Annotated in this window: 56 protein-coding genes, 1 pseudogene and 1 riboswitch (1 of these 58 cut by a window edge); of the genes and pseudogenes, 29 read left to right on the top strand and 28 right to left on the bottom strand. The window is 59.2% G+C overall.

Annotated features, from left to right (window positions below; translation table 11 throughout):
• From AC3ZVB_RS14450 to AC3ZVB_RS14430, 5 genes are all read left to right on the top strand, one after another.
• On the top strand, positions 1-149 hold the final stretch of the coding sequence (locus tag AC3ZVB_RS14450) for a DUF1329 domain-containing protein (RefSeq protein WP_235992899.1). The gene continues 1,228 nt to the left of window position 1, outside the view; 149 of the gene's 1,377 nt are visible here — the last part of the coding sequence; its start codon lies off the left edge, out of view; it ends in the stop codon at positions 147-149.
• A 158-nt stretch (positions 150-307) separates the two neighbouring features.
• Complete coding sequence (locus AC3ZVB_RS14445) at positions 308-1,228, top strand: LysR family transcriptional regulator (protein WP_194692285.1); 921 nt, start codon at positions 308-310, stop codon at positions 1,226-1,228.
• A 172-nt stretch (positions 1,229-1,400) separates the two neighbouring features.
• On the top strand, positions 1,401-2,699 hold the full coding sequence (locus AC3ZVB_RS14440; protein WP_490146890.1) for an MFS transporter: 1,299 nt from the start codon (positions 1,401-1,403) through the stop codon (positions 2,697-2,699).
• Positions 2,700-2,892: 193 nt separating this feature from the next.
• Positions 2,893-3,981: a M14 family metallopeptidase gene (locus AC3ZVB_RS14435; protein ID WP_490146889.1), complete on the top strand. Its 1,089-nt coding sequence runs from the start codon at positions 2,893-2,895 to the stop codon at positions 3,979-3,981.
• Positions 3,982-4,100: 119 nt separating this feature from the next.
• Complete coding sequence (locus AC3ZVB_RS14430) at positions 4,101-5,747, top strand: CapA family protein (protein WP_490146888.1); 1,647 nt, start codon at positions 4,101-4,103, stop codon at positions 5,745-5,747.
• A 209-nt stretch (positions 5,748-5,956) separates the two neighbouring features.
• Here AC3ZVB_RS14430 and AC3ZVB_RS14425 read toward each other — a convergent pair whose 3' ends face one another.
• A complete protein-coding gene (locus AC3ZVB_RS14425; protein WP_490146887.1) occupies positions 5,957-7,441 on the bottom strand; it encodes an MFS transporter in 1,485 nt (494 codons plus the stop codon).
• Positions 7,442-7,671: 230 nt separating this feature from the next.
• Between AC3ZVB_RS14425 and AC3ZVB_RS14420 the strand changes: the two genes are divergently transcribed.
• Positions 7,672-8,217 (top strand): GNAT family N-acetyltransferase, encoded by a 546-nt coding sequence (locus AC3ZVB_RS14420; protein ID WP_490146886.1) that lies wholly within the window; start codon positions 7,672-7,674, stop codon positions 8,215-8,217.
• 32 nt (positions 8,218-8,249) lie between these two features.
• On the opposite strand, the gene AC3ZVB_RS14415 is transcribed toward AC3ZVB_RS14420, so the two are convergent.
• The 10 genes from AC3ZVB_RS14415 to AC3ZVB_RS14370 form a co-directional block, all read right to left on the bottom strand.
• Positions 8,250-8,474: a hypothetical protein gene (locus AC3ZVB_RS14415; RefSeq protein ID WP_490146885.1), complete on the bottom strand. Its 225-nt coding sequence runs from the start codon at positions 8,472-8,474 to the stop codon at positions 8,250-8,252.
• A gap of 256 nt (positions 8,475-8,730) precedes the next feature.
• Positions 8,731-9,720, bottom strand: a complete 990-nt coding sequence (locus tag AC3ZVB_RS14410; RefSeq protein WP_490146884.1) for an RHS repeat-associated core domain-containing protein — start codon at positions 9,718-9,720, stop codon at positions 8,731-8,733.
• A 287-nt stretch (positions 9,721-10,007) separates the two neighbouring features.
• The gene (locus tag AC3ZVB_RS14405) at positions 10,008-10,835 is read right to left on the bottom strand and encodes an EamA family transporter (protein WP_490146883.1); all 828 of its coding nucleotides are present in this window, start codon (positions 10,833-10,835) and stop codon (positions 10,008-10,010) included.
• Between the two features lie 170 nt (positions 10,836-11,005).
• Positions 11,006-11,701: a tRNA (adenine(22)-N(1))-methyltransferase gene (locus AC3ZVB_RS14400; RefSeq protein ID WP_490146982.1), complete on the bottom strand. Its 696-nt coding sequence runs from the start codon at positions 11,699-11,701 to the stop codon at positions 11,006-11,008.
• Positions 11,702-11,872: 171 nt separating this feature from the next.
• Positions 11,873-12,871: a 3-hydroxybutyryl-CoA dehydrogenase gene (locus AC3ZVB_RS14395; protein ID WP_490146882.1), complete on the bottom strand. Its 999-nt coding sequence runs from the start codon at positions 12,869-12,871 to the stop codon at positions 11,873-11,875.
• Positions 12,871-13,977 (bottom strand): NAD/NADP-dependent octopine/nopaline dehydrogenase family protein, encoded by a 1,107-nt coding sequence (locus AC3ZVB_RS14390; protein ID WP_162439792.1) that lies wholly within the window; start codon positions 13,975-13,977, stop codon positions 12,871-12,873. The genes AC3ZVB_RS14395 and AC3ZVB_RS14390 overlap by 1 nt, the downstream gene beginning before the upstream one ends.
• Positions 13,978-14,072: 95 nt before the next feature.
• The gene (locus AC3ZVB_RS14385; protein ID WP_490146881.1) at positions 14,073-15,047 is read right to left on the bottom strand and encodes an AraC family transcriptional regulator; all 975 of its coding nucleotides are present in this window, start codon (positions 15,045-15,047) and stop codon (positions 14,073-14,075) included.
• A gap of 85 nt (positions 15,048-15,132) precedes the next feature.
• Positions 15,133-16,488 (bottom strand): spinster family MFS transporter, encoded by a 1,356-nt coding sequence (locus AC3ZVB_RS14380; RefSeq protein WP_162439806.1) that lies wholly within the window; start codon positions 16,486-16,488, stop codon positions 15,133-15,135.
• A gap of 160 nt (positions 16,489-16,648) precedes the next feature.
• Positions 16,649-17,896 (bottom strand): OprD family outer membrane porin, encoded by a 1,248-nt coding sequence (locus AC3ZVB_RS14375; protein ID WP_490146880.1) that lies wholly within the window; start codon positions 17,894-17,896, stop codon positions 16,649-16,651.
• A gap of 498 nt (positions 17,897-18,394) precedes the next feature.
• A complete protein-coding gene (locus AC3ZVB_RS14370) occupies positions 18,395-18,736 on the bottom strand; it encodes a YajG family lipoprotein (RefSeq protein WP_194692315.1) in 342 nt (113 codons plus the stop codon).
• A 215-nt stretch (positions 18,737-18,951) separates the two neighbouring features.
• On the opposite strand from AC3ZVB_RS14370, the gene AC3ZVB_RS14365 reads away from it, so the two are divergent.
• The 3 genes from AC3ZVB_RS14365 (at position 18,952) to AC3ZVB_RS14355 (ending at position 20,010) form a co-directional block, all read left to right on the top strand.
• Positions 18,952-19,209, top strand: a complete 258-nt coding sequence (locus AC3ZVB_RS14365) for a hypothetical protein (RefSeq protein ID WP_162439796.1) — start codon at positions 18,952-18,954, stop codon at positions 19,207-19,209.
• 87 nt (positions 19,210-19,296) lie between these two features.
• Positions 19,297-19,596, top strand: a complete 300-nt coding sequence (locus AC3ZVB_RS14360) for a hypothetical protein (protein ID WP_162439797.1) — start codon at positions 19,297-19,299, stop codon at positions 19,594-19,596.
• 93 nt (positions 19,597-19,689) lie between these two features.
• The gene (locus tag AC3ZVB_RS14355; protein ID WP_162439798.1) at positions 19,690-20,010 is read left to right on the top strand and encodes an isochorismate lyase; all 321 of its coding nucleotides are present in this window, start codon (positions 19,690-19,692) and stop codon (positions 20,008-20,010) included.
• 46 nt (positions 20,011-20,056) lie between these two features.
• Here the strand turns inward: AC3ZVB_RS14355 and gstA are convergent, their stop codons facing one another.
• Positions 20,057-20,686 (bottom strand): glutathione transferase GstA, encoded by a 630-nt coding sequence (gstA, locus tag AC3ZVB_RS14350; protein ID WP_490146879.1) that lies wholly within the window; start codon positions 20,684-20,686, stop codon positions 20,057-20,059.
• Positions 20,687-20,862: 176 nt separating this feature from the next.
• Between gstA and AC3ZVB_RS14345 the strand changes: the two genes are divergently transcribed.
• Entirely contained in the window at positions 20,863-21,183 is a 321-nt protein-coding gene (locus AC3ZVB_RS14345; protein WP_208525756.1) for a winged helix-turn-helix transcriptional regulator, read from the top strand.
• Positions 21,184-21,189: 6 nt separating this feature from the next.
• Here the strand turns inward: AC3ZVB_RS14345 and AC3ZVB_RS14340 are convergent, their stop codons facing one another.
• On the bottom strand, positions 21,190-22,173 hold the full coding sequence (locus AC3ZVB_RS14340; protein WP_490146878.1) for a GlxA family transcriptional regulator: 984 nt from the start codon (positions 22,171-22,173) through the stop codon (positions 21,190-21,192).
• A gap of 192 nt (positions 22,174-22,365) precedes the next feature.
• Between AC3ZVB_RS14340 and AC3ZVB_RS14335 the strand changes: the two genes are divergently transcribed.
• A complete protein-coding gene (locus AC3ZVB_RS14335) occupies positions 22,366-22,806 on the top strand; it encodes a hypothetical protein (protein WP_490146877.1) in 441 nt (146 codons plus the stop codon).
• A gap of 81 nt (positions 22,807-22,887) precedes the next feature.
• Here AC3ZVB_RS14335 and AC3ZVB_RS14330 read toward each other — a convergent pair whose 3' ends face one another.
• Positions 22,888-23,778: a LysR substrate-binding domain-containing protein gene (locus AC3ZVB_RS14330; protein WP_162439801.1), complete on the bottom strand. Its 891-nt coding sequence runs from the start codon at positions 23,776-23,778 to the stop codon at positions 22,888-22,890.
• A 214-nt stretch (positions 23,779-23,992) separates the two neighbouring features.
• On the opposite strand from AC3ZVB_RS14330, the gene AC3ZVB_RS14325 reads away from it, so the two are divergent.
• From AC3ZVB_RS14325 to AC3ZVB_RS14305, 5 genes are read left to right on the top strand one after another with little or no spacing between them, the layout of a single operon-like run.
• Positions 23,993-25,111, top strand: coding sequence for an ABC transporter ATP-binding protein (locus AC3ZVB_RS14325; protein ID WP_490146876.1), 1,119 nt, complete (start codon positions 23,993-23,995; stop codon positions 25,109-25,111).
• A 15-nt stretch (positions 25,112-25,126) separates the two neighbouring features.
• Positions 25,127-26,047 (top strand): ABC transporter permease, encoded by a 921-nt coding sequence (locus AC3ZVB_RS14320; RefSeq protein ID WP_490146875.1) that lies wholly within the window; start codon positions 25,127-25,129, stop codon positions 26,045-26,047.
• Complete coding sequence (locus AC3ZVB_RS14315; RefSeq protein ID WP_490146874.1) at positions 26,047-26,853, top strand: ABC transporter permease; 807 nt, start codon at positions 26,047-26,049, stop codon at positions 26,851-26,853. Before AC3ZVB_RS14320 ends, AC3ZVB_RS14315 begins: the two co-directional genes overlap by 1 nt.
• Positions 26,854-26,880: 27 nt before the next feature.
• A complete protein-coding gene (locus AC3ZVB_RS14310) occupies positions 26,881-27,927 on the top strand; it encodes an ABC transporter substrate-binding protein (RefSeq protein ID WP_490146873.1) in 1,047 nt (348 codons plus the stop codon).
• A 60-nt stretch (positions 27,928-27,987) separates the two neighbouring features.
• A complete protein-coding gene (locus AC3ZVB_RS14305) occupies positions 27,988-29,451 on the top strand; it encodes an amidase (RefSeq protein ID WP_490146872.1) in 1,464 nt (487 codons plus the stop codon).
• Here AC3ZVB_RS14305 and AC3ZVB_RS14300 read toward each other — a convergent pair.
• The 5 genes from AC3ZVB_RS14300 to AC3ZVB_RS14280 form a co-directional block, all read right to left on the bottom strand.
• Positions 29,435-30,520: a quaternary amine ABC transporter ATP-binding protein gene (locus AC3ZVB_RS14300; protein WP_162440627.1), complete on the bottom strand. Its 1,086-nt coding sequence runs from the start codon at positions 30,518-30,520 to the stop codon at positions 29,435-29,437. The two genes, AC3ZVB_RS14305 and AC3ZVB_RS14300, sit on opposite strands and share 17 nt — an antisense overlap.
• Positions 30,510-31,373: an ABC transporter permease gene (locus tag AC3ZVB_RS14295; RefSeq protein ID WP_442966307.1), complete on the bottom strand. Its 864-nt coding sequence runs from the start codon at positions 31,371-31,373 to the stop codon at positions 30,510-30,512. The genes AC3ZVB_RS14300 and AC3ZVB_RS14295 overlap by 11 nt, the downstream gene beginning before the upstream one ends.
• A gap of 141 nt (positions 31,374-31,514) precedes the next feature.
• Complete coding sequence (locus tag AC3ZVB_RS14290; RefSeq protein ID WP_162440625.1) at positions 31,515-32,516, bottom strand: ABC transporter substrate-binding protein; 1,002 nt, start codon at positions 32,514-32,516, stop codon at positions 31,515-31,517.
• Positions 32,517-32,557: 41 nt separating this feature from the next.
• Positions 32,558-33,397 carry a pyrroline-5-carboxylate reductase family protein gene (locus tag AC3ZVB_RS14285; protein WP_490146871.1) on the bottom strand — a complete coding sequence of 280 codons (840 nt, stop codon included), beginning with the start codon at positions 33,395-33,397 and terminating at the stop codon, positions 32,558-32,560.
• A 15-nt stretch (positions 33,398-33,412) separates the two neighbouring features.
• Positions 33,413-34,072 carry a TetR/AcrR family transcriptional regulator gene (locus AC3ZVB_RS14280; RefSeq protein ID WP_162440623.1) on the bottom strand — a complete coding sequence of 220 codons (660 nt, stop codon included), beginning with the start codon at positions 34,070-34,072 and terminating at the stop codon, positions 33,413-33,415.
• Positions 34,073-34,207: 135 nt separating this feature from the next.
• Here AC3ZVB_RS14280 and AC3ZVB_RS14275 point away from each other — a divergent pair, with 135 nt between their 5' ends.
• From AC3ZVB_RS14275 to leuD, 4 genes are all read left to right on the top strand, one after another.
• Positions 34,208-36,244 carry an oxidoreductase gene (locus AC3ZVB_RS14275; protein WP_490146870.1) on the top strand — a complete coding sequence of 679 codons (2,037 nt, stop codon included), beginning with the start codon at positions 34,208-34,210 and terminating at the stop codon, positions 36,242-36,244.
• Positions 36,245-36,536: 292 nt separating this feature from the next.
• Positions 36,537-36,914: a cupin domain-containing protein gene (locus tag AC3ZVB_RS14270; RefSeq protein WP_490146869.1), complete on the top strand. Its 378-nt coding sequence runs from the start codon at positions 36,537-36,539 to the stop codon at positions 36,912-36,914.
• A gap of 143 nt (positions 36,915-37,057) precedes the next feature.
• Positions 37,058-38,479: a 3-isopropylmalate dehydratase large subunit gene (leuC, locus tag AC3ZVB_RS14265; RefSeq protein WP_490146868.1), complete on the top strand. Its 1,422-nt coding sequence runs from the start codon at positions 37,058-37,060 to the stop codon at positions 38,477-38,479.
• Positions 38,480-38,482: 3 nt separating this feature from the next.
• Positions 38,483-39,088: a 3-isopropylmalate dehydratase small subunit gene (gene leuD, locus AC3ZVB_RS14260; RefSeq protein WP_490146867.1), complete on the top strand. Its 606-nt coding sequence runs from the start codon at positions 38,483-38,485 to the stop codon at positions 39,086-39,088.
• Positions 39,089-39,366: 278 nt separating this feature from the next.
• Here leuD and AC3ZVB_RS14255 read toward each other — a convergent pair whose 3' ends face one another.
• On the bottom strand, positions 39,367-40,284 hold the full coding sequence (locus tag AC3ZVB_RS14255; protein ID WP_490146866.1) for a LysR substrate-binding domain-containing protein: 918 nt from the start codon (positions 40,282-40,284) through the stop codon (positions 39,367-39,369).
• 131 nt (positions 40,285-40,415) lie between these two features.
• On the opposite strand from AC3ZVB_RS14255, the gene AC3ZVB_RS14250 reads away from it, so the two are divergent.
• Both AC3ZVB_RS14250 and AC3ZVB_RS14245 read left to right on the top strand, forming a co-directional pair.
• The gene (locus tag AC3ZVB_RS14250) at positions 40,416-41,762 is read left to right on the top strand and encodes a 2-hydroxycarboxylate transporter family protein (RefSeq protein ID WP_490146865.1); all 1,347 of its coding nucleotides are present in this window, start codon (positions 40,416-40,418) and stop codon (positions 41,760-41,762) included.
• Positions 41,763-41,878: 116 nt separating this feature from the next.
• A complete protein-coding gene (locus AC3ZVB_RS14245) occupies positions 41,879-42,118 on the top strand; it encodes a hypothetical protein (RefSeq protein WP_162440616.1) in 240 nt (79 codons plus the stop codon).
• Between the two features lie 50 nt (positions 42,119-42,168).
• On the opposite strand, the gene AC3ZVB_RS14240 is transcribed toward AC3ZVB_RS14245, so the two are convergent.
• Genes AC3ZVB_RS14240 through AC3ZVB_RS14230 form a run of 3 tightly spaced genes read right to left on the bottom strand, consistent with a single transcriptional unit; the run spans position 42,169 to position 44,068 of the window.
• Complete coding sequence (locus AC3ZVB_RS14240; protein ID WP_490146864.1) at positions 42,169-42,993, bottom strand: DUF3618 domain-containing protein; 825 nt, start codon at positions 42,991-42,993, stop codon at positions 42,169-42,171.
• Positions 42,990-43,421 carry a phage holin family protein gene (locus tag AC3ZVB_RS14235; protein ID WP_194692323.1) on the bottom strand — a complete coding sequence of 144 codons (432 nt, stop codon included), beginning with the start codon at positions 43,419-43,421 and terminating at the stop codon, positions 42,990-42,992. The genes AC3ZVB_RS14240 and AC3ZVB_RS14235 overlap by 4 nt, the downstream gene beginning before the upstream one ends.
• Positions 43,421-44,068, bottom strand: a complete 648-nt coding sequence (locus AC3ZVB_RS14230; protein WP_490146863.1) for a hypothetical protein — start codon at positions 44,066-44,068, stop codon at positions 43,421-43,423. The genes AC3ZVB_RS14235 and AC3ZVB_RS14230 overlap by 1 nt, the downstream gene beginning before the upstream one ends.
• A gap of 225 nt (positions 44,069-44,293) precedes the next feature.
• On the opposite strand from AC3ZVB_RS14230, the gene AC3ZVB_RS14225 reads away from it, so the two are divergent.
• From AC3ZVB_RS14225 to AC3ZVB_RS14210, 4 genes are all read left to right on the top strand, one after another.
• Positions 44,294-44,662: a low affinity iron permease family protein gene (locus AC3ZVB_RS14225; protein ID WP_162440612.1), complete on the top strand. Its 369-nt coding sequence runs from the start codon at positions 44,294-44,296 to the stop codon at positions 44,660-44,662.
• A 677-nt stretch (positions 44,663-45,339) separates the two neighbouring features.
• Positions 45,340-45,534, top strand: a riboswitch (cobalamin riboswitch).
• A 145-nt stretch (positions 45,535-45,679) separates the two neighbouring features.
• Positions 45,680-46,693: an ABC transporter substrate-binding protein gene (locus tag AC3ZVB_RS14220; protein WP_490146862.1), complete on the top strand. Its 1,014-nt coding sequence runs from the start codon at positions 45,680-45,682 to the stop codon at positions 46,691-46,693.
• Positions 46,690-47,706, top strand: coding sequence for a FecCD family ABC transporter permease (locus tag AC3ZVB_RS14215; protein WP_194692326.1), 1,017 nt, complete (start codon positions 46,690-46,692; stop codon positions 47,704-47,706). The genes AC3ZVB_RS14220 and AC3ZVB_RS14215 overlap by 4 nt, the downstream gene beginning before the upstream one ends.
• Entirely contained in the window at positions 47,703-48,488 is a 786-nt protein-coding gene (locus tag AC3ZVB_RS14210) for an ABC transporter ATP-binding protein (RefSeq protein WP_490146861.1), read from the top strand. Before AC3ZVB_RS14215 ends, AC3ZVB_RS14210 begins: the two co-directional genes overlap by 4 nt.
• Positions 48,489-48,705: 217 nt before the next feature.
• Here the strand turns inward: AC3ZVB_RS14210 and AC3ZVB_RS14205 are convergent, their stop codons facing one another.
• A complete protein-coding gene (locus tag AC3ZVB_RS14205) occupies positions 48,706-50,037 on the bottom strand; it encodes an aminotransferase-like domain-containing protein (protein ID WP_490146860.1) in 1,332 nt (443 codons plus the stop codon).
• 80 nt (positions 50,038-50,117) lie between these two features.
• Between AC3ZVB_RS14205 and AC3ZVB_RS14200 the strand changes: the two genes are divergently transcribed.
• Complete coding sequence (locus AC3ZVB_RS14200) at positions 50,118-51,014, top strand: DMT family transporter (protein ID WP_490146859.1); 897 nt, start codon at positions 50,118-50,120, stop codon at positions 51,012-51,014.
• A gap of 201 nt (positions 51,015-51,215) precedes the next feature.
• Positions 51,216-51,533, top strand: coding sequence for an NIPSNAP family protein (locus tag AC3ZVB_RS14195; RefSeq protein ID WP_162438508.1), 318 nt, complete (start codon positions 51,216-51,218; stop codon positions 51,531-51,533).
• Between the two features lie 144 nt (positions 51,534-51,677).
• On the opposite strand, the gene AC3ZVB_RS14190 is transcribed toward AC3ZVB_RS14195, so the two are convergent.
• Complete coding sequence (locus AC3ZVB_RS14190) at positions 51,678-52,349, bottom strand: DUF2268 domain-containing putative Zn-dependent protease (RefSeq protein ID WP_490146858.1); 672 nt, start codon at positions 52,347-52,349, stop codon at positions 51,678-51,680.
• Positions 52,350-52,431: 82 nt separating this feature from the next.
• On the opposite strand from AC3ZVB_RS14190, the gene AC3ZVB_RS14185 reads away from it, so the two are divergent.
• Entirely contained in the window at positions 52,432-53,853 is a 1,422-nt protein-coding gene (locus AC3ZVB_RS14185; RefSeq protein ID WP_490146857.1) for a M15 family metallopeptidase, read from the top strand.
• A gap of 3 nt (positions 53,854-53,856) precedes the next feature.
• Here AC3ZVB_RS14185 and AC3ZVB_RS14180 read toward each other — a convergent pair whose 3' ends face one another.
• The 3 genes and pseudogenes from AC3ZVB_RS14180 to AC3ZVB_RS14170 form a co-directional block, all read right to left on the bottom strand.
• Positions 53,857-54,315 (bottom strand): GNAT family N-acetyltransferase, encoded by a 459-nt coding sequence (locus tag AC3ZVB_RS14180; protein ID WP_490146856.1) that lies wholly within the window; start codon positions 54,313-54,315, stop codon positions 53,857-53,859.
• Between the two features lie 289 nt (positions 54,316-54,604).
• Entirely contained in the window at positions 54,605-55,048 is a 444-nt protein-coding gene (locus AC3ZVB_RS14175; RefSeq protein WP_490146855.1) for a hypothetical protein, read from the bottom strand.
• A gap of 88 nt (positions 55,049-55,136) precedes the next feature.
• Positions 55,137-55,660 (bottom strand): annotated as a pseudogene (locus AC3ZVB_RS14170) (type VI secretion system Vgr family protein); the annotation flags it as partial.

Below are 55,660 nucleotides of genomic sequence, written 5' to 3'. Positions count from 1 at the left end.
TCAGCGCCGAAACCCACTACGACGTTCTGTCCGGTCGATACGCGGTGGGTGCGCTGTACAACGAACAGCAAAATGCCTACCAGTTCGGCATGCCCTACAGCCGCAAGCAGTTCACCCCCAATGCCTTGCGAGCTGCGGGTATTCGTTGATCAAACCCCTTCGCGCTCCACCCTTTACGGCGGTCTTTTGACCGCCGCTTTTTTACCTGGCCCTCTTCGACAACCCTCACCGAAGTCACATTGCCACCACTCTGTGGGTTTTTTCCTTTGGATTCCGTCTTTTACCTTGAGCAGACGAGGCTTTTTCCATGAAGTTTCACCAACTGCGCGCCATCGTCGCCATCTGTGAAAGCGGCAGCATCCAGGAAGCTTCGCGCCAGCTGCATATTTCTCAACCCGCGCTTTCCAAGGCGATAAAGGAGCTTGAGGCCGAGCTCGGCGTGCCGCTGCTGGTGCGTTCCAACCGCGGCATCACGGTCACCGAGTACGGCGAACGCCTGGTGAAACGCGCGCGCATGGTCCTCGAAGAAGTACGCCGCGCACGCGAAGAGATCGACACGCTTAAAGGCGTGATGGATGGCAAGCTCGCGATCGGCGTGTCTTCGGTCACACCCAGTCATCAGTTTGTGACCAGCCTCAACCGCTACCGCAAACGCTTCCCCAAGGTTCAGGTGCAGATCATTGAACTGCGGCCCTCCAAGCTGTTGGAAGGACTGCGTGAAGGACAACTTGATCTGGTGCTGACGTCCCTGCCGGAAGCCCGCAGCTCGGACGGTTTTCACTGGGTCGCGCTGTATGAACAAGCCACGGTACTGGCCGTGCGTAAAGATCACCCGATGCGTCTCGCCCGCTCGTTGAGCGAACTGAAAGGTCAGGACTGGTTGCTGCAGGAGTCACTGGAGCAATCGAAGGTTGGCCAGATGCTCAACGAGCACGGCATCGTCTTGCCGGAAAACGTCATCGAATGCGCCTCGGTGGTGTTGTACGCAGAGCTCGCCGCCAGCAGCGACGCGATCAGCTACTGGTCGATCCGCGTGCTGGAAATGGCCCAGAGCCTGCTGAATCTTGAACGCCTGCAGATTGCCGAATCGCTTCCCTCGATGAACATCTCCCTGGGCTGTCGAGATCAGGAACTGATGACCCGCGAAGCCAAGGCGATGGCCGATGAACTGGTGTACGCCTACACCAACCCGCATGCGTGCGGCAGTCATGGACTGTTTAGCGGCTGACGCCGGCATCGGCGCCAGCGTGCAATTGCTCACCGCCAAGGCGACACCCAGCCGCCTCACGCAGGTGCATAACCAAACCCGATACACATGCACAGAGGTGATTATTCATCGCTCGGTGCCTGCGGCATGCTGCAACCCACTTAACGTGTTTACCTTTGCGAGGCTTGAGCCCATGCAGCCCCCTTCCAACACACATCGCACCCTGATCGTCGTGATGCTCATGGCGGTGATGGTCATCAGCGTATTGGACAAGACGATCTTCGCTTTCGCCGGGCCGCAGATCATCGATGAACTGCAGTTATCGCCGGAGCAGTTCGGCTTTATCGGCAGTGCGTTCTTTTTCCTCTACTCGGTCTCTGGCGTGCTGGTGGGCTTTCTCGCCAACCGCCTGCCGAGTCGCTGGATTCTCTCCGGCATGTCGGTGGTCTGGATGGCCGCCCAGATCCTCACCGCCATCAGCACCAGTTTCTATGCCCTGGTCGCCAGCCGCATGCTTCTGGGGGCTGGCTGTGGCCCTGGCACGGCGGTGACTCAGCACGCGTGCTTCAAGTGGTTTTCACCGCGGGAGCGCGTGCAGCCTGCGGCGTGGATTCAGGTCGCGATCATGGTCGGCGCCATTGCGGGAGCACTGTCGCTACCCGTGCTGATCCAGCACACGGGCTGGCGTGTTGGCTATCTGATCCTGGCGGGCATCGGCCTGATCTGGCTGGTCATCTGGCTGTTGATCGGTCGCGAAGGACAGCATGACGATACGGTCGCCGAGGGCGGCAACGGGACCGTGCCTTACCGCCACTTGCTGCTCAACCGCACGTTCATCTTCATCACTTTGGCCGGCTTCTGCACTTACCTGCCCACTGCGCTGATCTACAGCTGGGTGCCGACTTACCTGCAAAAGGGCCTGCTGATGACGCCGATGCAGTCCGGCTATGTGGTGATGGCGGCCACGGTCGGCGTGATCTTTCTCAACCTGGCGATCTCAAGCCTGTCGCAACGCGCGCTCAAACGCGGCGCCAGCATCCGCATGGCAATGGCCGTGCCGCCGGCAATCGCGTGCCTGATCGGCGGTGCAGCGCTGAGCCTGATGGGTTTTCTCGAGCAGGACTTGTACAGCACCATGGCCCTGTACCTGGTGGGCGGCGTCGTGGTGAACCTGGTGCCAGCCTTCGCCAACTCCATCGTCGCTTACATTGCCCCGCCCAAGCAGCGCGGCAGCATGCTGGCCATTCACATCGGCCTGATGACCACTGCCGGCATGCTCGCCCCGCACATGGTCGGCCAGGCGATTGGCTGGGAAGGTGGCGATCTGGTCAAAGGCTTCGAACTCAGTATCGGCCTGTTCGGTATTGCCCTGCTGGTCGGCGGTCTTCTGGCGCTGCGTCTGGTCGACCCTGAGCGCAGTCGCCAGGCGCTGACGTTGATCACCTCAAACGCTGCTTCGTCCCACCACGAACCGTCTGCCAGCCAGGCCTGAATCAGGAAACCGCGTTATGCATCAACGATGCCCCCTGTGCGCACGATGACCGCTAGCTAATTCGGCGGCCCGACAAGCGCACGGGCTCTCCTCCTTTTGTATTTCCCCGCCACCGGTGCAAGCAGCAAGCCTGCGCCGCAGGCCCGGCCACGCCCAAAAAAGACGCGGGCACTTCAACGTCACAAGGACCGATATGGATCTTTCCAGTTTCTCGCAACACTACGCCGAAGCCCGGCAGAAATTCCTCGACGCCAGCCTGGCCGCCGGGCTGCTCGTCGAATCCTGGGTCCACCCTCTGCCCGGTCGCGACGGAGAAGAGCTGGCACTGGACGTCGCCCGCCTTGGTGCACCTGACGCCGCCAACCTGCTGGTCATCAGCAGCGGCTGCCACGGCGCGGAGGGGTTCTGTGGCTCAGGCCTGCAGGTCGATCTGCTGCGCGATGCTGCCTGGTTCAAACGTTGCAAACGCGATGATCTGGCCGTGCTGTTCCTGCACGCCCTTAACCCTCATGGCTTTTCCTGGCTGCGCCGGGTCAACGAGGACAATGTCGATCTGAACCGGAACTTCCTCGATTTCACCCAGCCACTGCCGGACAACCCGGACTACCGCGCCCTCGTCCACCTGCTGCTGCCCAAACGCCAGCCACCGACTTTGTCGAGCACGCTCGGACTGATCGGCTACGCCCTGCGCAACGGCCGTATGGCCCTGCAGAGCGGCATTTCCCGCGGCCAGCACAGCGATCCGCGCGGCTTGTTCTTCGCCGGCACGGCGCCGGTCTGGAGCAACCTGACCTTGCGCCGGATTCTTCAACAGCATGGACAGCACTGCCAGCGTATCGGCTGGATCGACGTGCACACCGGCCTCGGCCCGACCGGTGTCGGCGAATACATATACAAGGGGCGCCAGGAACCGGAAGATATCGCCCGTGGGAGAAGTTGGTGGGGTGAAAAGATGACCAACAGCACCGAAGGCAACTCGGTATCCGCCGAGCTGAACGGCACCCTCGACCTGATGGTGTTGGAGACCTGCCCGCAGGCCCAGTACAACGGACTCACCCTGGAGTACGGCACCCTGTCGGGTATAAAAGTGCTCAATGCGTTGCGCGCCGACCATTGGCTGTACTGCAACCCTCAGGCACCCGACGCTCAGATTCAACGCATTAAAAGCCAACTGCGCGATGCGTTTTATGTGGATACCGATGCCTGGAAGCGCGCAGTACTGCAACAGGGCCGCAAGGTGCTGGATCTGACTGTTTTCAACCTCACCAGGCCCTTGCTTTGAATCAGGCGCAATACTGTGAAAATGGCCGTTAATAGCGTTCTGAGTCCCTGCACCTCGAGGGTGTGGCGCCGATGCTTACCGGCCATAGACCCAGCAATACAGTTAAAAGGATGTTCAAAATGGACAGGTATCTGATTGAAGGTTTAAGCGAGATTCTGCACAGGCTCGACCAGCATCTTGATGATCATAGGGATGAGGTCGTGACCACGCTGGAGCGCGTGGCGAGGGGCGAATTGAAGATGCCCGAGACGATCAGCCCCGAGGAGGCAGAGTACGCCAGGGCGCTGTTCGGTCAGGTTGCACAAGTGGGCCCGCAACACGTCTGCGCGACGCTTCAATCCGTGCTGAAGAACCCGGCCACGCTGGAGGGCGCGTTTGCGTTCGATAACATTCTGCTTGAGCTTGGGATTGCATCAAACCTGCCGCCGCTGGGTGAGCTGGTGAACAAGCGTCTCCAGGCCAAGCTCGCGGTTCTCCTGATGAGCTACCTGTTCTATGAAGAGTTCCACTACCCACAGCCAGAGACTGGCGTGTATGACATCTCGGGGAGTAGCTTCCAGAAACTCAAGTGGCTTTACCGTTACTGGTTCAATCAGCTCGAAGTGGCCGAGAAAGGGTCGGGCCTGGAAGCGTTCTTCGCGTCGCAGTCTCTTAAATTCTGTAAAGAGGATGAATGTTCCCCGATCCCCGAAAATCTGCCCCCTGTGCCCTTCATCTCTGTGTCGTGTGCAGGCGATTTACTCGCGGTCGATGTCCTGACGCCGCAAAACACGCCGCACCTGTTCGACGAGATCACTGACTTCTACAGCACCGCTGACATTGTCAGCGCCAACCTGGAATCAACCGTCGACAAGAACCGGCCCGTGGGGCGAACTCAGAGACAGGGTCAACCGGCGCAAATGAATACCTCTGAGGCGATGTTCCAGAAGTTTCGCGACGAGGCGAAGATCAATTACTTCAGCACCGCGACCAACCACGCGATGGACTGGGGCGAACAAGGTCTGCTCGCCACACTCGAGGTTCTCAGGAAATCGGGTGCCTACCACTCAGGCACGGCCGCGAGCCAGGCCGAGCAGGATGACGTGATCGTTGTCGAGAAGGACGGTATCAAGGTCGCCCTGCTGTCCTACACCTTTGACCTCAATGGCTACAAGGTTCCCGCCGACAAGCCTTACCTCGCCAATGAGGTGCGATTCAACGACGTCGAACCGCCACCCGATTATTCATTGATCAAGAAGCAGGTGGCCGCGGCAAAAGCGAAGGGCGCGCAGTGGATCATTGCCTATTGCCACTGGGGATGGGAGTTCGAGATGTACCCCCACGACAACATCGTTGCAGCCGCGCGCAAGGTGATTGATTGCGGGGTCGACACCATCCTCGGCAATCACGCGCACGTCAGTCAGCCTGCAGAACTTATTCCACGCCCCGGCCAGCAGGATGCGCTGGTCGTTTACGCGTTCGGCGACTTCGTCAGTTACCACCCGGAAAGCCGCAACTCAAAACTGGCCTACGCCATAAAGTTCAACATCGGGAAGCTACGCGGATCTGTCCGGCTGTTTGGCCTTGAAGCGCTGCCGATGTACATCGTGAACGAGCAACGTACAGATGGCAGCTTCGACTGTCGTATCGTCAAGTTTTCAGATGTTCTGGAAAACCCGGACAACTACGGCCTGACCGACCTGGAGAAGCGTCAACTTCCACATCTGCATGCCAAGGTGTGGAAGGACATTCTGTCGCCCATTTCACGTATGCCGAAGTGGGATTAGTTAGTCAGACCGTTCCGATCCTGCTCCTGATCCATGCTGTAGGACGTTTCCTCAACAGCCAGAACGCCCCGGCAGGAGCAGTTTAAAAAGCGATCCTGAGCAACCTAGGCGTACGGCCGATGATGCGCGGCTCGACCCAGAAAGAAGCGAAGAAAAAGACGATGGTTGTTCTTTAGAAGGCGACGAAAAAAAATCCGTCGCCTTTTTTCTTACGCAGTTTTTGAGTAACCCCTGACAACGCGCACTGCGGTGAAGACGGCGAGGATCGGCGCGAAGGCGAACAGGCCAAAGAGCCAGACCGCAGCATTAGCAGTGCCCGCGATGCCTCCGGGATCCGTGAGGCCGGCGACGTTTGCCACCATGCCTGCGAGTGCTGCGCCGAGCGCGGTGGCTAATAGCTGCACCGTAGTGATAGACGCCGCTGCCATGCCCTGCTCGCCCGTTGGCGCGACCTGAAACACCCGGGTGAGCAGGTGCGGCCATGCCATCCCCACGCCCAATCCGATTGCCACCAGCGCCACGCATATCGGCATGAGCGCGGGCCAGCCGCCGGCACTTTCGCCGGGCATCAAAACGGCCAGCGCGACCATGCCCGCCATGCCAAGAATCGGGCCGGCGAGAATTGCGCAGGTGATGCCTTTGCCGCTCGCCCCTGCGCTGGCAATTGACCCCAGCGTCCACCCGGCCGCCATCAGCGCTGCGAGGTAGCCGGCAATGAGCGGGGATTGTTGATGAAGAACCTGGAGGAACAGCGGCACGAATATTTCGCCACTGGTCACAGCGACCGCCAGCAGCGACATCGTTGCGTACAGCGCTCCCAACGCTGTTGTGATGCGCAGGGCACCGGCGGGCAGCAGCCGATGGCGTGCGCGGCTTTCTGTGCCGATCAGCAGGGCAGTCAGAATGACGGCGGCAGCCAGTCCCGCGAGGTTCCAGAGGAGAACAGAGGAGACGCTGCCGAACGAAACGGCGAGCACTGCCGACGTCAACAGGACGAGTTGGGCGAGTGGCAGCGGCGAGCGTTCGATTTCATCCGTGCTGCGTTTGGGCAGTACGATCACAGCCAGCACGGCAAACAGCAGGGCAACGGGAATGAGCGACCAGAATGCTGCCCGCCAAACGCCCAGTTGCGCATAAATGCCACCGACGGCCGGACCGACCAGAGTGGCCACACCCCACATACCGGAAACCAGTGCCATCGCCCGTGGCCATAAAGTTTCATCGAACACCAGCCGGATCATCGCGTAGGAAAGCGCGAACAAAAAACCGCCGCCCAAGCCCTGGACAAGGCGACCGGCGAGCATGACCGGCATTGACGGGGCAACGGCACAGATGAACGTGCCGATTGCGAACACCAACGTTGCGATCACATACGCGCTACGCGGCCCTGAACGGGCGAGCAACCTCGCCGACAAAGCCGAACCCAGAATGGAGGCGGCGACGAACAGCGTGGTGTTCCAGGCGTAGTAGTCGATACCGCCGATGTCCCTGACGACCGATGGCAGAATCGTGGTGGCGATATAAACATTGATCGCATGCAGGACGACGCCCCCGGCAAGGGCGAGCGAGCGCACACCATTCCTGCCGGACAACAAGGCGGCCCAACCACTTTTTGGCGGATTGATATCCCTGAGGGCGACGGCCTCTGCCGACGATGGCGAAGGCTGGCCCAATGCAACGTGACGCTTATCCATGTGTGCTCCCTTTCCCGATGTCACCGCTGCGGCGAATGAAAGCTGCCAAGGCAACGCGACACTCTTTATAAAACCTCATGTATGGATGAGGTCAATAGACGTGTTGCGCACACAAACGATTGCTCCGGTTTGCGATGGCCCCATCAACAACCGTCGTATTGGATCTTTCCTTGCCGATTGACCGCTCTACACTCCATTCCCACGACTCACCCGAAAAGGAATCCATGCTCGTGCGCGATTTCGACTGCCAACCCGTTATGTGTGGGAGCACGCTGAGGCTCAGGCCTTTGGCCGAAAGTGATTTTGAAGGGTTGTATCTGGCGGCCAGTGACCCACACATCTGGGCCGACCATCCCGCCAATAACCGTTATAAACGGGAGGTATTTGAGGCGTACTTCGCCTCTCGCCTGGCCACGGGTAAAGCGCTCGCCGTTATCGATATCGACTCGGGGCAGATTGTGGGTACGTCAAGCTACTACGCACCGCCCGACCTGCCGGACAGTATCGCCATCGGGTTTACCTTTTTGCTGCGTGCGAAATGGGGTGGCGATACCAACCGCGAGCTGAAGCGTCTGATGGTGGAGCATGCATTCAAGGCGTACGACACCGTTTATTTCCACATCGCGCCCAGGAACATTCGCTCGCAGAAAGCCACCATGAAAATTGGCGCAGTGCACCTGTACGACGCTGAGCTGAACCTGTCCACTGCGCCTGCCTTGTGCAAGTGCTATGGACTTTCCAGAGCGCAATGGGCTGCGTCGCAACCAATCGCCTAATGCGCTACTGTTCAGGTGATGTTTTTTAATCGCTACGTAAACGTCATCGCCCATGTGATGAAGCCTGCCACCCCCGTCGTCCAGGTCAGCGCAGCCAGGAAAAGTCCATCGGTAAATTTTTCCAGCAGGTGATTTCGGCTGAATTGTCGGGTTCGCAATGACCAGTAGGACAGAATCGTTGTGAGCAGGTAGAAAATCGCGTTGATCGCAAGCAGGTCATCCCCCAGGGTCCCCTCCTTTCTCAACGTGCTCACCACTTAAAAATACCGATCACTGTCAGGCAGACGCCCACCATGGCGGATGAGGCGACGAAGATATGGACACAGATGTCTTCATTCAGACGGATAGATGACTTGGTTTCGCTCATGGCATTTGCCCTCGCAGGGGTTAAAAATCTGAAACGCCAGGCCTCCGCCGTCTGACCGCTACGGATCGATCAGCCCGGCGCATCAGCCAGTGTAGAGTCTGCCTGGTCAGCCCGCTGTGAACATCGGCGAGAGACGAATAATGCCGTTACGCTCTAATAGCTTTTATAACTGCATCCCCAAAGCGATCAGGATGAATTAAAATGAAGTCACTATCACCAATTCCCATGAATGTTTTAACGCCCGCTTGAGTATATGGATCCGCGTTATTGTATTTCACGCGACCTTGTCTCTCGCGCCTCAAAAAAACATCAACAATTCTTGGCGGATCACCGTACGACTTTGTTTTATCAGCATATACATAAGCAACACGCTTGTCTTTAGATAGATAGAATCCTGGACCACCTGCTTGACCATTACTCGTATTCAAGAAATCAGCATTTAATCCTTGCTCGAGACTTGCGACATGACGCTCCGAAGTGCCATGCACCCCCATATAATCATACTGACCAGGTTTTGGATTCGCGAACGGATTCGGCTTTGGAGGTTTAACTTGTTGCATCCCGATCCTCCTCCGGACCCAACTAAAAAAGTTATTTATAAAACTTTTCCCGCTTGGATCCGAGAAATTAATCGGGTCTCCAGAGCAATAAGCATATGCATTCACCCCACCTTTACCAAAGGGACTAAGACTGTCCGGACTATTAAATCGCATCAACACTGGATTGAATGCCCGAAACCCATTTCCCAACAAATAACACCCCGTCACCAGATCGACTCGTTCGCCGTTAAAGCCAAGCAGGCTAAGTAACCCTCTTTCAACAAAACAATGGCCATAAGGCGAATAAGCGATGGGCTGCCGTGGATAATCGGCCATAAGCGCGTGCGACACTGAACGCTGAAGATCGGTGGCGAGTAGCGTGGAGTCTGAAGCATCCCCCACACTTCTCTGTTGTGCCAGCAGTTGATCAACATGCTGAAGGACTGAATAGCGCGTCGCGCCATGTATCTCGGTAGCCAGCCTGCTTTTGCAGTAAAAGCACTGGAGCTTGGGAGTGTCCGGCAACTCATTGGAAGTCAACCGATCGAGGGCGTCGTATTGGTATCTGCACAACGGGCGTTCGCGTTGTAATTTCATGAACGAGCGCTCCACGTATCCGAAGGATTAGCGCTCAGTATTACCGGTTTCCTAAAAATCGAACACTAGCAGAACTGATAGGATTGCTTGGTACCTTTCAGAACAAAATTCTGACGCAAAAAGGATGCTCGCGGGTTGGTCCCGCGGCACGGTCGGCGTTGATCACACAGGGCGCACCACGCTGAGCTTCGTTTGGGGCTGGTTATTGGGCGCGACTGGAGGGGGTGAGTGCAGATACGTCGAGCTTCGTGCCTAGCATTTCAACTTTACGCGTACCCATGCCGCCGTCAGCCGATGAGAATCGTGCCAACGGCAATCACCACGCACGCCAGCACCTTGCGGACAGTCAGGGTCTCGCCCAGGAAGAAATAACCGATCAACGCCGCGAACAATACGCTGGTTTCGCGCAATGCCGAGACCGCTCCCATAGGTGCGTGGGACATGGCGTAGATGACGATTCCATAGGCCAGCAGCGAGACCAGTCCGCCGAAAAATGCCGTGAAAAAACCGGGACGCAACGTAAACAGACTGGGCACGCCGCGCAGGCCGATGTACACCAGTGGCATCATTACGCCCCACAAGGCGCACATCCATACCGTGTAGGCGATCGGAGCGCCGGACAGGCGTGCGCCAATCCCGTCGGTGACGCTGTAAGCGGCAATGAAACAGCCGGTGCCCAAGGCGTAAGGCAGGCTTGGTACCGCAAGCCTGCGCCCCTTGAAAGCCAGGGAAATAATTCCGCCCGACACCAATGCAATCCCCAGCAGCGCGGCTGCGCCGATACTTTCTCCGGCAAAAACCGATGCGCCGAGGGTGATCAGAATGGGCGAAGAACCTCTCGAGATCGGATAGGTCTGCCCGAGGTCTCCGACCTTGTAGCTCCTGACGAGAAACAGGTTGTAGCCCACATGCAGGACCGCTGAAAGCACGACATAAAACCAGCTGGCTGGCGCCGGTGGCGTGAGGAACAAGGCCGCCGTTGCACTGACGATGGCGACCGCCAGACACATGACCGTCATCGACCAGAGTCTGTCGGCACCGCCACGCAGCAGCGCATTCCAGCTGGCGTGCAGGAGTGCGGCGAAGAGTATGAGCAGGATGATGTGTAAGGGCATGCGTCATCCTAATCATCTCGGCGTTTTGATGAAAGCACAGTCCCCTCCCCGATCGTGCCAGCTCGACAGTCATGATGGGGCCAGCGAATCTGAATGGTCACATCGAAGGGTGAACCGCGTACGTCATGCTGACGACCCGTTACGACGTTTAAAAAGCTGCCGCCTCGCGCTCAAACCAACAGTTCGGTGATCCACCGAGCCTGCTGGGCAACTTCCTGAGTCTTCTCCTCGGGTACCGCCTGCCGCGCCCGGGTGAAGTGGGTCAACGTCTGCTGCTTGTGGCGCAGTATGCGCTGCCACTTCACCAGGAACGCCGGGCTGCGTGCCTGCATCTGCAACGGCCCAAAGTACAATTCCTCGGCGCTGTACAACACGGGCCCGGTGCGTTCGGCCACGATGATTTCGTAGTAGAAACGGTTTTCCTGCAGCAACTCCTCGCAGACGATGCAGTAGCCGTTTTCCATCAGCCATTGGCGCAGTGGCTGTTCACCGCCGTTGGGCTGCAGGATCAGGCGCTCCTGGCCGGTCAAATGCGCCTTGCCGCTGTCGAGGATGTCGCGAATCGTCTCACCGCCCATGCCGCAGACCGTGATCGCCGTGATTCCGTCTCCCGGCTCGATCGCCGCCAGGCCATTGGCCTGGCGCACGGTGATCTGCTGCTCCAGGCCATTCTCGCGCACGGTACGTTGGGCGCAGAGAAATGGCGTCATCGCCACCTCGCCAGCCACCGCTGCCACGATCGCACCCCGGCGCATCAATGCCACCGGAAGATAGCCGTGATCCGAGCCGATATCGGCCAGGCGCGCATCGGCGGGCACATGCGCCGCCACGCATTCCAGGCGCATGGACAATGTGTGTTCGTTCAACTGCAGTTCCTTCTCACCACGAATGCCCGGCACCTTCGGCCGGATCGGGACGCGATTGTGTCGGGCATCGTCTTGCAATTCAAATTCAGTCGACCACGGCCATTGCAATGCCGTTGCTGCCAGGGCGCAATCAACCGCGCCTGAAACCATTGACCAGTGCATCAAGCTGGCTCAGGACTGCTTCAACCCCCCCTCAAACGCCGGCGTCAGCCCCGACAATTCCAGCTTGCGCACGAAGTCGCCGAGGCGCTGTTGCTTGTAGGCGTCGACATCCATGTCGCGATAGTCGTAAAAGCCCTGGCCGTCTCGCAGGCCATTGCGGCCGTTCTGCATATTGTCGGCGATCACTTGTGGCGACTCGAAACGCGGTGCCAGCGCGCCGCTCAGGTAACGCGATGCGTAGTAGAGAATGTCGCCTCCACCCCAGTCGATGAACTCAAGCAGGCCCAGCACCGAGAAGCGCAGGCCGAAACCCACGCGCACCGCAGTGTCGATGTCTTCCGCGCTTGCCACGCCCTCCTCGACCATCCGTGCGGCTTCGTTCATCGCCAGTGCCTGGATGCGCGGGACGATGTAGCCGGCGACAGGATTGCACACCACCGCCACCTTGCCGATGCGCTTGAGCAGTTGCAGCAGCCGCTCGACCACGTGCGGGCACGTCGTTTCGCTGCGACTGACTTCCACCAGCGGCATCAGGTACGCCGGATTCAGCCAGTGCGCGTTCACGAAACGCTTCGGCTCACTGACCATTCCACTCAGCTCGGTGACCAGAAAGGTCGAGGTCGTCGAGGCAATGATGGTCGAGGCCGGAACATGCTCGCTGACCCAGGCGAAGGTCTCCTGCTTCACCGCAATGACTTCCGGCACGGCTTCGAACACCAGGTCGCACCGGCTGAGTGTCGCTGCAGCGCGGGATCTGGCTTGCAGCGTCAACCGTGACATCGCGATGTCCGCCTGGTCCGGCAGGAGCACACCGAGGCGCACCAGCATCTGCAGTTCGCCGCGAACATTGTTTTGCACACGCTCGAAGTAGTCGCGCCGCTCATCCTCGGCGCGCTCCTTGATGTCGATGAGGGTGACCGGCAGGCCCGCGTGGATGAACGCCAGCGCAATGCCCTCGCCCATCCGGCCGGCACCGACCACGCTGACTGACGGCAGCGCCCCGCTCATCAGTTGTAGCCCCGGGTCAGGAGCTCGGTCATTTGCGCCCGGTCAAGACTGGCCAGCCCCAGGTTCTCCAGGGTTCGGCCTTCGGCGTAGAGGTCGCGTGCCGCCACCACCGAGGCGATGCTCAGCAGGCCTTGCGCCACGGGGGTCGGGACACCGGCCCAGCGCCCCACGGAAACCAGGAAGGACAGGCCCAGGCGGGTGTCTTCGAGCATGTATCTATGGGTCTGCAAGTCGATGTCTTCGCGCCAATCGCCGCTGTCGGTCAGCTTGCCGTGGGCACCCCGTCCGTACATCCACTCTTCGCCGTCGCGGGTGTTGTAGTGATCAGCCAGCGGAAAGTGCGGTGCGCCATAGGTCAGTGCTTCGCGCACGGCCATGCGTTCGGCATCCAGCTGGTTGGTCACCCGGCGAATCGACGGCTGGGTGCCCTCGTTGTGAATGTCCCAGGCGTCGAAATGCTCAAGCGGACCGGCGTTCATCATGATCAGCGGCGGATGAATGATGGGGCCCGCGTTCATCAGCGCACCGCTCAAGGCGTCTTCAATCGGTTCGACACTCGGGTAGGCTTCGCGCAGCACAGCGAAGGCGTGGTCGGACAGGTTGCTGGGGAATACGCCGGTCGGCAGGCGGGTGGCGTAGCCGCTGATCACCAGGTCGCTGGCGCCGTGCTTGCGCACCAGATAGGGCAGCGTACCGGTTTCAGCGAAGGCGACTTTGCTCTGGTTGCCCGCATCGGCCATGGCCTTGGCGAACACGTAGCTGCCGAAGGTACCCGGTGGCAGGAACACCACTTGACCCTCTTGCAGGTGCGGCGCGACGTGTTTGGCGAGGTCTTCGTGGGAGGTCGACGGCAGCGGGATGATGACCAGTTGCGCGTCACTCAGGGCTTCGGCGAGGTCGTCGGTCAACGACAGTTTGTCTCCCTGCTGACCGACAGACAACTGACGCGTGCCACGGTAGTCCCTGATCGTCAGCGCGCCGATGGCCAGCAATTCCTTGAGCGCTGCGCCATCGCGACGCCACAGGCGAGTCAGGTGGCCTTTCTCAGCCATTTCGACAGCAGCGGCGTAACAGCCGTGACCACCACCCAGCACGGTAATATTCATCGAGATGCTCCTTTGATAAGAGACTCGATCCTATCGAGCCACGCCGCCAGCGACTTATCCGATTGCGCAACCGACTGACCCATTACGCAGAAGTCTCAATGCCTGTGCCGTCGCAGGGTGTCTGACGGCAGGCAGCCGTAGCGTTGCCGGTAGCCGCTGGAGAAATGCCCGAAGCTGTTGATGCCATGACGCAACAGGATATCGGTGACGGTTTCCCCGACCCTGGCCTGCTTCAGTGATTCGTGGATCAGCGCAAGCCGGCGATCGCGAATGTAGTCGACCGGCGCCTGCTGGAGGAACTGGTTGAAGCCGTTCTGCAAGGTGCGCACCGAGACGCCACAGAGTTCGCTCAAGGTCGCCAGGCTGATCGGCTCGTCGAGGTGTTCCTCGATGTAGTCACGAGCCTTTTTTACGTGATGCGGCAGCGGTGCGCGGGCGTCGTTCAACAGATCCGCGGAGTAGTTGTGCGGCAGCTGGGTCAGCAGCAATTGCATCAGGTATTCGGACAGGCTGCTGGCAATGCGTGAGCCGTCGACGCCGCTGCCGTACAGCCGGCAGATATAGTCCAGGGTGTGATAAAGGCTGACGGCACCGGCGCTCAGATGGTCGACCCTGACATCAAAGATCACCGACTGTCGCAGGCTGCGACCTAGCAGGCGTTGCAGGTGCGTCTCCAGGGCGTCACGGTCGACGCGCAGGATCAGGTTGCGGCATTCGCCATCCGTGACGATGCGGCTTTGCGCGAACGGCGAGGAAACGCTCAGGTAGCCCGACTGCATCGCCGCGCTTTGTCGCCCGTGCGCCACTTCGCACTGCCCCTGCAAGGTAATGCGAAACAGGTACTGATCGGCAATGTCGCCGATGGTGATCTCCACCGGGGCGCCGTAACGCAAGTCGAGCAATGCCAGGTCGCCGAAAAATACCCCATTGAGCCGGGTGTAGATGGGTGCGTCACGCAGCACGTTGAAGCTGTGCGGGCACAGGTATTGGCTGACCTTGGCCTTGATCTCACGGTAATCGGTTGAGCTGAGCAGGCTGTGCCGCTCGAGCAGGTGTACGTCATTCAACATCGAGGGCTCTCCTGATCTGGAGCGAATCGGCCCCGCTGCGTTTGCACGAAGCGGGGCCGTGGTGTCGATCATGAACGATCGCACATCACGCCGGGGTCGGGTACTCACGGGCATAGCTTTCGCGGAAATGACGGCAACCTCGCCACAGCAGAAACACCGTCAACACCGACGCACCAGCGATCACCAGGGACATGGACGAGCCCACCGCCGCCGGCGAGCCGAAGTAACGGTCGGTCAACAGCGCCACCAGCGTGGTGCCCACGCCCAGACCGAGCAGATTGCTGATGAGCAGGAACACCGCCGAGACCTGTGCACGCACCTGATTCGGCGCGAGAATCTGCATCGCGGCGGTGGACGCCGGCATCGGAAACGAGGCAAAGAACATCGCCGGCACCAGCAGGGTCACCGACAGCCACAGCTGATCGACTTGCGGGAACAGGATGGCGGGTATCACCATGCCCAGTGCGCCGATCACCCCGGTGCGCATTGCGGCGTCCTGATGGCCGCGCTTGGCGAGGAAGTCGGTGAGCCATCCGCCGAACAACACCCCGGTGGTGTTGGCCAGCAGCAGCACCGTACCGAGCATGTAGCCCGCCTCGACCGGCGTCAGGCCGAACTTGCGGATGTACAACGCCGGGCTCCAGCTCATCATGCAGAACAGGGCCATGGCGTAGAACGAGAAACCCAGGTAATGGCAGGTGAAAGTCGCACGGTGACGGCCGAGAAAGCGGATGCCATCGCTCATCGCAACCTTCTTCGGCCGCCCCTGCGCATCAACCTGCAAGCCTTTGCGCGCGGGGTCACGCACGGTGAGCCAGATCAAAATGCCGACCAGGATGCCGGGCAGACCGACAATGAAAAACGCCAGCTGCCAGGCTTTCATGGCACCGAGGAAGGCGACCTCGATGGTGTTCATGTCCTTGAGCAGCGCAATCACATAGCCCCCCACCAGGAAGGCCAGGCCGCCACCGACGAACGAGCCGATCGAGTAGATGCCCACCGCGCGGCCCAGTTTCTCCTTGGGGAACATGTCGCTGAACATCGAATACGCAGAGGGCGACAGGGCCGCTTCGCCGACGCCCACGCCAATGCGGGCGAGGAACATGTGCAGGAAGTTTTTGCTCAGGCCACACGCGGCGGTCATCAGACTCCAGACCACCACGCCGACGGCGATGATCTTCGGCCGGGAGAAGCGGTCCGCCAGGTAGGCGATGGGCATGCCCATGAAGGCGTAGAACAACGAGAACGCGAGCCCGTGCAGCAGGCTGAACTGGGTATCGCTGATTTGCAGGTCGGCTTTGATCGGTTCGATCATCAGCGCGAGGATCTGCCGGTCCACGAATGAAAAGATGTAGGCGACCATGCACAGCCCCACCACGTACCACTCGTATAGGTAAGTCTTCTTCTTTTGCAGGACCGCGTTATTGACCTGGACGTTCACGGGTGTTTGCTCCTCTTGAAATACGCTCATGTGCGCAGCGCGCCGGCTAACGGCGCACAGGACACCGACGGGTAAGTTGCGGGGCAGATGCAAAAGACGTTGGGTTCGAACATGGCCGGGCCTCTTATTGTTTTGGGGTGTAACCCTGGTTGGATCGGGCTTACCAGAACTTCCAGGTGTAGGTCGTGGCGACACGGAATTCGTTGTAGTCGTAGCCGTACTTCTGCTTCACGTCGATGTTGCGCAGGTCCAGTCCGAGGCCTTGCAACGGCCCGCTCTGCACTACGTAGTTGAGCCCCAGATAGCGTTCGCTTTCCTGGTTGTCACTCAGGTCTGCACCGCGGTTCCAGTGGGTCCCTTTGGTGTAACGGGTGTAGAACTTCAGCCCCGGCATCCCCATTGCGGCAAAGTCATAGCCGTAGCGCGCCGACCAGGATCGTTCACCCGGGCGAACAAACCCCAGGGACGACCAGTGCACCAGGTACGGTTGCGGGATATAACCGTTCATGGTCGGGAATACGCTGTCACCGAGCATGCGCTGGTAACTGACGCCAAACATATGGGCACTCTTGAGCAGAGTGAACAAGGCGCCGTAGGAGCGGTTGTCGATCTCACCGTTCAACGCCTCGCCCTCTTCGTTGTTATTGAAGTAGCGCAAGTCGGTTTTGAGCTTGTAGCCATTCCCCAGCTCAGCCATATGCATCAGGCCGACGTAGTGCTGCTGATAAATATCATGCAGCACGCCATAGAAATAACTGGCTTGCAGGTTTTTGCTGATGTCGTAAGTGGCGCCACCGAAGTCCAGGCCATCACTGTCGAGATTATCGGTGGAGCCGTACTTGTACAGTTTCTCGTGGTTGGAAGATTCCCGCGTCACGGCAGACCAGAAACGACCGCCGGTCAGCGTCAACCCATCGATCTCCTTGGACTCCACCACGGCCCCCTGGTAAATGGTGTCCAGCTGGCGACTTGGGTCATCGAACGCAACCGGCAATTGCGGGCGCAGATCACCGACCTTCAACTCGGTCTTGCTGTAGCGCATCTTGAAGGTGGCCCCGGCCCGACTGTAGTCGTCGGCGGTCTGCCCGTCACGAACGCTATAAGGCAGCGAACCGTCATTGCCCGAAGAGTCCAGGCGCACGGCGTATTGCGCATCCACATCAAGACCGATGGCCAGGGCGGTGTCGGTGTAGCCGGACGTAAATTGCGCATCGAAACCCTGAGACCAACTGTGCACTTCAGAATCCGGTGCCTGGGTGTTGGTGTAGTTACGGTGCAAGTAGAAGTTGCGCGTATCCACTTTGAAGTGACTGTCTTTAATCACATCAGCTTGTGCGGCCAGTGGAGAACAAATCCCCAACACACTGGCGATACCTATTCCACGGCATGACTGCCTTACTTGATACATCTGACATCTCCACATCTGTATGTGCCTGGGCACTGTTTTTATAGGAGCAGAATCAAACCAAAGACCACCGGGGGTGGTGCGAGCAGGGCTTTTTGTTGTTATGGGGTTAAAACGCCACGCGGTCTCAATGGAACAGCCCGCAACGACGACAACCCGTGTCTGTCCAAGGTAAGTCAGCAAGCGCTGCGCCGATATCAAGAAGAACAGCATCCGAAGGAGGGAAATCTCCCACCCCGCTAAAGGTTTCTCTTAGGCGGCTCTGAAGCGGAAGATGATGGTGCACGTGTTCTGCCTGGCAGCCTCCCCGATTGCGCAGGCAACTCTCTAATTGCGCAACCCGGTGCAGACAACCGGCCGAACGGTCGCTGGCACAAGAATTACGCTGTGTCGGCATTCGCGAAGCAAAAAAAACCCCGCAACCGAATGGGGTGCGGGGTAAAAAATTGGTTGGTTGCGGCCAACCAAAGGAGCTCTGTAGAAAACGTCAAGGCGCCTGGTTCAGATGCAATCCTGGGCAGCGCGTTCAAAACTCGACGGCAAAAAGTTCGAGGCCAGCAAATGTCGTTCGTAGATGAACACCTTGCCGCCGCTGCCGGCCTTGTACGCCTCCAGCACGTTGTCTGCCGACACCTTGCTCGGCACCACGATCCGGTAGCTGCGCTGGGTTTGCGAAACAGTGGGATTCAACGCGCTGCCCTGCAATTTCGGTACAACGCAATCGGCGTACTGGGCGGGGGTTTTGCTGGTCTTCAAGGTCATGGTCGGGTCGTTCGGTGCGCTGGCACAACCGGCGAGCAACAACGTGCCAAACGCCATGGCAGACACACAGGTGGGGCGCATCAATCTCATCCTCAACATAAAAATACGGCTTATCAGGCAGCAGAACCGCGTCACGCCGGTCGCCGTCGTCATTCGATGCAGGGGATTGTCCGGCTATTGTCATCAAAGTAGAACTTGCGTTTCGTGATGGTCACTATTACTTCTAACAATAGTTGCGCGACGCGCAGACGGGTAAATACTCAATCACCACTGAAAAGATTGAAGAGGATCTCTCCTTGAGAACTTTTGACTTCATCCGCGACGCCGTTCTGCCCGATTTCCGTGACCGGGTGGCCGAGTACCTGGTCCAGTACGAATCCGTACTGATGGGCGAACAGGCGCCCGACCCCGAGCTTGCACGGGCGACCGCCAATCAGTTGCGCGGTTATTTGCGTGGTTTGAACACTACGCGGGTGTTGGGGATGGCGGATTGGGAGGAACTGGATCGGCGAGTGGTGGACCTGTGGCTTGGGCCACCGTCCGCTCAGCAGTAAGTTGGTGGACGGTCCGGGCAAGGTGCAGCAGCGGTCTAGACTAAACAAAGCTACACGCCTCCAGCCTCTTGATTCAGGGGAAACGGGATGACCGGGAAAACAGCGCGCCAATGCTCGTCATGGCTCCTCCCCGCCCTCCTCGCCATCAGCCTGGCGCTGACGACGGGGTGTTCCGGCAAATCAAAAGCGGCGCGTTATTCCACCTCGAACATAGGCTCCAACTGTTATGCAAAAGCACTTCCCACGGCTGGCGAAGGTGGATTGGCCTGGGGCAACACGTTAAGCATGGCCCGCAAAAAATCCATGGATAACTGCATGCGCTATGCCGGCCGCTCCGGTGGCACGCCGAACACCTGTCAGGTGGTGTTATCGGAGTGCCGGCATTGATAGCGCGAGCTACCCCTGTGGCGTAATGACTGCCACCTCACCTTAACAATGAAGATTCAAGTTGTTTTTTCTCAATCAAATGGAATGATCTGAATGGAACTCATCAATCAACTGCAACCCCACGCGTGTGCCGGCATGGAGGACATCAGACGCGAAATCGATGCCCTCGATCAGGCGGTTATCAAGCTGTTGGGCAAGCGTTTTCAATACGTTCTCGCGGCCTCGACGTTCAAGACTTCCGCCGCATCGGTTCGCGCACCGGAACGGTTCAAAGCGATGCTGGCAACACGTCGCGAGTGGGCTGAGGCAGAAGGCCTGAGCCCGGATGCAATCGAAAAGATGTACAGCGACCTGGTGAGCCATTTCATTGCCGAAGAAATGAAGCACTGGGCGGCTCATTCGACCACCCCCTGATCAACGCGTGCGGGCTACCCGTTTTAAATCGGAGGCCCTGCCCGGTTCATTCCAGACCCTCTGCCAGCAGTGCCCTTTGTACTGTCGGTCGCTGACGGACACGGCTGTACCACGCCTGAAGATGAGTCAGGTCGTCGAAATATATCGGCGCGTTGTACTGCGACTTCAACCAGCCCGCCTGCCCCCAACCTGTGAGGGCGAACAGGTAAGCATCGGCAACGGTGAACGTGTCGCCCAGCAGGTAGGTCCGGTCAGCGAGTTGTTTATCGATCCATGCAAACCGCGCCTCCAGCTTGGGCCTTGCAGTGTCCACGTACTTGCCGGCCAACGTGGCATAGAGCAGCGGGATAAAGCCCTTGTGGATCTCCGACGTCAGAAAGCCCAGCCATTCCTGAAGCCGATACCACTCAAGGGTGCCACTGGGTGGGGTCAGCCCCGATTCAGGTTTCTGGTCGGCCAGGTACTGCACGATCACCGGACCTTCGCGAAATCGGGTGCCGTCATCCAGCTCGAGGATCGGCACGTAGCCGAGGGGATTGATGTCGTAGAAATCGATGTCACCTTCGACCTTGTGCCGGCGATGATCGACCTTGAGTAGCGTGACATCCAGACCCAGTTCATTGATGACGATATGCGGGGAAAGTGAGCAACTGCCGGGGATGTAGTAGAGCTTCACGCGCGATCTCCTGAAGGGTCACTTCCACCTGGAAAGTGAGGAATGACTATCTTAGGGATCAGGTATATAAAAGGAAGAAGGCACTTTTTTATCATCTAGGTACAAAAAATATACCTGAAAGAATGTGAGGATATGTCGTGAAAAGGAATGTGACTGGCTGCTCGGTGGAGGAATCCATGCGCCTGCTGGGTGGGCGTTGGCGACTGCTGCTGGTGTCCTACCTGCTCGATGGGCCCAAACGCTTCAATGAACTGCGGCGCGATGTTCCGGGCATTTCGCAGCGGATGCTCACCCTCGATTTGCGAGCCCTTGAAGAAGTGGGGCTGGTGAAACGTACGGTGTTCCCGACCGTCCCCGTCAAAGTGGAATATGAGCTTACCAAAGAGGGCGACCGGTTGAGGCCGGTCGTCAGCGTCATGCAGGAATTTGGCCTGTGGCTCAAGCAGAGCGGCAAAACGCAGATGCCGTCAGACGACGTGCAGGCGGACAAAGACTGACAGGCATTACTTGACGAGCCGCTTCTCCTTGGACGGCCGATAGCCGAAATACGCGCTGTAGCATTTGCTGAAATGACTCGGCGAAACAAACCCGCACGCCACCAGCACCTCCACCTGTGACAGCTCCGTGTGCTGCAACAGTCGGCGCGCTTCGGTGATGCGCAGTTCCAGGTAATAGCGCTGCGGCGTTGTACCCAGTTGCTCTTTGAACAGACGCTCGAGTTGCCGACGGGAGCGGCCCGCATAGACCGCCAGTTGCTCCAGTTCCAGCGGCTCTTCGAGGTTGGCGTCCATGAGCTTGACCACCTCGCGCAACGGCGCGCTGACGCAGATGTTTTCCGCCGGTTTGATACGCCGGTAACGCGACTCTTCGAACGCCAGGATGTCCTCGACGCCTTCAACAAGCGCTTTGTCGTACAGGCCTTTGATCCAGTCCAGCGCCATATGGAACGCGCCGGAAGGACTGGACGCCGTGAGCCGGTCGCGATCAATGACGTAGGGTTCGCTGCTGACGTGGGTCGCTCTGGAAATCTCAGCGAGCGCCGGGCGATGCTCGGGGTGGATCGCGCAACGGTAGCCATCGAGTAAACCGGCCTTGCCCAGGAACCAGGCGCCATTCCACAAGCCGGCCAGCATCACGCCCTGCTCGGCTGCTGTTTTCAGTAGCGTGATGAACGCCTCATTGGCTTTCAGCTCGGTTCGGTAACCGCCACAAACGACCAGCAGGTCCAGCGCTTTGGTCGCTGAACTGTCGATCACGGCATCTGGCCGGATCACCAGCCCCAGATCGCTGATGACCTCCCCTTCGCTCAAGCCAAACGTGCGGGAAGTAAACAAACCGGGGCGTAAAAGATTGGCGGTGATGATCGTATCGAGCACCTGCGTGAACGCCGGCAACGAGCAATGTTCGAGCAGCAAAAATCCTGTGCGGACCACTTGCGGTGTTTCGCCGGGGTTCTCATTCAAGTAGCGAAGGTTTTTGCCCTTCATCCCTCCGCTGAATTGGCGTCGTTCGATCAATGCTCGACCTGCTCTGTCAAAAATGAACACGTTATGGGGTGCGCTGCCAAAGCGCAATGTTGGCGGCGAGAAGAAACGCGAACCTTTTCCTCTTGCATCTTGATGCTACGCTTTGAAAGCGACGCCCTCAAAACTCCACTGCTCACGCTCGAGAGTGAAAACATGAAGTGGATCCTGATCGGTGGCATCACCGTAGCAATTATCGGCACGCTGACCCATGGGATCATCCAATGGAAAAATGCCGAAAAACATACCCAGGAATTACGCTGTGGTGAGGCCAGGGAGACGTTAAAGGGCGTTGAAGTCAGAGCACGCGCGCTGGCTGCAGGAATGACCGTGGATGCCTACGCCAAGGCCGAAGAAGATGAAGTGGCGAAACTGATCGGCGCGCTCGACGCCGCCACCAATGACGTTGAAATTGATTCGGTCATAGAGTCCCACGCGTCTGCCATTGGTGCGGAGGACGCGGCGATTGACGCAGAGGTTGATACGCGGGGCAATCAGGCCTTTCTGGAGCAACGACTGCGCAAACAACGGATCCCGGGGGACGTCAAACAAGAACTCGAACGCGCTGCCAAGGCCGTCAAACTCACTTGCAGCTAACGCCCGGCTTCGTCCCTCCTTCCCGTGCACGTCAGTCCATGAGCAGTCTGCGATCTTTTGATCTGGTTGTCGGCGCGAAAATCAAACGCCGAAGTCCTGCTCCAGTTCCGTCTGCAACCACTCGATAAACCACGCCACATCTGCCGACAGCTCGGCCGAAGGGGTCAGCACCCGATAGCTTTCCAGCTTGACCTGGCTGTCCAGCGCCCTTACCAGTCTGCCGGCGTCAAGCTCTTCGCGCACCAGCACTTCGTTGGCCAGCGCGATGCCCTGCCCGCTCTCGGCTACCGACAAGGCGTGGTCGTTGTTGACGTAGAGCATGTCCGAATTGAGATGAAAATCGAGGCCATGGGCAGCGAACCACAGGTTCCACCACTCGCCGTCATCGACGTGGATCAAGTTGTGCTTCACCAGATCGGCCGGGCTTTGGATGGGGTCGATGCTGGCCAGGTAAGCCGGGGTGCAGATTGGGAACACCCGAGGACAAATCAGCGTGGCACGGGAGTCGGCATATTGCCCGTCCAGGCCGTAGACGATCCCCAGGTCAGCGGACTTGCCGTCTACTTCGGTGAACGTGGAGTTGGGCTCAATAGCAAATTTCAACCCCGGCCGCAGGTGACGCATCGCTTCGATCCTTGGCATCAGCCAGCGTTTGGCGAACCCCGGAACCACCATGATGCGCAGCCACCGTTCGGTAGCCTTGGGGCGTGCTTCCTTGCCCGCTTCAATGATGAGCTGCAAGGCCGCCGAAATCTTGCGGTGATACTTCTCCCCCGCGATCGTCAAGGTGACACCGCGAGACGTGCGCTCAAACAGCTGCGTGCCCAACCACTCCTCCAGCAGCTTCACATGTCGGCCAATGGCGGGCTGCGTCACATGCAGGGCTTTGGACGCCTCGACATAGCTGCCCAAACGGGCCGCGGCATCAAAGGCACGCACCGCATTCAGAGGTGGCAATCGGTGGTCAGGCATAGGATGTTCACGCCTTCTGCTATTAAATTATTTAACAACAGCTATGTTAAAACTGAAGTTTCGCTCTCGCAACCGCTCACTGATAATCGACCCCACAGCACAATAAAAAAACACCTGAACGCAATTCGATCCTGCCCAAAAAAACAATATCCAGCGCTCGCAGGCTTCGCTGTTTACAGCACATCCGCAGCGGTGGGGGAATCGGAGGTAACGCATGAATGCCCTGCATTCGCTGCAAACGCTGGCGGTGTCCATCCGCTCAGTGCGTAAAGTCTACGGTGATCCACAGACGGGCCCGGTGGCGCTGAAAAGCATCGACCTGGACATTCATGACAACGAATTCTTCACCCTCCTCGGCCCTTCCGGCTGCGGTAAAACCACCCTCCTGAGGATGATCGCCGGGTTCGAATTTCCGACCCAGGGCGAGATCCTGCTTTACGGCGAAAACATCGCCGACCGCCCGCCGTTCGAGCGTCCGGTCAATACCGTGTTCCAGCACTACGCCCTGTTCCCGCACATGACCATTGCCGAAAACCTGGCCTTCGGTCTCGAATCGCACCCGATGGGCAAGGTGATGAAGAACGCGCAAATCGCTGAACGAGTGCGCGAGATGCTCGCGTTGGTGCAGATGGAACGGTTCGCGACACGCAAGCCGGCCCAACTGTCCGGCGGTCAACAGCAAAGGGTTGCCCTGGCCCGCGCCCTGGCGCCGCATCCCAAAGTGTTGCTGCTGGACGAGCCACTCTCGGCCCTGGACCTCAAGTTGCGCCAGGCCATGCGTGAAGAGCTCAAAAGCATTCAGGCGAGGACCGGTATCACCTTCATTTTCGTGACCCACGATCAGGAAGAAGCGCTGACCATGTCCGACCGCATTGCGGTGTTGTCCGAAGGCGAAGTGCAGCAGGTCGGCCGCCCGGAAGACATCTACGAACGGCCGCGCAATCGTTTTGTGGCGGACTTCATAGGCGAAACCAACTTCATCGACGGCACGGTCACCCGGATCGAGGCGGGCCAGGCCTGGTTCGCCGGCCCCGCTGGGCACCCACTGCCGGCGCAACCGTGCAGCGATGTGCACGTCGGCGCCTCGGTCGCGTTGTCCGTACGTCCCGAACGTCTGCACCTGGTGCCGGCGAGCACCGAGGGCGCATTGCCGTGCCGGGTCGACACGCAGATCTATCTCGGCACTGACTTGCAATATCAAGTCAGCCTCAGCGACGGCTCGCGCCTCACCGTGCGCACGCCCAACAGCGTCGACCGCAGCTTGCGCTTCGCCGTGGGCACTCAAGCCGGTCTGTTGTTTGACAGCGGCAGCGCCAGCGTCCTGCACGATTGAGCACGAGGAATTGCCATGCACGCTTTACCGATTGCCAACACCCTGGAACGCCGCAAAGCTTTCCAGAGCTTCCTCGGCGTCAGCCCGGCGCTCATCGCCATCAGCCTGTTCCTCATCGTCCCGATCGTGATTGTCATCGGCTACTCGCTGATGGAAGCGAACCCCTATGGCGGGGTAAACAAAGTCTTCAGCACGGAGGCCTACACCTCGCTGTTATTCGAGCGCCAACTGGATGACAGCCTGGCCTTCGCCGACTCTTATCTGCTTATCGCGCTGCGTTCGATCGGCATTGCCGGGTTGACCACCCTCATCACCCTGCTGATCGGTTTCCCGGTGGCGGTGTGGCTGGCCATGCAGCCGGCGCATCGGCGGGGGCTGCTGATCTTTCTGATCACAGTACCGTTCTGGGCCAACTTGTTGATTCGCACCTACGCCTGGATTTTGCTGCTGCGTAACACCGGGGTGATCAACAACAGCCTGATGGGACTCGGCGTGATCGACCAGCCGTTGCAACTGCTCTACACCGACGGCGCGGTACTGCTGGGGCTGGTCTATACCTACGCGCCCTTTGTCGTACTGCCGATTTACGCCACCCTGGAAAAAATGGACATCCGCCTGCTGGAAGCGGCGCAGGACCTTTACGCCGGGCGCCTGCGCACCTTGCGCAAAGTGGTGTTGCCCATCGCCAAACCTGGAATCATGGCCGGCGCCATCCTCACCTTTGTGCCGTGCCTGGGGGCGATGATTGCTCCGGAATTATTGGGTGGAGGCACCCGAATGATGCTCGGCAACCTGATCTTCAGGCAGTTCAGCGATGCGCGTAACTGGCCGTTCGGCGCGGCCCTGTCGCTGGTGCTGATGGCAGCGGTGATGCTGGTGCTGACGGTGTATGCCCTGCGTGCCGAACGCCAGCGCGTCGCCAAGGGAGGTGCGTGATGCTGGGTCTATTCAAAAGAAACGCGCTGCAGGTGCAGGACTTTCCGGGCTTTGGCGGCTTCAGTTTCCTGTTCTACCTGTACCTCTACGCACCGATCGTGGTGCTGGTGGTGTTCTCCTTCAACGCCAACCAGTCCGCGACCGTGTGGACCGGCTTCAGCCTCGACTGGTACCGCGCCGCGTTCGCCAATCAGGCCCTGCGTCAGGCTGCGGGAAACAGTCTGCTGATTGCCGTCTGCGCCAGCATGATCGCGACGGCCATCGCCACCCTCGCCGCCCTCGGCACATCCCGGGGCGCCAGGTTCAAGGGCCTGCAACTGTCGATGGGAGCGATCATGTTGCCTTTGGTGCTGCCGGAAATCGTAGTCGGCGTTGCTACCCTCGCGTTGTTTTCCACCATTGGCCTGTCTCTGGGTTACGGCAACCTGATCATCGCTCATACGGTGTTCTGTATCCCCTTCGCTTACCTGCCGATCCGGGCGCGGCTCAACGACATGGACCTCTCGCTCGAACAGGCCTCGGCTGATCTTTACGCCGGCCCGTGGCGGACCTTTCGCAAGGTCACGTTACCGCTGCTGATGCCAGGCATTGTTTCCGGGCTGATGCTGGCCTTCATTGTTTCGCTGGATAACTTCGTGATCTCGATGATGGTCTCCCAGGCGGGCACCACCACCTTGCCCATCTTCATCTTCGGCCTGCTGCGCATGGGCGTGACACCTGACGTCAACGCCGTCTCGACCCTGATCCTGGGCGTCTCGGTGTTGTTCGTCAGCCTCTCGTACCTGTTGGGCAAAAAGAACACCTGAACCTTTTACGAACCGTGGGGAATTAGCATGAGCACGTGGATAAAAAGCATCAGCACTTCGTTGTTCCTGACCTTACCGCTGACCTTGGTCGCGAGCGTTCAGGCCGCGGAAAAACTCAACGTGGTGAGCTGGAGCGGTTACTTTTCACCAGAAATACTCGCCAAATTCCAGAAGCAGAGCGGCATCGAAGTCACGGTGGATTCCTATGATTCCAACGAGACGCTACTGGCCAAACTGAAGCAGGGTGGCGCCGGCTACGACGTGGCGATTCCGTCCAACCAGTTCATTCCAATCCTGATCAAGGAGCAGTTGCTCGAGCGCTTCGACCCGGTGAACGAGCCCTACTACGCCAGCGTCGTCGACAACCTGAAAAAGCCCACATGGGACCCGCAAGGTGCCTACTCCATGCCGTTCATTTGGGGCACCACCAGCGTCGTGATCAACGCCGAGCGCTACAAAGGCCCCTCCGACAGCTACAAAGTGCTGTACGAGCCGCCGGCCGAGCTACAGGGGCGGATTAACATGTTCGACTCGGTCAGCGAAGTCATCGACATGGCCAGCCTGTACCTGAACATCCCGTTGTGTACCGAAGATCCGAAACAGATGCAGCAAGTGCTGACCCTGCTCAAGGCACAGAAACCCTTCGTCAAAACCTACAGCTCCAAGGCCGGCTCGATCCGCGAAAACCTCGCCTCCGGTGAAGTCGACATGTCGATGTTCTGGGGCGGTTCGTCGATGCGTGCCCGGGAAATGAAGCCCAGCCTGAAGTACCTCTACCCCAAGGAAGGCGTACTGGCCTGGGTCGACAATATGGTCATTCCCAAGGGCAGCAAAAACCCGGCAAACGCCAAGGCGTTCATTGCGTTCCTGAGCCAGCCTGAAAATGCGGCGATGACGCAGAACTTCCTCAAGCACCAGAGCCCGATCAAGGGCGTGGAACCCTTCCTCGACGCCAGTCTCAAGGATGCACCGGAACTGCATATTCCCGAAGGCACCCCGGTGGTGTTCAGCAAGACCTGCGGTGAAGGCGCGATTCGCCTGGCCGATCGTCTCTGGACCAACCTGATGCGTTGATCCCTGCCGCCCCGTCACGGCGACGGGGCAATTCTCCAGCCGTCTGAAAGGCCGCTTGCAATGACTTCCAATAACATCAGCGAACTGGTCCTGCTGCAGGCCCATGAACTCGCCGAACGCATCCGCCTGCGCCAGGTTTCCTGTCGAGAAGTGATGCAGGCTTATCTTGCCCATATCGAACGCTTCAACCCACGGGTCAATGCGCTGATCAGCCTGCAAGCGCCAGAAGATCTACTGGCCCAGGCCGACCTGCGCGACACCGAACTGGCGCGGGGCGAATACAGAGGCTGGATGCACGGCCTGCCCCACGCGGTCAAAGACCTGTCCTTGACCCAGGGTATCCGCACCACCCTGGGTTCACCGCTGTACAAGGATTTTGTCCCTGAACGCGACGGCATCATGGTCGAGCGCATCAAGGCGGCGGGCGCGATCATCATCGGCAAAACCAATACCCCGGAGTTCGGCCTCGGCTCCCAGAGCTACAACCCGCTGTTCGGTGCCACCGGTTGCGCGTTCGATCCGGGCAAAACGGCCGGCGGCAGTAGCGGTGGCGCGGCGGCAGCACTGGCCATGCACCTGGTGCCGGTGGCTGACGGCAGCGACATGATGGGCTCGTTACGCAACCCGGCCGCGTTCAACAACATTTTCGGCTTCCGTCCATCGCAGGGACGCGTGCCGTTTGACGACAGCGCCGACCTGTTTTTCGATCAGCTCGGCTACGAAGGTCCCATGGCGCGAAGCGTGCGAGACGCAGCCTTGCTGTTGTCCATCCAGGCCGGCGGCGATGCCCGTGCACCACTGTCCATCGCGGAGCCTGGCAGTGTTTTCGCCGCGCCACTGGAACGGGACTTCAAGGGCACACGCTTGGGCTGGCTCGGCGACTTCAACGGTTACCTGCCGATGGAAAAAGGCATCGTGGCTCTGTGCGAGAAGGCCTTTGCCGACTTCGAAAGCCTGGGTTGCCACATCGAACCGGTGCAGCCGGCGTTCGCGCCCCAACTGCTGTGGAGCAGCTGGCGAACCTTGCGCCACTGGTCAGTAGCAGGCTCGCTGGGGGCCGCGTATGCCGACCCGCACAAACGCGTGCAGCTGAAACCGGAGGCCTGCTGGGAAATCGAAAACGGTTTGCAACTGTCGGGCAGCGACGTCTACGCCGCCACCGTTGTGCGCAGCGACTGGTACCGTGCGCTCTCGCGGCTGTTCGAGCGCTTCGACTACCTGTTGTTGCCGAGCGCCCAGGTCTTCCCGTTCGACAAAACCATCCCATGGCCAAGTTCCATTGAAGGCGTGGCCATGGACACCTACCACCGCTGGATGGAAGTCGTGATCCCGGCCACGCTGTCCGGGTGCCCGGTGGCCAACGTGCAAGTGGGCTTCAATGACAACGGGCTGCCGATGGGCGTGCAAATCATCGGGCGGCATCAGGCCGATTTTGCCGTGCTGCAATTGGCCCATGCTTATGAATCGGCAAGCCGCTGGTTCACTCGGCACCCGTCGCCATTGCTGACTACGACGCCGCGCTAGCCTCGGCCATCCGCGACTCCTCGCTGATTGTCGACGTCACCATCGTCGCGATAATCGACTTCAGGGCCAGTTGCCCCACGGGCTGGCCCTGTTCATTGGTGACCACCATCTCATCCAGCCCCGCCTCTACCAGGCGCTTGACCGCCGATTCGAGTGACGTGCCCACAGGCATGGCCAGCGTTGCGCCGGGCTTGACCCGTACAAAAGGGCGCATGATCGCGTCGACGCTGATCACCCGTCCGCGATTCACTTCCTTGACGAAGTTGGCAATGTAGTCGTCGGCGGGACTCATGACGATCTCCTGTCGGGTGCCTTGCTGCACCACTTCACCGTCGCGCAGGATGGCGATGCGGTCACCGATGCGCAGCGCCTCGTCGAGGTCATGGGTGATGAACACGATGGTCTTGCGGATCTCTTTTTGCAGGTCCAGCAGCACCGATTGCATGTCCATGCGGATCAGCGGATCGAGCGCCGAAAAGGCTTCGTCCATCAACAGGATCGGCGCATCGTTGGCCAGTGCCCGGGCCAGGCCGACACGCTGCTGCATGCCTCCGGAGAGCTGATTGGGGTAGTGATTCTCGTAGCCTTGAAGTCCGACCCGATCCAGCCAGCGCCGGGCAATTTCCTGTTGCTTAGCACGGGGCAAGCCCTGGATTTCCAGCCCGTAGACTGCGTTGTCGAGCACCGTCCGGTTCGGCAGCAACGCGAACTTCTGGAACACCATCGACACATGATGCCGCCGGAATTCGCGAAGGTCGTTGCGGTTCATTTTCAGTACATCAACGCCCCCCACGATGACTTCACCGGCGGTGGGTTCGATCAACCGGTTGATATGGCGGATCAAGGTCGATTTGCCCGACCCGGAAAGCCCCATGATCACCTGGATCCCACCGGACGGCATGCTGATGTTGATGTCCTTCAAACCCAGCACATGGCTGTGATTGCTCAGCAGTTCAGACTTGCTCATGCCCTGTTTGACCCGCTCGATACTGGCCTGCGCCTGGTAACCGAAGATCTTGTAGAGATGGCGGATTTCGATGCCAAAGTCGCTGCTCGGATTAGTGGCCATGAACCTTCTCCAGATGCTTTTGCAGCCGTCTGCCATACGCCTGGCTGACCCGATCGAAGATCACTGCGATGCCGACAATGGCCAGGCCGTTGAACATGCCCAGGGTGAAATACTGGTTGGAAATGGCTTTGAGCACCGGTTGCCCCAGCCCTTGAACGCCGATCATCGAGGCAATCACCACCATCGCCAGGGCCATCATGATGGTCTGGTTGATGCCGGCCATGATCGAGGGCAACGCCAGCGGCAATTGGACGTTTTTCAGCTTCTGCCAACTGGACGAACCGAAGGCGTCGGCGCATTCGAGCATCTCGGCGTCGACGTGGCGGATGCCCAGGTTGGTCAGGCGAATCATCGGCGGCAAGGCGTACACCACCACCGCAATCAGACCCGCGACCTTGCCGATGCCCAGCAACATCACCACTGGGATCAGGTAGACAAAACTCGGTAGAGTCTGCATCACGTCCAGAATCGGACTGACCAGATTGCGCAGTCGATTGGAGCGAGCCATGGCAATGCCCATCGGTAAACCGATAACGATGGAAATCACCGTGCACACGAAGATCATCGACAGCGTCTTCATGGTGTCGGACCACATGTCCAGGTACCCGATCGCCATCAGCGTGAATACGCAACCCAGCACGATTTTCCAGCTGCGACTGCCAAACCAGGCAATCAAGGCGACCAGCAAAATAATGATCGGCCATGGCGTGGTGGTCATGAATCGCTCGGCCTGATTCAGGAAGTATTGCAACGGCTGGAAGAAGCTTTCGAAGCTATCGCCGTAGGTGCTGGTGAAGTTTCGAAAGGCTCCGTCGATGGCCTTTTTCAAAGCCCGGAGCCGTTCGTCCTCCATGTGTGGAAAGCTTGATAGCCATTCCATGAGATTCCCCTTTTGTTGAAGACCTGGCAGTCGATTCAAGACATGGGTGTTCTTATTTTTATCGGCGCCCTGTGCGATGCAGCTCGACGTATCGGGCTGCATCGACTCATGGGATTAAAGCGCAGCTTTGATCTTGCCGCTCGCTTCAGGGGTCACCCATTGGCTCCACAGCGCTTCGTTATTTTTGAGGAAATACTTCGCGCCCTCCTCGCCGGTCGCTTGGTTATCGGTCATCCAGGCAATCAGTTTGTTCACCGTTTCGTTGGACCAGGCGCGCTTGTTCAAGTACGCCATGACGGTCGGCGAGCGGGCGGCGAAGGACTTTGTAGTCAGGGTGTACACCCGATCGATCGGCCAGCCATTGGGTTTGGGGTCTGGACAATCGGCGACCGTGTTGCATCGCTTCCACTCCGCCGCGTCCACGGGATGGCCATTATCCAGTTTCACCATCGGGTATTTGCCCAGTAGTGCCGTGGGTGCCCAGTAGAATCCGAGCCACGGCGCCTTGCGTTCGTAGGCTTTGGCGATAGAGCCGTCCAGCGCCGCTGCCGAACCGGTGTCGACCAGTTCAAAACCGGCTTTCTCGAAACCGTAGGCTTTGTAGAATTGTGCGGTGACGACAGTGCCGCCCCAACCTTGCGGGCCGTTGTAGATCGCACCTTTTTTCTTGTCGTCTGGGGCCGGGAACAGTTCCGGGTGTTTTTTCACATCGTCGAAACTCTTGATGTCCGGATGAGCGTCAGCGATGTATTTCGGAATCCACCAGCCCTGGGATCCACCGTCGCTCAACGAGTTGGCGGCCTGGATCAGGTTGCCGCTTTGTATGCCCGTTTTGGCGACCTCCGGAACCAGGTCGATCCAGCCCTCGGGCGCAATATCGGGCCGGCCCTTTTCGACCATGGAGGTGATGGTGGGCACCGTATCGCCCGTCACCAGGTCCGCGTTACAGCCATAGCCGGCATTCAGGATCAGCTTGTCGACGTTGGCCATCACTTCGGCGGATTGCCAGTTCATGTTGGCAATCGTTACATCCCCGCACTCAGCCGCTGCTACCCAGCCACTGAAGGCGACCATCGCCAGCGCCAGTCCAGTCTTCGAGAAAGACTTTGCATTCATAAACGCACCCTCGATTGCGGCCGGAATTAAGGAAGGGTCAACTACCGCGTCATTGGACCTTCTTTCTTGTCAGCAGAACGGGCAAAAGGACTCATTGAACGTGCGACCTGTGTCGCGGCGTCCAGACCTGCTTTTATTGTTTTATCGAAACCGTTTGTCAGCATGGCCTCGAGGCCCGCGGCGGTGACGCCGCGGTAACTGCTCAGCATCTCCAGAAGTTCGTCGACCGAGTGTTCCTTGCCGATCAGCTGGCTGGCTTCCACGACCACGGCATGTGCGGCACGGCGGGCAACATCAGGCGCCAGGCCTCGGCTCAAGGCGTCATCACACAGGCTGCGCGCCAGCAACGCGGGGTAGGCAGGCCCGGTTCCGACCAACGCCGTCAGGTAATTCATCTGGTGCTCTTCGAAGACTTCATCGGCGCTGCCGAAGGTTTCGAACAGCCGCTGTGCGAACGCTTTTTGTTCGGCGCTCACGTCCGGCGCGGCAAACCACGGCGTGTAGGATTTGCCGATTTCGGCGGCGGCATTGGCCATGGCACGAATCACCTGCCGGCTGCCGGTTTGCTGCATCACCTCGTCCACGGACACGCCGGCCATCAGGGAAATCACCAGACTGTTTTGAGCTGCAATCCGTACTTGGGCAAATTGCTCCGGACGTACCGACACAATCACCACCACACAGCGATCCACCAGCGCCTGGTTATCCTGCGTGACCGTCACCTGCGGCCACTGGGTCGTCGATAAGGGATGGCGGGCGCTGCGGTTCGACAGGACCAGCGACTCAGGCCGGATAAACGACTTTTCGAGCATCGCCAAGGCAATCGAACGGCCAAGCCATCCCGATCCACCGATAATGCCTATCGTGGGTTCTTCAAACATTTGAACCTGCCTTCGTCAGTCGGAAGTCGCCGGTGACACCTCGTCCATCTCGTAGCCATGGCGGGCGTAGAAGCGTTTCAATTCGCGCTCCAGGGGTTCCTGGCCGGTGAAAATCTTCACGTATTCGGGAATCCGCCGCATACGTTCCCCGACGTCCTCTCGGGTATTGGTACTGATGTAGCCAATCTGTGTCAGGTAGATCGTTCGAGCCCGCACGTCGGCGGCGTTGAAGTCGTAGTCGAAGCGCACGAACATGCGGATCAAGGCTTCGCGCCTGGCGATGTCGGCCACCCTGATGTGCTCGGACACTTCAGCGGACTGCAAGGCCCAACTGCGCATGGCGAATTCGAACTGTGAATCAAACAGGTCCGGGTTAAGCCAGCAATCGAAAACGTTGAGCATCGCTTCGGCAATGCTCTCGGCGTAACACTCGGTCTGGGCCACCAGATTGCCGGTGTTCTTCACCCGCCAACGTTCGATCAACGCACTGAGCAGCTCTTCACGATCCTTGAAAAACCAGTAGAAGCTGGTTCTCGACAGCCCGAGTTTTTTCGCCAGCGGCATCACCCGCACGGTGTCCACACCGCACTCGGTGAGGCTTTCGTACGCGGCATCGAGCCACCCTTCCGGCGACCCTCTCCAGCCTGTGTCCATCACTTTGGTTTGTTCGTTCATGGCTCGATCCTAGTCGCTGATCCGACGTCACGCAAGTAAAATGTACACCTGTGTCCAGCTTGTTGACACAGGTGTACATTTCACCCTAACGTAATTTCAAACCTGGTCCGCTGTCGCTTCCGGAGAGTCTTGACGATGCTGAATGATCCGCTCCTCCAGCCCTATCAGTTGAAGCACCTGACACTGCGCAATCGCATCATGACCACCGCCCACGAACCGGCGTATCCCGTGGACGGCATGCCCAAGGACCTCTATCGCGCCTACCACGTCGAACGGGCAAAGGCCGGTGTGGCTTTGACCATGACGGCCGGCTCTGCGGCGGTTTCCCGGGACAGCCCACCGGTGTTCAACAACATCCTCGCCTACAAGGATGAGGTGGTTGGCTGGATGAGGGACCTGACCGACGCCTGCCACGAACATGGCGCGGCGGTGATGATTCAACTCACGCACCTGGGTCGCCGCACCCGTTGGGACAAAGGTGACTGGCTGCCTGTGGTGTCGCCGTCGTTCGAGCGCGAGGCGTCTCACCGTTCCTTTCCGAAGAAGATGGAAGACTGGGACGTGGAGCGCATCATCAAGGACTACGCCGACGCCGCGGAGCGGATGAAACTCGCAGGTCTGGATGGCATCGAACTGCAGGCCTACGGGCACTTGATGGATCAATTCTGGTCGCCGCTGACCAATGATCTGGATGCGCCGTACGGGGGGTCGATCGACAACCGTCTGCGTTTCACCTTCGACATCCTGCGCGCCATTCGCCAGCGCGTCGGCCAGGAATTTATCGTCGGCGTGCGCTACACCGGCGACGAGCAATTGCCCGGCGGACTGACACCCGCCGATGGCCTGGACATCTCCAGGCGCTTGAAGGACAGCGGCATGGTGGACTTTCTCAACGTCGTCCGGGGGCACATCGACACGGACGCCGGTCTCACTGACTTGATCCCAATCCAGGGCATGCGCAACTCCCCGCACCTGGATTTCGCCGGAGAAATCCGCGCCGCCACCGACTTCCCGACCTTCCACGCCGCGAAGATTCCCGACGTGGCCACCGCCCGCCATGCCATCGCCTTGGGCAAGGTCGACATGGTCGGCATGACCCGCGCGCACATGACCGATCCCCATATCGTGCGCAAGATCATCGAAGGTCGGGAAGAAGATATCCGCCCTTGCGTCGGCGCCAACTATTGCCTCGACCGGATTTACCAGGGCGGCGCAGCTTATTGCATCCACAACGCAGCCACGGGCCGGGAAACCACCCTGCCCCACGACATTCCAAAGGCAGCAAAGAAGCGCAAAATCGTCATTGTCGGCGCGGGTGTCGCCGGGCTGGAAGCCGCGCGGGTGGCGGCCGAGCGTGGTCATGAGGTGGTGGTGTTCGAAGCCGCCAACCAGGCGGGCGGACAGGTTCGGCTGACGGCGCAGTCCGAGCGCCGGCGGGAAATGATCAGCATCGTCGAATGGCGCATGGCCCAGTGCATGGCGCGGGGTGTCACCTTCCACTTCAACACCTGGGCCGAGGCCAGCACTGTCCACGACGAGAACCCAGACGTGGTCATCATCGCCACCGGCGGCCTGCCCCACACCGAGATTCTCTCGAGCGGCAATGAGCTGGTGGTCTCGACCTGGGACATTATTTCCGGGGACGTGAAGCCTGGGCGCAATGTTTTGCTGTTCGATGACGCCGGCGACCACGCCGCACTGCAAGCGGCAGAATTCATCGCCAGGAGCGGCGCAAAGATCGAGATCATGACGCCGGACCGAACCTTCGCCCCGGAAGTCATGGCGATGAATCTGGTGCCCTACATGCGCTCGCTGCAAGCGCTGGACACGACCTTCACCGTGACCTTCCGCCTACTTTCCGTTGAGCGCGACGGAACAGACCTGCTGGCGACCATCGACAGTGACTATGGCAGTGCGCGCAAGGTTCGACGGGTCGATCAGGTGGTGATCAACCATGGCACCCGCCCTCTGGACGAGCTGTATTTCGAATTAAAACCCGCCTCCAGCAATGGTGGCGTGGTTGAGCATCACGATTTGATCGTCGGGAATCCCCAACAGGTCGTGACGCATCCCGAGGGGCGGTTTCAGTTATTTCGAATTGGTGATGCGGTTGCTGCGCGCAATACCCACGCAGCGATTTACGATGCGTTGAGGCTGGTCAAGGATCTATAAACGACGAGATTCCTGCAGCAGCTGGTGAAGCCTGCATCCTGTGGCGAGGGGATTTAGCGAAACGTCGCACCGCCCCGTTCGGCTGCGCAGCAGTCGTAAAGATTCTGGGGCCGCTGCGCGACCCAACGGGGATAAATCCCCTCGCCACAGGGTGCAGGATTCAGGATTCAGGATTCAGGATTCAGGATTCAGAGTTCAGAGTTCAGAGTTCAGAGTTCAGAGTTCAGAGTTCAGAGTTCAGAGTTCAGAGTTCAGGCTGCGCCAGCTACGAAGACCATAGAGGTAAACACTCATGCCAAACAAAGAAACCCCCTCCTGGAAAATCGCCGGCAAAAACGGCGTTCAAGGACCGGTGGCGGGCTCGCAGTACTACTGCGCCGCCACCGATGACTGGCAGCCCACCACCACGCCAGGGTTCTGGATCAAACCGCTGTTCGAGGACGCCTCGCGCGGTGAAAAAACCATGCTGATGAAGGTCGACCCCGGCGCCCATGCCGCCAGCCATACCCATGAAGGAGAGCTGGAGCAGTTGTTCGTCCTCCAGGGCTCGTTCTTCGATCAGAATCGAACGCTGAACGTCGGCGATTACTGTTGCCGTGCCCCCGATGCGGCCCACAGCGCTGGTTCGGTCGACGGCGCAGTATTGATGGTGGTTTACACGCGGCGCTGAGCTGCACCCTAAATTGCCATCCTATTATTCACATTACGTGCGCAACGCCTTCACTTAACCGCTCTTGATGCAAGATCTGCGATGAATATGCTGTCAGTACATCGACACCGTGATCTCGCATAAGACCATTAAGAGCCCACTCCATGAACAGCCCCAGAACGCTCTATCAAAAGCATATCGACAGCCATACCGTCTGCGCCCTCGACGATCAGGGCCATGTGCTGTTGTACATCGATCGTCAGGTCGCCAACGAATACACCAGTCCGCAAGCATTCAGTGGCATGCGTGAAGCCGGCCGCGCTGTGTGGCGCCCTGCCGCGACACTGGCCGTGGTCGATCACGTGAACCCGACGACACCCACGCGCATAGCCGCGATGCCCGATGCGGGCGGTGCCCGGCAGGTGTCTTACTTCGAAGAAAACTGCCGGGATTTCGGTATCGAACTCTTCGACGTCCTCGACAAGCGCCAGGGCATCGAGCATGTCGTGGCCCCCGAGCAGGGTTTTATCCTGCCCGGCATGGTAGTGGCCGCCGGTGACAGTCACACCACGACCTATGGCGCATTGGGCGCGTTTGGCTTCGGCATTGGCACGTCGGAAATCGAGCATTTGCTGGCCACTCAAACCCTGGTCTACAAGCGCTTGAAGACCCTGCGCGTCACGGTCAGCGGGTTGCTGGGAACAGGGGTCACGTCCAAGGACATCATCATGGCGCTGATCGAAAAAATCGGCGCGTCGGGCGCCACGGGTTACGCGATCGAATTCGCCGGGGCGGCGATCGATGACCTCAGTGTCGAAGCCCGAATGACCATCTGCAACATGGCCGTGGAAGCAGGCGCTCGGGGTGCATTCATGGCACCGGACGACAAGGTTTTTGCCTACCTGAAAACCAGACCCCGTGCGCCTCAAGGGGAGATGTGGGATTTGGCCGTCGCTCAATGGCAAGGCCTGCACAGCGATGACGGTGCGGTGTTCGATCGCGAAGTCAGCCTCGATATCGGTGCGCTGGAACCCATGGTGACCTGGGGCACCAGCCCGGATCAGGCCGCGCCGGTGGGCAGCCATGTACCGGACCCCGCCGACCAGCCGGACCTGATTCTGCGCCAGGGCATGCAGCGGGCGCTGCACTACATGGGCCTGGAGCCCGGCATGCCGCTTAGTGATGTGGTCATCAGCCACGCCTTTATCGGCTCCTGCACCAATGCCCGCATTGAAGACCTGCGCGACGTTGCACGCGTTGTCCGTGGCAAGCGCGTGGCGGCGCATGTGCGGGCAATGATCGTCCCAGGCTCCACATTGGTCCGTGACCAGGCCGAACAGGAAGGCCTGGCCCAGATTTTTCTGGACGCGGGTTTTGAGTGGCGCCAATCGGGCTGTTCGATGTGCCTGGCCATGAACGATGACGTCCTCGCCCCCGGCGACCGTTGCGCCTCAAGCACTAACCGCAACTTCGAAGGACGCCAGGGGGCCGGTGCGCGCACCCACTTGATGAGCCCGGCGATGGTCGCAGCCGCCGCCATCACCGGGCACCTGACTGACGTCCGCTCTTTCGCCCTGGAGGCTTGAAGCATGCAACCTTTCGACACCGTCAGCGGCAGCGCTGCACCTTTCCTGGCATCCAACATCGACACCGACGTCATCATGCCCAAGCAATTTCTCAAAGGCATTGATCGCAAGGGCCTGGACCGGGGTTTGTTTTTTGATCTGAGATTCCTTGAGTCCGGCGCCCCCAACCCTGACTTCATCCTCAACCAACCCGCCTGGCGCGACGCGGCCTTTCTGGTGACAGGCCCCAACTTTGGTTGCGGATCAAGCCGCGAGCACGCTGTCTGGGGCTTGAAGCAAATGGGCATCAGGGCCCTGATCGGCACCAGCTTTGCCGGCATTTTCTATGACAACTGCCAGCGAAACGGCGTGCTCGCGATCCAGATTGGCGAGGCTCAGTTGAAGCAGATTGCAGGCGTGATCAGCCATGCACAAACGGCGAAGATCTGCGTCAACCTGCCCGACCAAATCATCGAGCTGGCAGACGGCACCGTCATCCCGTTCGAGATCGATCACCTGCGCAAACAATCGCTGCTGCTAGGTCTGGATGCCATAGGCGCCACGCTGCAGAGAGCCGAACAGATTCGAACCTTCGAAGCCCGGCACCTGGCTCAAAATCCTTGGTTGTGAGGTAGCTGTAAACGCGGTGGCAATCGATCGATACTCAACATCATCATCGACTGACACACCGCCATCGCTGGCAAGCCAGCTCCCACAGGGGATTTTTGGTCGGACGCAGATTGTGTGCACGCTGCAGTTTCCCTGTAGGAGCGAGCCTGCTCGCGATGAGGCCCCTACATTCAACATCACCTTCGCCTGACACGCCGCCATCGCGAGCAGGCTCACTCCTACAGGGATGCGTGGCCGGACGCAGATTGTGTGGCCGCTGCAGTTCACTGTAAGGCGATTCACTCAACCGACAGATCGCGAAAGTACTCTTCCAGAAATTCCACGCACACCCGCAACTTTGCCGATTGGCTCAGCCGGGTCGGATACACGGCCCAGACGTTGGCGCTCTGGGTGTATGCATGCAGCACCTGCACCAGTCGCCCCTGCTCCAGCATCGGCTTGACGTCCCACATCGACCGCAACAGCACCCCGCCACCGCTGAGTGCCCATTCCAGGACAATCTCGCCATTGTTGGAAGACAGCGGACCGCTGACCCGCACCGATTCCTCATGCCCGTCTTTTGTCAGGTTCCAGATACCGAATGCGTTGTTGCGCTCTTTGAGTACCAGGCAATCGTGATCCTTCAAATCGTCCAGCGACTGCGGCACGCCCCGTCGTTCCAGGTACTGCGGCGTAGCGCACAGTACCCGCCGGTTGCTCACCAGCTTTCGCCCCAGGTGCTGACCTGGCAGGTCGTCACCCACGCGGATCTCAAGGTCGAACCCTTCGCTGACGAGATCAACCACGCGATCAAACACGTCCAGGCGAATGTCGAGCTTGGGATAGGTCTGCGACAGCTTGCAGATCGCGGGTGCGACGTGATTACGTCCAAACCCGAAGCTGCTGCTGATGTGTAGCGAGCCGCTGGGTTGGTGCCGCGCTTCGGAGATTTCACCGACAAAATCGTCGTAGTCGCCCAGCAGTTTCACTGCCCACACCCGCACCCGCTCACCGTCGTCGGTCAGCGCAATGCGTCGAGTGGTTCGGTGCAGCAAGCGGGTGGAGAGCGTCGTTTCGAGAACGGAAATGCGTTTACTGATGTACGCCGGCGAGTAGCCCAACTCCTCGGCGGCACTGGCAAAGCCGTTTTTACGAATGACGGTGAGGAACACCTTCAAGTCTTCGGGCAAGGGAAATTGATCACGATTCGTGTTCATACGCTTCAGACTTCCGCGGTTTATCTCATTATTTGCGAAGGATACCATCGTTCAACACAAGGGTAAGCCGTGTCCTGGTGAACCGTGAGTTCCTTCAATCCTCGATAAAAAAAACATGAGGAAGTAGCGACATGAACAAGTCTTATGAGCCGTCCCTGAAAATCGACGACACCCGTGATAGCGGGTTTCGTCAGCGCCTGCGCAGCGTGCTCGCCTACGAAATAGGCGTCATCCCCCTCCCGGTCTTTCTTGGCATTGCCGCGATCGTTTATCTCTCTGCACACCTGGGTTATTTGCCGAAAAACATGATCGGCGGACTCGCGGTCATCATGACAATGGGTGTGTTCTTCGGCCAGCTCGGTTCACGCCTGCCGATTCTCAAGGAAATCGGTGGCGGCGCCATCTTGTGCCTGATGCTGCCCTCGGTGCTGGTGTTCTACGGGTTCTTCGGACCCGCCACGATTGACGCAACCAAGATGCTCATGAAGGAAGCGAACTTCCTCTATTTCGTGATTGCCAGCCTGGTCGTCGGCAGCATTCTGGGGATGAGCCGTTTCATCCTGGTCCAGGGCATGATGAGGATGTTTATCCCGTTGCTCGTGGGCACCCTGGCGGCGGTTGCCAGCGGCCTTATCGTGGGCAAACTCGTCGGCTACAGCTTCTATCACACGTTCTTTTTCATCATCGTTCCCATCATTGGCGGGGGCATCGGTGAAGGGATCCTTCCGCTGTCGCTGGCGTACTCGGCGATCCTCGGTGGCACGCCGGATATCTATGTCGCGCAATTGGCCCCGGCTGCGGTAGTCGGCAACATCGCGGCGATCATCTGTTCCGGCTATCTGGCCCGCCTGGCCCTCAAGCGCCCTCACCTCAACGGCGAAGGCTCACTGATTCGTGCCAAGGACGAGAACGACAAATTCCAGGTCAAGGAAGAAACAGCCTCGATCGTCGACTTCCGCATCATGGGCGCCGGCGTCCTGGTCATCTGCGCGTTCTTCGTGCTCGGCGGCCTGCTTGAGAAAGTCGTCGGCATCCCGGGTCCGGTCATGATGATCCTCGCCGCGGTCGTGTTTAAGTACATGCGCGTGCTGCCGGAGAAACTGGAGAAAGGCGCGAATACCTTTTACAAACTGGTGTCCGCCGCGTTCATCTGGCCGGTCATGATTGGTCTGGGCATGCTCTATGTGCCACTGGACAGCGTCGTCAAAGTGTTCTCGATCGGCTACGTGCTGGTGTGCGTATCGGTTGTGGTGTCGATGACGGTTGCGGGTTTTTTCATCGGCAACCTGATGAAGATGTACCCTATCGAATCGGCCATCGTGACCTGCTGCCACAGCGGACTCGGCGGGACCGGGGACGTTGCTATCCTGTCGGCGGCCAACCGCATGTCCCTCATGCCGTTCGCGCAAATTTCAACACGCATTGGCGGTGCTTCGACGGTGATTCTGGCGACCATTCTTCTGGGGATTTTCGCCTGAGGCCTGCGCTGCAACGCCTCATGGAGTGTTATTGAGGGCTTACGGGTCTACGGCAAAAAATCTCGAACTCCAGCCCTGTCACTGCATCCAATAAACAGACAACTGGAGGTAACGACATGAACAACGACGACCGTTATACCGATGGCAAAGCACCTGCAACGTCGAACGCTCCGCCACAGGATACGTCTGGCAAACCGGTGAACGTGGTTGAGAGAGACCTTGAGGACACCGACAGCGATACCAAAGGCGTCGATGAAGCCATCACGCCATCTTCGACCCGAACCAAAGAGCAGGACGCCGAAGAGCTCAATCGAAAAGTGGACGAGATAGAACGCAAGGTTGCCGATGGCAACTGATACCCGACTCGACGAGGGAGGCCCATTACCGGCCTCCCCCGTCGATTTTTTTACGAGGTACCCAAGCCTCGTGACAAGTCAGCTGTAGTATCGCTCGCACTACGTTGTTGCCCACCCGCTTTTACGTCCTCATCCGAATGATCGGTTGTTTTGGTCACCGTATCGCGGACCGCTTCGAAGCCCTCACGAGCCTGTTGTTTGACCTTGTCGGTCAGTCCCGCGCTGGTCTTGCCAAGATAGCGCTGCTCGGTCGCCGTCGACGGCAACGCAGCCCCGAGCATGGCGCCCAATGCGATACCCGCAGCCGCGACCATCAAAGGCTGTTCCTTCAACAACTGCGTGAACTGATTGCTCATCACCTGGGTACTGTGCACCAACCGATCGCTCGCATCATGCATGGCGTGGCTGATGTTATCGGTGGCGGCGCCCAGGTTATCGGTCAGGTTCGCCGCTTTGCCTTTGACGGATTGATAGCCCTCCTTGAGCGAATCGGCGGTGTCGTGCAAATGGTGACGCGCGCTGTCGATGCCGTCCGCCAGGCCATCGGCCCACTCGCCCACGGTGTTCTGATCCGGCCCGACCTTATAGCCGGGACGCGGTGCAGGTGGACGATTCTGACTCATCATCAACCACAACAATCCCACCGACGTCAGCACGGCGGGCACGGGATTGTTGCGCACGCTGGTCCCCAGGTTGGACAGGAACACCGTGCCATTGCTCTGCATCAAACCCAGCGCCTGATCGAACATCTGTCCCGGAGTGAATTTGCTCTCCAGTGCGTCCACGATGTTGCCGATACTGGCACGCTGCGCGTCGATTTCACGCTCGATCGTTTCCGGGCTTTTTTCCGACTCAAGTTCGAATTCACTGTTCATGAGACTTTCCTCCGCAGCGCTTCCTGATCTTTATTCAGCGCGTCCAGTGTGCGATCCGGTTTGAAGCGGGACGGCTCGAATTGTTTTTTTCCTGACTGCAACATGGCGAACCCGATGATCATCACCACGACCCCGACGATCAACGCCGCCAGCCACGGCGCCATCACCATGGCCAACGCGTAGACTGCCGACATCAGCAAGATGATGAACCCGGCCAACAGCACAATCGCACCGCCGGCGACGCCGGCAATACCGGCCTTGAGTGTCGTGAGGCTGGCCTGAAGTTCGGCTTTGGCCAACGCCAGCTCCTTGGTAAACAGCGCAGGCACTTCCCGCGACAACTGCCGCAACAGCCCCACCACCGAAGCGTCAGTATCGACCGCAGGCACCGGTCTTGAGCCCGGCAACTCAGTATCTTCTCTGTTCATCACAATGCTCCGTTGAAGTCGGACGTTGGTCTGGCAGGCGTCGCGAAGTCCGAAGGGTGGTCTTGCTCATTTGGCGAGGCTGGCGTGATGCCGGTGGCCAAACCAGCACCCGAATCGGTGCGTGGCGGGACAGACGTTTCATACGGTCGCTGCGCCCCGAAACCACCGGAAGGAGGATTGGAGCTGCCCATGGCGGGGTCACTGTCGCGGGTGGTGGTATAGGCCGCAGACGTGCCCGCTTTCAGGAATCGCGACAGGCCGAAGCCCAGGGCAACACTGCCGGCAATGAACAGCGTGGGGTTGCTGCGCGCCAGATTGGCTGCATCGTGCAGCAGCTGTTCGGCACTTTTGCCACGCAGATTACCGGCCAGCCCGCTCATGGACTCGGCCATGTCGGCCAGGTAATCGGACATGCCGAGCGTGTCCTTGCTTTCAATCTCGGAGACGAAAGATTTAGCCCCCTGGGCCAGTGCCTCGATCTGGTCTGCCGCTGTATCACGGTACTGCCCGAACTGCGCATCCGCTTGCTGGCGCGCATCACCCAGGGCCTCGGTAACGCCCTCCTTCAAATGTTGAAAATCGGCTTCCGGTCTTCCGGAGTCCTGACGATCGGTCTGACCGTCAGTCCTGCTGTCTGAACTATTCATGACGTCCCTCGCTGTTCAAAAAAAGCGTTATCGGGTACGCCACGAGCGCTCGCAGCCCCCCTCAGTTCAGATGACGGAGCGACGTTGAAAGGAGTTCCAACAAAATGATGAGCGACGTGAGCCCTCGGATACACGGGAGGAAAACGCTCACGGACAAAGGAGAAGTAAAAAGAATTTCAAAGAATCACTGCGGTCTATCACTGACCATCGCAAGAGTAGGCATTCATGAAATTCGCACAATTCTGCCAGGCACTCTCCAATCGAGCCGGCAGCTCAAAAACCTTCCTCACCGCCATTGTCCTGATCATCGTATGGGCGCTCACAGGTCCCTATTTCCACTACAACGACACGTGGCAACTGATCATCAACACCTCCACCACGATCATCACGTTCCTGATGGTCTTCCTCATCCAGAACACCCAAAACCGCGACAACGATATCTTGCATCTGAAAATCGACGAGTTGATTCGAGCCACTCAGGAGGCACAGAACGCGACGTTGTCATTGGACAAAATGGGCAGTCGGGAACTGCGCAAGCTGCGTAAGCATTACAGCGCTTTGGGGGATGTTGAGGCGATCAAGGTGAGTGATTGAGGCCTACGGCGAACGCACCCAATACCTGGAAAAAACGCAGTTCGGTCGGCTTTTGATCTGCACTTGATCTGCACTTGATCTGCTTTTGATTTGCTTTTGATCTTCTTGCCCCCTCGTAAGGCCGAGCGCAGGTTCTGCGCAGTGGGCAACCCGGCAAGGATGCCGGGTTAGCCGCCCCCGGCCATGGATGGCCGATGGCGGCGGGCCCACGGAGCAGGACCGGAGCGAGGGTATGCCGAGCCCAGGCGAGGCACCGGACGAAAGGGGCAAGAGCGTTTGGTTACTTGGCGCTTTTCCAAGTGACTCGCCGTAAGGGCGAAACCAATAGCCGCCGTAACCGCAGAAATGGATATGTACACCAGCAACAATCTCACCGCCGATCAGGCCGCCATCGCTGGCAAGCCAGCTCCCACAGTTTGATCGGGTACATCAGCAAATATCGACCGGCTATGAGGGCGCCATCGCCGGGCAGGCCACACACAGTTTGATCGGTGTACATATGGGAGAAACTTGCTGCCTGACAGGTCGCCATCGCGAGCAGGCTAACTCCTACAGTTAATCCGGGAGCATCTGGGGGATGTGGCTTGGTTGTCAGGACGCCATCGCGAGCACGCTTTGCTCCTACAGTGGATCTGGGTGCATCGGGGTTAGACAGGTTCCCCTCGGACGGTCTGATCGACTACCATGCCGCCGCCGGTTTCCACATGGGATTAATAGGGAATCCGTGATGCTCACACAGCATCAAACGGAACTGCCCCCGCAACTGTAGATGCTGAGCCTGCTCCACGAACGCCACTGGGATCATCCCCGGGAAGGCCGGGGCCAGGCGATGACGCATCAGTCAGGAGACCTGCCGGCCAAGCAAATCACTAACCGGCGGGGTGTCCGGGAAGGACATCCTTGCCGCGTGCGTCACTTCGGTGATCGGCCTTGCACTGCCTTTGCAGCAGCGTTCGATGATGTGTTTCCAGACCGTATACCTCGGCTTCCCTGTACGGTTCAAATGGAGATCGCCCCATGCTGCTGCCCCGCTTCGCCACCCTCCTCTCGGGCCTGGGTTTTTGTGCCCTCGCCCAGGCGACCCCGACTCAGTACCCCCTCACCGTCGAAAACTGCGGCAGCACGCTGACGTTCCAGCACGCGCCTGTCCGGGCCGTGACCATTGGCCAGGCCGGCACTGAAATGCTCTATGCCATGGGTTTGAGCGACAAGTTGGTCGGCACATCGCTGTGGTTCAACGATGTCCTGGCCACGTACAAAGCCGAGAACCACAAGATCGAACGCCTGGCCGACAACGAGCCGAGTTTCGAAGCGGTGATCGGCAAACGTCCTGAACTGGTGGCGGTGGAGCTGGAATGGATGGTCGGTCCGCAAGGCGCAGTGGGCACTCGCGAGCAGTTTCATGAGCTGAATATTGCGACCTACCTGATGCCCTCCGATTGCGAAGCCAAAGACAACCTGGTCGGCGCCGATGGCACGCGGCTGGAGGCGTTTCGCATCGACAGCATCTACAAAAGCATCAGCCAATTGGCGCAGATCTTTGATGTTCAGGGCCGCGGCGAGCAGTTGAACGCCGAACTCAAGGCCAGCCTGGCGAAGTCGATGGCCACGGTGCAGAACAAGGACCTGAAGCACACCAGCGCGCTGTTCTGGTTCTCCAGCGCCAGCCTCGACATCGACCCGTACGTCGCCGGCCACAAGGGCATCCCGGATTTCATGCTCAACACCTTGGGCGTGCGCAACGTCGTTGAGTCCAACGAGGAATGGCCGACTGTGGGCTGGGAAACCATCGCCAAGGCCAACCCGACGTTCCTGGTGATTGCACGTATGGACCGCCGACGATTCCCTGCTGACGATCATGAAAAGAAACTGCAATTCCTGCGCAGTGACCCGGTGACGCGCAACATGGACGCGGTGAAAAACAACCGGATCATTATCCTCGACGCCATGGCGATGCAGGCCAGCGTCAGAATGTTCGATGGCCTTGAAACACTGGCGACCGCCATCAATGGCTACGACCTGCCGCAATGACCAGGACGTTGATTCGCACGCTGCTGGCGTTCGTGACACTGCTGCTGGCAGTGATCGCTGGCGTGGCCATTGGTGAAACGCCGATCGAGCCGGGCGTGGTGTTCCAGGTGTTGGCCAACAAGCTGTGGGCGGCCGGGCATGTGCTTGATCCCATCGACGAAGGCATCGTCTGGAACTACCGCCTGACCCGCGCCCTGGTGGCCGCTGCCTGTGGCGCCGGGCTGGCGACTTGCGGGGTGATCCTGCAGTCGTTGTTGCGCAATCCGTTGGCTGATCCTTACCTGCTCGGCATCTCCGCCGGCGCGTCCACAGGTGCCGTGCTGGTGGCGTTGCTGGGTGTGGGGGCTGGCGCGGTTTCGTTGTCCGCCGGGGCATTCGCCGGCGCGGTTGCGGCCTTTGCCCTGGTGATTCTGCTGGCGCGTGTCAGCGGATCGTCCAGTGGCACCGGGCAGATCATTCTGGCGGGAATCGCCGGCTCGCAATTGTTCAATGCGCTCACGGCGTTTCTGATCACCAAGTCGGCCAGTTCCGAACAGGCGCGCGGCATCATGTTCTGGCTGCTGGGCAATCTGAGTGGCGTGCGCTGGCCATCGGTGTGGTTGTCGGTGCCCGTGGCGTTGCTCGGTCTCGCGGTGTGCCTGTGGCACCGGCGAGCGCTCGACGCCTTCACGTTTGGTGTCGACTCCGCTGCGTCGCTCGGCATTGCGGTACGCCGGGTGCAGTTTTTGCTGGTGGGGTGCGCGGCGCTGGTGACGGCGGTGATGGTGTCGATTGTCGGCTCCATCGGGTTCGTCGGGCTGGTGATTCCCCATGCCGTGCGCCTGCTGCTGGGGACTCGACATGCGCGCTTGCTGCCTTACAGCGCGCTCGGAGGTGCGCTGTTCCTGATTGCCGCTGACGTGCTGTCGAGGACGTTGATCAAGGGCCAGGTCATCCCGGTCGGGGTGATTACCGCCCTGGTGGGTGCGCCGGTGTTCGCGCTGATCCTGGTCGGTCGGAGGAATGCGCGATGAGTGCCGGTGAGTCTGTATTGAGCTGTACGGGGCTGGGCTTCGATGTCCGTGATGCGCAGCTGCTGCACGACATCCAACTGGACATTCGGCGCGGAGAAACCCTGGGTGTCGTCGGGCCGAACGGCTCGGGCAAATCCACCCTGCTCAAGCTGCTCGCGGGTGTGCGGGTGCCCACTCGGGGCGAGGTCCGGCTGGGTGAACAGCGCCTCAAGGACTTGTCGCGCCGCACGGTCGCGCAGATCCTTGCTGTGGTTGAGCAGCAGGCGGATACCGATGATTCGATCAGTGTGCTCGATGCCGTTTCACTGGGAAGAACGCCCTGGCTGTCGGCGTTGCGTCCGTGGTCGCGCGAGGACGACGCGATCGTCCAGCAAGCGCTGCATGATGTCGATGCCACGCACTTGAAAACCCGTACCTGGCGCAGCCTGTCGGGGGGTGAGCGGCAGCGCGTGCACATCGCCCGCGCCCTGGCCCAGCGCCCGCAGATTCTGTTGCTGGACGAACCGGCCAATCACCTGGACATCCAGCACCAGCTGGCGATTTTGCAAGTGGTGCATGCGCTGCCGGTGACGACGGTGATCGCCCTTCACGATCTCAATCAGGCACTCGGCTGTGATCGCCTGGCGGTGCTGGAGCGAGGCCGGCTGGTGGCGTTGGGTCATCCGTTTGAAGTGCTGACTCCGCAACGCCTGCAGGACACATTTGGGGTGCAGGCGCACTATCTGATTGATCCTTATGACGGTGCGCGGATTCTGCGGTTTCGCAGTGCTCCGGTTGCCTGATCTTGCGCATCTGCAGCAACCGCAAAACCTGTAGCAGCTGCCGAGCCTGCGAGGCTGCGTTCGGCTGCGAAGCAGTCGTAAATCCTGGGTCCGCATTCTTTCAGGTAAACCGTATCTCCCGGATTGCGACTGCTGCGCAGCCGAACGCAGCCTCGCAGGCTCGGCAGCTGCTACAGGGGACAGTGGTGGGTTCGGCAGCTTCGACGCACGCCCGTGATCAGGAATACGCCTCCACCATCCATTTCACCCTCGCCAACGCCGCCTTGAGCGTATCGATATCCACCGACCCGAGTGCCAGGCGAATCGCATGGGGTACGTGCACCGAAGTGGCGAAGGGTTCGGCGGTTGAAACGGCGATATTTTCTTCCATCAACGCCTTGGTGATCTGATCCGCCCTGGCGTCCTCCGACAGCGGCAGCCACAGGAAATACGACGACGGATGGGTGACGCAACGCAAACCGTCCAGCGCTCGTGCCGCGACGATCTGCCTGGCCTGGGCATCCCGGCGCTTTTCCTCCTCCAGCTGCATGACGGTGCCGTCGTCGAGCCAGGCGCAGGCAATGGCCGTCATCACACCCGGTGTGTTCCAGGTGGTCGACCGGATCGTTCGTTCGATGGCGGCGACTTTTTCGATCGGCGCGGCAACGAAACCCACGCGCAAGCCGGTGGCGATGCTCTTGGATAAACCAGAGACGTAAACGGTTCGCTCCGGCGCCAATACCGCCACGGGCAGCGGCGGGTTTTCGGCCAGAAAAGCATAGGCAGCGTCCTCGATAATCAATAGGTCATGCTTGCGCGCGAGGGCTACCAAGTGTTCGCGTTGTTCCGCGCTCATTACCCAGCCCAAGGGGTTGTGCATCGTCGGCATGGTGTACACCGCCCGCACGCGCCGACGGCGGCAGAGTTTTTCCAGCGCATCGAGATTGGGGCCACTTTCAGCGGCAGCAATCGGTGCGATTTCAAGGTGCAGTGCTTCGGCCAGCACTTTGAAACCGGAATAGGTCAGCGCGTCTGCGGCAATCACGTCGCCGGGCTTGAGAAAAGCCATCATCGTTACCGCCAACCCGTGCTGGGCCCCGCTGACCATCAGCACCTGCTCGGCCCCGACCGTCAGCCCCCGAGCGCCCAAATGCCGCGCCACCGACACGCGCTCGTGCAAGCGCCCCGCGTGTGGCTGATAGCGCAACAAGGCCTCCAGATCGCCGCCCGCCGCCAGTTGGCGCAGGCCACTGCGCAACAAATCACCCTGGCCCGGCAGCGACGGATAATTGAAGTTGAGGTCGATCATGCCGGCGGCCACGTCTTGCTGATCGATACCAAGGTTGGGGGGCAACGAGGTCTCCCTGACGAACGTGCCCCGGCCCGTTTCCCCACTGACCAGGCCCATGGCCTCCAGCTCGCCATAGACGCGGCTGGCCGTTACCAGCGCCAGCCCTTCACGGCTCGCCAGTTCACGGTGGGTGGGCAGCCGTGTGCCCGGCAGCAATCGGCCGGCGCGGATATCGGCGGCAAACGCATCGACCAGTGATTTGTAGCGGGATCGGGGCATCGGGATGTATCCATGACAATTTTTTGATTGTCTTTATTCTCGTCCTTAGGATGGCGTTCTGCAAATGTGAGACTGACGAAATGGAACGCGCATCGAACCTGCAACACCTTCCCCTGGAAAAGACCGCGAGCGGCTGGCTCAACGGATTTATCGGCGTGCTGATCTTCAGCGGTTCGCTGCCTGCCACGCGGGTCGCCGTTCTGGAATTTGACCCGGTCTTCCTGACGGTTGCCCGCGCCAGCATCGCCGCCGTTCTGGCGGTGTGCCTGTTGCTGGTGTTCAAGGAGCAGCGCCCTGCCCGGTCGCAACTGTTGCCCTTGGCTATCGTGGCCTTGGGCGTCGTTCTAGGCTTTCCGTTGCTGACGGCGCTGGCGTTGCAGTACGTAACGTCGGCACACTCGATTGTCTTTGTCGGCCTGCTGCCGTTGGCCACGGCGGTGTTCGGCGTGATGCGCGGTGGCGAGCGTCCGCGTCCGGTGTTCTGGCTGTTTTCGATTCTGGGCAGCCTGCTGGTGGTGGGCTTCGCGTTGTCCCAGGGACTCACCGCGTCGCCGATCGGAGACCTGTTGATGCTGCTGGCGATCCTCGCCTGCGGGCTGGGTTATGCCGAAGGAGCGAAGTTGTCCAGAACACTCGGCGGCTGGCAAGTGATCTGCTGGGCGTTGGTGCTGTCGCTGCCGGTGATGGCACCACTGGCCTGGTGGCTGGCGCCGACCTCCTTCTCGGGAGTAACCATGCCCGCGTGGTTCAGCCTGGCGTACGTGTCGCTGTTCAGCATGTTGATCGGCTTCGTTTTCTGGTATCGCGGGCTGGCACAGGGCGGCATCGCCGCGGTCGGCCAACTTCAATTATTGCAGCCGTTTTTCGGCCTGGCACTGGCGGCAACGCTGCTGCATGAACATGTCAGCCTGGGCATGCTGGGCGTGACCGTTGCAGTGATTGCATGTGTCGCGGGGGCGAAAAGGTTTTCAAGGTAAAGACCCATGGCAGGCTCACGACTTGTTCCGTGTCCTGCTGAGCGCCGGTCACTGGTTAATGGAAGAAGCGCCGGAGAAGACCATTGCAGCGATTCGTGAATCTATTGCACCCTGATCACTCATCTTCAGGGATGACGTATACAGAGCCAGCCGTTGCGGCAATGAGTGCCTGCCAGGGCACCTAATTCAAGAGGAAAAAACGTGGTCACTTGCTATCTGAGGTATGTGCTTGATCCCTACCAGATCAAGGCGTTCGAACACTACGCAAACTTGTGGATTCCACTGGTGGAGAAATTCGGCGGACAGCATCACGGCTACTTCCTGCCGTCCGAGGGCGCCAACAACATCGCCATGGCCATGTTCACCTTTCCCAGCCTTGCGGATTACGAGCGCTACCGGCAGGACTCCATGAAGGACGCGGCGTGCATCGCGGCCTTCAAGTACGCCGAAGAGACAAAGTGCATCCTGAGTTATGAACGCAGCTTTTTCCGGCCGGTGTTTGGGGATCAGCAGCAGTAGGTGATGATGCGGTGGTTTGTTCTGGCCTCATCGCGATCAGGCTCACTCCTACAGGGATTGTGGCTGGCTGAGGATTTTGTGCTGTGCCTGGATCCTGTGGGAGCGTGGTTTGCCCGCGATGGCGGCAAGCCTGTTGCTGAAAACTCAGGTTTCCAGTGATCCCCGCCGCGCCTCAATGGCTGAGTCAATGATGGTGCGCGCGGGGACATTGATCCAGGTGGCGACATCGATGTCGCCTGTCGATGCCAGCCATTGTTCAACCATCTGATAGCCCAAGGTGTAGCCCAGCCATCTCGGGTGAGCACCGAACCCAAAGAACCACTCACTGTGGTTGTAATGCGTTGAGTCAAGGGTCTGCGGCTCTATTGGTATTTGCAGGAGCTCGGCCGGTGTGACGGCTCTTTCCCAAGGCTCCGGCTCGCTACCGAGCACATGACCGACAAACTGGCCCGCCAGCCCTTCGCTGACCAAGGCTTCACCCAGTGTCCAGCCGTAGCCGGGGCCGGCCATGCGCAGGCAATGATGAACCTCATGGATGATTTGTCGGTGCAGCGTGCCGTTGCGCAGGCTTGCGAGGAAGTTCGGGTTGTCGGGATCGAGGGTCATCGAAAACAGGGTGCTGCGAACGGCTCGCCCGACAAGGCCCATTTCCGGGATGGTTTCGCCGGGCAGCGTCTGGATCAGGATATCCAGCCGTGGCGCTGGCATCAGCCGGGAAATGGATTGGTAAGCGGCGGCGAATTCGCCAATCACCTCGGTTCGAAAGTCGTCAAGGTTTCCCGAAGCTTCCAGCCAGTGCAGTGTCCATGCGTCCATTGATATCTCCTTGAATTCGTTGCAAAGGCTAAGCTCCACTGAGCCAAGCGGCCCATCATATCCACCGGAAGCCACCCTGACCATGCGCCCGAATACCTCACATTTTTCCTCGCTGCTACTGCTGGGCCTCGCCCTCGCGACCATGGCCGGTGCCGAGAACCGGCCCGATCACATGGTCTATTTGCGCACGATCGATCCCGGCATCGAGCAGGATGTCCGCTACGCCAGCGCTCACAACTTCACCGGTCATCCGCTTGCCGGATATGACGCCGCCGAGTGCCTGCTGACGGTGGACACGGCCAAGGCGCTCGCCCGGGTGCAGACGGCTTTGCGCGCCGAGGGTTATGGCTTGAAGGTTTTCGATTGCTATCGCCCGAGCCGCGCCGTGGCGGACATGGGCCGGTTCGCGACCGAACCGGGGGATCCGCGCAAGGCCGAGTTCTACCCCCGCGTGGACAAGCAGGATTTCTGGCGCCTGGGCTATGTGGCGCGGGTGTCGGGGCATTCCAAAGGCTCAACCGTGGACCTGACCCTGACCGGGCCGCAGGCGCTGCCTGCCAACAAATGGACGCCCGTGGCCGCACCGGTCGATTGCACGGCGCCTTACGAGCAGCGCTGGCATGACGGCGGGGTCGATATGGGCACCGGTTTCGATTGCTTCGACGAGCGCGCTCACCCTGACAACCCGACGATCAACGCAACGGCGAAGGCCAATCGGCAGCGCTTGACCCGTGCGATGGAAAAAGAAGGATTTAGCGGGTATTCGAAAGAGTGGTGGCATTTCACCTACGCGGGCGAGGTCGCCAAAAAAGAGGTCATGGATTTCCTCATCACGCCCCTGGCGACCCGCGATGTGGTCGACGCCAGCCAGCAGTTGATAGTGGTCACGTCGAAAAACTGGGAGGACATCCAGGGCAGCGCCCAGCGTTATGAGCGCGACGGCAGCACCTTCAAAAAGTCCGGCGACGCCTTTGCGGTGGTGCTCGGCAAAAGCGGAATGGCCTGGGGCAAGGGACTTTTTGAACCCGGCGAAGGTCCGGTCAAACGCGAAGGCGACGGGAAAGCGCCTGCCGGCGTCTTCAAGCTCGGAACAGCGTTCGGCTTTGATCCGGTTGCGCAGACAAAACTGCCCTACCTCGCCCTCACGCCGGCCACCGAATGCGTGGATGACAGCCAATCCAGTCGCTACAACGAACTGGTCGATGGCTCGGCGGTTTCAAAGGACTGGAGCAGTTCCGAACACATGCGCAATGAGGATGTGTTGTACCGCAAAGGCATCGTCATCGATCACAACACCCCGGCGACGCCCGGCGCCGGATCCTGCATTTTCTTCCACATCTGGCGCGCCCCCACCGCCCCGACGGCGGGCTGCACGGCCATGGATCAGGCGGATATTTCCCGGTTGTTCAACTGGCTGGACCCTCGCGAAACGCCGCTGCTGGTGCAAATGCCTGAAGCGCAATACGAGCAGTTCCGCGAACCTTGGGGCCTGCCGCAGCGTTGAACCTCAGCCCTGCTTCAAATCGAGACAATAGGTGTAGTAACCCGTGTCACGCACATAGCCCAACGACTCGTACAACCGCTGCGCGCTGAAGTTGTCTGTGGCGGTTTCCAGCGTCATGCCTTTACCGCCGGACAACACGACGAACGATCGCGCCGTGTTCATCAACAGCGTCCCCACCCCGCGACCTCTCGCGTTGGGCGTTGTGAACAGGTCCCCGAGCAACCAGGTGCGGTGCGCATCGATGGAGGAAAACGTCGGGAACAACTGCACAAATCCCAGCGCCTCGCCCACCTCGTCCTGAACGAAGAAAATCACCGACTCATCCCGGGCGATGCGCTCGGCGATGAAGTCGCGGGATTGGGGCAGGTTTGGAGGTTGGCCGTAGAAACCGCGGTAGGCGTCGAATAGAGGGGCGATGAGGTCGATGTGACTGGCGTCGGCGCGCTGGGTTTGGAGGGGCATGTTGATCGTCTCCGTACGGGGGGGGGTGGGTGATCCGGGAATGATAGATCAAAAGATCGCAGCCATCGGCATGGCTTTATAGGTACCTACCAGCATCCTTTAAAGCTCATGCAAACTGTGAAAACAACAACCATAATGAAGCGAAAAGCAGTTGGGTCTAACGAGATCTCAATATTAAAAAAACCGATAAATGTTTAGAAAATTAAACATCCAAATGAAGGCGCCGCCACAACTGAGCAGTTGTTAATCCGACGTGCTGATTTCCACGCGCCCATTTCGATCTTCCGAATTACTCCGGGCCGCCACTGTTACTGCGAACATTGCAGAATGGAACGGCCTCTTCGCCACCGGACAGCGGTGTATATTTCAGATACTCAAAACCACCACCTGCTTTACTGTTAACACAAAACACGACCCGGTAAGTATCAGTTGACTTATACGCACCACTCAGCCGAAACACATACGTTTGATTGACTTCAAGCCGTAGGGGGTATTCTTTTGACCCGGGCAATTCTGATGCATACCCATTCGGAACAACACCAAATACGAAACATTCACCCGGCATCAACATCAAAGGTTCTTCACCTGATTTAAGGGATACTCCCCAGAAGCCGGTGTTTTTTGTATAACTTTGCGATAGTGATACCCACCCAACCGAAAATGACTTTTCCGCATTGCCTGGTATGCATATCGACGGCTTGCCATCCACAGACTCAATATCGGCGTATTCCATGCGGCCCAACGATGTTGCATGCGCAGGTAGCCAACCTGCACTGCACCACCAAACGACTATCAATATTTTAAATTTCATATAATTAGTGCTACCCAGGAAGATTCGATGTATCAGACGGATTCGTCAGTAGGCGCGCAACCGTTACCGCAAGCAAATCAGCACTTTTATTTGAGTTGGCTGGATCCCACACACTGTGAGGCTTTCCTTCTATACATATCATGTAGTAGTCAGAAATAATTTCACCTTGCTGTTCCATATTGTAGTCGGAGAGCACACCACTTTCTTTCAATGTGTACTTATATACATCAGCCCCGCGACTGGTCACAGCCAAACCAGCCGATTTAACCGGATAGCCTAGCTGGTATTGCCATACATGGGTCATTTCATGCATGAACAACGCCTTATCTCTATTATCTTCAGTGTTGGAAAAATCCTCTCTGTAATACTTGGTACTCTCCGGAAAATACATCTCACCATTAGGCGTCACGGCGGTATTCTGAAATCCAAAGAACAACCACCATCCGCCGTGATGCACGTTGACTTTGGTGTAATCAATAGCATCCCTGAAGACAGTACCTGCCATGGCGATTTCACCTGGCGTCAGAGGACGCT

It is taken from the genome of Pseudomonas sp. MDV22-iso1 (assembly GCF_058145095.1).
The sequence above is the reverse complement of the archived record's forward strand: the minus strand, read 5'-3'. Positions and strand labels throughout refer to the sequence as shown.

Bases quoted from the DNA above. Each gene is read 5' to 3' on its own strand.
- AC3ZVB_RS14250 (WP_490146865.1), top strand. From the start codon at position 40,416: ATGAACAAGTCTTATGAGCCGTCCCTGAAAATCGACGACACCCGTGAT.
- AC3ZVB_RS14335 (WP_490146877.1), top strand. From the start codon at position 22,366: ATGAAGTGGATCCTGATCGGTGGCATCACCGTAGCAATTATCGGCACG.
- AC3ZVB_RS14435 (WP_490146889.1), top strand. From the start codon at position 2,893: ATGGATCTTTCCAGTTTCTCGCAACACTACGCCGAAGCCCGGCAGAAA.
- AC3ZVB_RS14410 (WP_490146884.1), bottom strand. From the start codon at position 9,720: ATGAAATTACAACGCGAACGCCCGTTGTGCAGATACCAATACGACGCC.
- AC3ZVB_RS14245 (WP_162440616.1), top strand. From the start codon at position 41,879: ATGAACAACGACGACCGTTATACCGATGGCAAAGCACCTGCAACGTCG.
- AC3ZVB_RS14285 (WP_490146871.1), bottom strand. From the start codon at position 33,397: ATGTTTGAAGAACCCACGATAGGCATTATCGGTGGATCGGGATGGCTT.
- AC3ZVB_RS14175 (WP_490146855.1), bottom strand. From the start codon at position 55,048: ATGGAATACGCCGATATTGAGTCTGTGGATGGCAAGCCGTCGATATGC.
- AC3ZVB_RS14340 (WP_490146878.1), bottom strand. From the start codon at position 22,173: ATGAAGGGCAAAAACCTTCGCTACTTGAATGAGAACCCCGGCGAAACA.
- AC3ZVB_RS14310 (WP_490146873.1), top strand. From the start codon at position 26,881: ATGAGCACGTGGATAAAAAGCATCAGCACTTCGTTGTTCCTGACCTTA.
- AC3ZVB_RS14290 (WP_162440625.1), bottom strand. From the start codon at position 32,516: ATGAATGCAAAGTCTTTCTCGAAGACTGGACTGGCGCTGGCGATGGTC.
- AC3ZVB_RS14210 (WP_490146861.1), top strand. From the start codon at position 47,703: ATGAGTGCCGGTGAGTCTGTATTGAGCTGTACGGGGCTGGGCTTCGAT.
- AC3ZVB_RS14395 (WP_490146882.1), bottom strand. From the start codon at position 12,871: ATGAGCGGGGCGCTGCCGTCAGTCAGCGTGGTCGGTGCCGGCCGGATG.
- AC3ZVB_RS14215 (WP_194692326.1), top strand. From the start codon at position 46,690: ATGACCAGGACGTTGATTCGCACGCTGCTGGCGTTCGTGACACTGCTG.
- AC3ZVB_RS14190 (WP_490146858.1), bottom strand. From the start codon at position 52,349: ATGGACGCATGGACACTGCACTGGCTGGAAGCTTCGGGAAACCTTGAC.
- AC3ZVB_RS14230 (WP_490146863.1), bottom strand. From the start codon at position 44,068: ATGAATAGTTCAGACAGCAGGACTGACGGTCAGACCGATCGTCAGGAC.
- AC3ZVB_RS14185 (WP_490146857.1), top strand. From the start codon at position 52,432: ATGCGCCCGAATACCTCACATTTTTCCTCGCTGCTACTGCTGGGCCTC.
- AC3ZVB_RS14320 (WP_490146875.1), top strand. From the start codon at position 25,127: ATGCACGCTTTACCGATTGCCAACACCCTGGAACGCCGCAAAGCTTTC.
- AC3ZVB_RS14255 (WP_490146866.1), bottom strand. From the start codon at position 40,284: ATGAACACGAATCGTGATCAATTTCCCTTGCCCGAAGACTTGAAGGTG.
- AC3ZVB_RS14270 (WP_490146869.1), top strand. From the start codon at position 36,537: ATGCCAAACAAAGAAACCCCCTCCTGGAAAATCGCCGGCAAAAACGGC.
- AC3ZVB_RS14275 (WP_490146870.1), top strand. From the start codon at position 34,208: ATGCTGAATGATCCGCTCCTCCAGCCCTATCAGTTGAAGCACCTGACA.
- leuC (WP_490146868.1), top strand. From the start codon at position 37,058: ATGAACAGCCCCAGAACGCTCTATCAAAAGCATATCGACAGCCATACC.
- AC3ZVB_RS14390 (WP_162439792.1), bottom strand. From the start codon at position 13,977: ATGAATATTACCGTGCTGGGTGGTGGTCACGGCTGTTACGCCGCTGCT.
- AC3ZVB_RS14240 (WP_490146864.1), bottom strand. From the start codon at position 42,993: ATGAACAGTGAATTCGAACTTGAGTCGGAAAAAAGCCCGGAAACGATC.
- AC3ZVB_RS14385 (WP_490146881.1), bottom strand. From the start codon at position 15,047: ATGTTGAATGACGTACACCTGCTCGAGCGGCACAGCCTGCTCAGCTCA.
- AC3ZVB_RS14345 (WP_208525756.1), top strand. From the start codon at position 20,863: ATGCGCCTGCTGGGTGGGCGTTGGCGACTGCTGCTGGTGTCCTACCTG.
- AC3ZVB_RS14370 (WP_194692315.1), bottom strand. From the start codon at position 18,736: ATGCGCCCCACCTGTGTGTCTGCCATGGCGTTTGGCACGTTGTTGCTC.
- AC3ZVB_RS14355 (WP_162439798.1), top strand. From the start codon at position 19,690: ATGGAACTCATCAATCAACTGCAACCCCACGCGTGTGCCGGCATGGAG.
- AC3ZVB_RS14280 (WP_162440623.1), bottom strand. From the start codon at position 34,072: ATGAACGAACAAACCAAAGTGATGGACACAGGCTGGAGAGGGTCGCCG.
- AC3ZVB_RS14360 (WP_162439797.1), top strand. From the start codon at position 19,297: ATGACCGGGAAAACAGCGCGCCAATGCTCGTCATGGCTCCTCCCCGCC.
- AC3ZVB_RS14330 (WP_162439801.1), bottom strand. From the start codon at position 23,778: ATGCCTGACCACCGATTGCCACCTCTGAATGCGGTGCGTGCCTTTGAT.
- AC3ZVB_RS14300 (WP_162440627.1), bottom strand. From the start codon at position 30,520: ATGGCCACTAATCCGAGCAGCGACTTTGGCATCGAAATCCGCCATCTC.
- AC3ZVB_RS14315 (WP_490146874.1), top strand. From the start codon at position 26,047: ATGCTGGGTCTATTCAAAAGAAACGCGCTGCAGGTGCAGGACTTTCCG.
- AC3ZVB_RS14440 (WP_490146890.1), top strand. From the start codon at position 1,401: ATGCAGCCCCCTTCCAACACACATCGCACCCTGATCGTCGTGATGCTC.
- AC3ZVB_RS14325 (WP_490146876.1), top strand. From the start codon at position 23,993: ATGAATGCCCTGCATTCGCTGCAAACGCTGGCGGTGTCCATCCGCTCA.
- AC3ZVB_RS14425 (WP_490146887.1), bottom strand. From the start codon at position 7,441: ATGGATAAGCGTCACGTTGCATTGGGCCAGCCTTCGCCATCGTCGGCA.
- AC3ZVB_RS14205 (WP_490146860.1), bottom strand. From the start codon at position 50,037: ATGCCCCGATCCCGCTACAAATCACTGGTCGATGCGTTTGCCGCCGAT.
- AC3ZVB_RS14200 (WP_490146859.1), top strand. From the start codon at position 50,118: ATGGAACGCGCATCGAACCTGCAACACCTTCCCCTGGAAAAGACCGCG.
- AC3ZVB_RS14180 (WP_490146856.1), bottom strand. From the start codon at position 54,315: ATGCCCCTCCAAACCCAGCGCGCCGACGCCAGTCACATCGACCTCATC.
- AC3ZVB_RS14405 (WP_490146883.1), bottom strand. From the start codon at position 10,835: ATGCCCTTACACATCATCCTGCTCATACTCTTCGCCGCACTCCTGCAC.
- AC3ZVB_RS14430 (WP_490146888.1), top strand. From the start codon at position 4,101: ATGGACAGGTATCTGATTGAAGGTTTAAGCGAGATTCTGCACAGGCTC.
- AC3ZVB_RS14235 (WP_194692323.1), bottom strand. From the start codon at position 43,421: ATGAACAGAGAAGATACTGAGTTGCCGGGCTCAAGACCGGTGCCTGCG.
- AC3ZVB_RS14295 (WP_442966307.1), bottom strand. From the start codon at position 31,373: ATGGAGGACGAACGGCTCCGGGCTTTGAAAAAGGCCATCGACGGAGCC.
- AC3ZVB_RS14220 (WP_490146862.1), top strand. From the start codon at position 45,680: ATGCTGCTGCCCCGCTTCGCCACCCTCCTCTCGGGCCTGGGTTTTTGT.
- AC3ZVB_RS14445 (WP_194692285.1), top strand. From the start codon at position 308: ATGAAGTTTCACCAACTGCGCGCCATCGTCGCCATCTGTGAAAGCGGC.
- AC3ZVB_RS14225 (WP_162440612.1), top strand. From the start codon at position 44,294: ATGAAATTCGCACAATTCTGCCAGGCACTCTCCAATCGAGCCGGCAGC.
- AC3ZVB_RS14305 (WP_490146872.1), top strand. From the start codon at position 27,988: ATGACTTCCAATAACATCAGCGAACTGGTCCTGCTGCAGGCCCATGAA.
- AC3ZVB_RS14375 (WP_490146880.1), bottom strand. From the start codon at position 17,896: ATGTATCAAGTAAGGCAGTCATGCCGTGGAATAGGTATCGCCAGTGTG.
- leuD (WP_490146867.1), top strand. From the start codon at position 38,483: ATGCAACCTTTCGACACCGTCAGCGGCAGCGCTGCACCTTTCCTGGCA.